A 45,280-nucleotide genomic window follows, 5' to 3' on the forward strand; every position below is an offset into this window, starting at 1 on the left:
ACCTTAGGATTTTATAACCTTTATAATATTTTTGGAAATAATACGAATCAGAAAAACTAATTTTATTTTAATAAAATAATTAAAACACATGTTTCGGAAAGAAAAAAACGGTAAATAACGTTGTATTAACAACGTTTTAAAACCTTGTATATACTATATTATATTTTAGTCGTATTATACAGATAATAATAAGATTTCTTCGAAATGAAGGTAATCGCTTTCATTTTTTTGTTTGATTCATAAATTAAAAATAAAAAGAAAAGCTAACACAAAATGATTAGCTTTTCTTTTTGAAATTATCAAAAATTTTAATTATCTACTTTCTTTTTAATACTTTTTTCAATTATTGGTACACTTGCTTTTTTATTCCAAAAATCAATTAATGGTCCTGTAAAAAATGCGTTGATGACCGTTCCAATCCCGACCGGTCCCCCGAAAATAAATGCTAGTACTACAAAAAAGATATCTTGTATCACTCTTACTACCCGATACTTAGCCTGAGTCCGATCCACTATAATTGGAGCAATTGCATCATAAGGAGCATTACCTAACTTTGCTGACATATAAAACGATGCACCAAATGTAAAGATCAATATGCCAAAAACTAGCAAAATTCCTTGGGTAAAGAGCGTAATTTTAATTGTAAAAAATGTCGCATAGAGCCACGTATAAAAATCAATAAAAAATCCTGTAAGCACCATATTTATTAGTGTTCCAATTCCAATATACTTTTTCCCAAAAATAAAAACTAATACTAAGATAATAATATTGATTATTAGTTGATAGACACCTAATGACAGACCTAAAACCTCTCCAATACCAATATTTGCCGCAGTATAAGGATCTAAGCCAACCTTACCTACTCGTAAAGTAGCTGCTCCAAACGATAAAATAGCAACCCCTAATAATGCATATAAAGAACGTATCAAAATTTCTTTATTTTTTTTATTCTTTTCCACTACATTGCACCCTTTCATTACTTACATACTTAGAATCTCAAAAAAAGGCTAAAAATGCAAAGATCCTACATCAATTTAAGGTAAAAAATAGAATGGAAGAATATTCCATTCTATTTTTTTTATTAATTTTTAGCAATATCCTTTAAAGCTGCTTGTGCTAATAAATTCAAGTAATTCCAAGGACGATCAAAATGTGGCTGGAAGAAGAAATCTGACAAAGCAAGATCTTCGACAGTCATGTTATTTTGAACAGCTAATGATAATGTATTAGCTGATTGAGTAATATCGTATTTAGACATTAGTTGTCCACCTACAATACGGTTTGATCCTTTTTCATAAACCAATTCCATCATTACATTTTCTGTAGTCGGCATAAATTCTGGCCGATAGTTATCCTCGAATTGGGTTGCTTCCACATCTAGGTTGTTCATTTTTGCACTTTCTAAGGTAACACCTGTTGAACCAATTTTCCAGCCAAATAAATATAGACCAGAAGTTCCTTGCGTTCCGCGATAAGCTAGTTTTTCTTCTGCCAAATTATAACCCACCAACATGCCTTGACGAACAGCATTTGTTGCAAGTGGAATGTAATTAGTCGTATTACTTGGATTATAGTGTACAACTGCACTATCACCTGCAGCAAGAATATCTGGATTACTTGATCTCATATACTTATCAACTACAATAGCGCCATTTGGCAGCATATCGACTTTATCTTTAAGTAATGTTGTATTTGGACTAAATCCAACGCACATAATAACCATATCAGCTTCAAATTCTTGACTAGGAGTAATTACTTTATTCACATATCCGCTTGCGTCAGCTCGGAATTCTTGAACATTTTCGCCTAATGCCAATGTCACACCACGGTCTACAAGTTCTTTTTCTAAAACGTCTGTGAATGGTTTGTCTAAATATTTATTTAAAATACGATCTAAACCATCGATCAACGTAACGTCTTTACCAGATTCTACAAACGCTTCTACTAATTCGATTCCGATATATCCGCCGCCTACAACGACAACTTTTTTGGCATCCTTAGCACGTTCAATAATCACATTTGCCTGATTAAAGTTTTTACATAATAAAATATTTTCAGCTTCGATTCCTTTGATTGGTGGAATGATTGGCCATGAACCAGTTGTCATAACTAATTTATCGTATGAAACGGTTTCTTCAATACCTGTTTGTAAATCTTTTGCAGTGACTGTTTTATGATCAACATCGATAGTTTCGACTTCATGTTCCATTTTGACTGTAGCACCTAGAGACGCTAGTTCTTCAGGACTTGAATAGAATAAACTGCCAGCCTCCTTCACTACTCCTCCAACATATAGCGCAATACCGCAAGATAAAAATGATACATTATCATTTCGTTCATAAACGGTTACCTCCGCGTTTGGGTGATTTGTTAAAATACTTTTGACTGCAGCTGTTCCTGCATGCGTACATCCTACGACTACGACTTTCATTTTGTAAATCCCTTCTTTCAAGTTAAATTTTTCACCAAGGGAACTATTATAAATCCATTGGTATACTAGAAATATAACAAAGCGAAAGGCCATATTCGAGTTCTTTGCTTGTGAATCTAAAAGATATTTTTTCACAAACTTCTCTATTTTTAACTATTTTTTCATCTGAAAATTAGTTTAACAAACTGAAAATACTGTTATTGCAACAAAAAAAGTTGAGAAAACTTAGTTTCTCAACTTGTGAAAACAAGGTGCTATTCATTTATTTCAGCTATAATTTCTATTTCAACAAGAACATCTTTAGGTAAGCGGGCTACTTCTACAGCCGAACGAGCTGGCAATTGACTCGTAAACGCTCCTGCATAAACTTCATTAAAAGCTACAAAATCGTTCATATTCTGTAAAAAACACGTTGTTTTTACAATATGATCAAAATCGCTTCCAGCTTCTTCTAAAATTGCTGAAATATTTTTCAAGACTTGCTTTGTTTGTTCTTCTATCGTTGTACCAACAACTTCTCCCGTTTCAGGATTCAAAGGAACTTGACCTGAAGCAAATAATAAACCATTCACAATATTGGCTTGTACATAAGGACCGATTGCTTTAGGTGCTTTATCTGTATGAATTGATTTCATTTTCTCACTCATTTCATTTTTTTTCAGCATTTTGACATTCTGGACATAGCCCATATAATTCTAATCTGTGTTCATTGATTTCAAAACCTGTCAATTTGCTCGCAGCCATTTCCACATCTTCCAAACCTGGATAATGAAAATCAACGATTTTACCACAATTTTGACAAATTGCATGGTAATGTTTTTTTGAACTGAAATCAAAACGACTAGATGCATCGCCGTAATTCATTTCTTGAACAAATCCAATATCAGTAAACAAACGTAAGTTGTTATAAACAGTTGCCACGCTCATATTAGGAAATCGATCTTCCAGCGAACGATATATTTCATCAGCAGTCGGATGGCTATGATTCTCAATTAGATATTCTAAGATCGCATATCTTTGAGGAGTAATACGAATATTGGCTTCTTTTAATTCTTCTAGTGCATTTTTTACCAATATATTGTCCATTTGTTTCCCCTCCCAGTCTCTCTTTCTTAAATGATACTATTTCTAAACTATCTTGACAAGAATAATTGAACAATAATGTACAGTTTATCTTGATTTTTTTTTAGAATAAAGTAGTATTGCATACTTTTTGACTAACTATGTACACCTATTATAAAAAGGAAGTAAAAAAACTTCCTTTTTATTGTGAAAATTTATTCAGGGAAATTGTAAAGTACTGTTGAAAGATATCGTTCCCCATTATCAGGTATAACTGTTAAAACTTTTTTACCTGGACCTAATTCTTTGGCTAATTCAATTGCAGCATTTACGGCAGCTCCTGCAGAAATACCAACTAATAAACCTTCCTTAGCTGCTAGTTGACGAGCAGTTTTCATCGCATCTTCACTAGGTACTGCCATCACTTTTCCATAGATTTCTCCTTTGGAATGAAGCCTGCACCGATCCCTTGGATTTTATGTGGTCCTGGTTGCCCACCTTCTAAAACAGGTGATTCCGTTGGTTCTACTGCAACAATTGAGATTTTTGGGTACACTCTTTTCAATTCCTTACCAACACCAGTGATCGTCCCACCAGTACCTACTCCAGCTACAAATGCGTCCAAACCAGCAGGACCAAAAACATCTTGAATTTCTTTTCCAGTAGTTTTTTCGTGCGCTTCTGGATTGGCAGGATTGTCAAACTGCATCGGCATAAAATAACCATCTTTCTCGGATAGTTCTGATGCTTTGGCAATTGCCCCTTTCATCCCCTCTGATCCAGGTGTCAACAATAGTTCTGCACCATATGCCTGCATCAATTTTCTCCGTTCAACGCTCATTGTATCAGGCATGACAATCACAACTTTGTATCCTTTTGCTGCACCAACCATCGCTAATCCAATACCAGTGTTGCCACTTGTTGGTTCTACAATTGTATCTCCGGCTTTGAGATGTCCAGATTTTTCAGCTTTTTCGATCATACTTAATGCGATTCGATCTTTTACGCTTCCTCCTGGATTAAAAAATTCAAGTTTTACAAAAATATCTGCCGCTCCATCAGGAACTATCTTTCCTAGTTTTACAATAGGTGTCTTTCCTATTAATTCGGTAACTGAATTAAAAATTTGAGTCATGATCCATTCCTCCATTTTTGTATTCAAATATATGAAAACTTTCTTGTGTTTATAATAGCTTATATCAACTTATCTGGCTATCATTTTGCTGTTGACATCAAAAGATGAGCTGAATATAAAAGTTAAATTTCCTCCAGTTTAAACTTTGTCCGCTTCTAATTAGTGCGTCTTTTTTTCTTAACAAACTGAATGCATCTGGTAAATATAAAGAATTCGCAGACTCTTACTTTCTGAAAAAATCCGCCAATCCTCTACTCCGTTTAATTAGTTGTTATGTTATAATTAGTTACTGAAAAGTTCGTGTTATTGAAAAATATTAATAAAAATATACATAACATTTCTACATCATCGTTTAGGAGCCTTAACTTAAAATTAATAAACGTATTGTATAATAGAGAACAAAGAAACATTTAAAAATGATTAAATAGGAGTTAATTCATTTATGAAAATTATAAATATTAGCCCACGCGGCTATTGTTATGGTGTTGTTGATGCAATGGTGATTGCAAGAAATGCATCTCTTGATGAAAATTTACCTCGTCCTATCTATATTTTAGGGATGATCGTTCATAATAAACACGTAACTGATGCGTTTGAAAGTATAGGAATACACACATTAGATGGAGAAAACCGTGAAGAAATTTTAGCTAAAGTTACTCAAGGAACTGTTATTTTTTCAGCACATGGTACTTCACCCAAAGTAAAAGAACTAGCAATAAAAAAAGGCTTAACTGTGATTGATGCAACTTGTCCAGACGTTATGATTACTCACGAGCTGATTGCTGAAAAAGTGACAGAAGGCTATGAAGTGATTTATATCGGTAAGAAAAACCATCCTGAACCAGAAGGAGCACTTGGGGTTTCACCAGAACATGTGCATTTAGTCTCAAATCAAACCGATATCCTTGATTTAGAACTACATACCGATAAAATTTTTGTGACAAATCAAACAACCATGAGCCAATGGGATGTTAGTGATTTGATGGATTCTATTCAGGGAAAATATCCTCTTGTCCATATCCACAAAGATATTTGTAAAGCTACACAAGTGCGCCAAGAGGCAGTCGTACAACAGGCTAAAGGTTGTGATTTAACGATTGTAGTGGGTGATCCAAAAAGCAATAATAGCAATCGGCTAGCTCAAGTGTCTATTGAGCAAGCAGGTGTCCCAGCTCATCGAATCTCAGATGTTTCTCAACTTGATCCTAACTGGTTAACAAATATTAAACAAATTGCTGTAACTGCCGGTGCATCAACTCCTACTCAGATTGTACGAGAAGTCATCGAACACTTAAAACAGTATGACATCAATGATCCTGGAACGTATAAAGGAAAGTCAACTACAACTCCAGAAGCAATTCTGCCTAGACCAAGAATCAAAGATTTAACTAAAAATCGTCAACGACGTTTAGAAGAATTACGATCTGGGAAAAGATAATAAAAAAATCGATCAACAAATTGTCTCTAAATGGACTATTCGTTGATCGATTTTATTTTTTTTATGCGACTTGTAGTACTTGACCTACAGTAATTAGCTCAGCGGATAATCCGTTTGAAGCCATCAATTGGTCAACTGAAATGCCAAATCTTTCAGCTATTCCCCAAAGTGTATCGCCTGATGCAACTGTATAGGATTGAGCAGTTGCTGTTGAAGTTGCAGTACTTTGTCCAACAGTCTCAGTACCACTTGTTACTGTTGGTTCAGCGGTTCCCCAATCATAAGCTGTTAAACCATAAGTTGCAATCAACCAATTCAGTTTGCTAGCATAATTAGGATCTGTAGCATAACGGCCTGCTAAAGCTGCTGTAGCGTCTGTATAATTCGTAGTATTACTCTTCCATACACCAGAGTAATGATAATTCCCATTAGAAGCTAGCGTTGTTTTTAATACATTAGCATGGTCTTGAAATGATTCAGCATACGATGAATAACTTCTAAACGGTTCAGTCATCGTCACCCATTCCCCATTCAAATATTCTGACGTAGGCATGTAAACTGTTTGCCCACCATAGCTACCTTTTACTCCAAATAAATTATAATTTGGTGCAGCAGCTAAGCCAGATGTACCATAACTACTTTCTAATAATGCTTGAGCAATCATCACAGATGCATATAAATCGTTCGCACTAGCTACAGAAGCAGCTGAATATCCAATAGAATCAATAAATGCTTGTTGAGAAACAGCTCCTTGCTGATCAACTTCAGTTGCTTGAACGCCCATCGGCAAAATATTACCAACAACTGGAAGAAATACTAACGAAGTTCCTATTACAGAAGCAATTCGTTTACTATTACTTTTGTGTTCTTTTTGTTGATGCCTGCTGCTTCTTGTTTTATTCTCATTCATTCACTTGTTCCTCCTCAATAGAACATCATAATATCATTCTACTCGGGGATTTTTTTATAAACAATTATTTAGACCTAAAATGTGAAGTTTTAAAGTGGGTGTAATCCATCTGAAATTTTTGTTTTATTAATCACTTCGAATTTGTTTTAATCTTTTTACATAGAGTATGTTATTCGGATATTTATTTTATCTCTAATCCTTTCAGGTCTATATTATTAAAATTAATTTAATGAAAATAATAAATATTTCCATTATTACAAAAATATTACATAAAAAAAATAAAAACAGATGGGAAAACCCCATCTGTTTTTTTGATTTTATAAGTTATTGTATTTTGAAACAACGTTATCAACTGTAAAACCAAATTCTTTCAACACTAAATCGCCAGGAGCTGAAGCACCAAAGTGATTAATCGTTACTGTAGTACCAGCAGTACCTACATAACGTTCCCAACCAAATGGTGAAGCAGCTTCAACAGCCACACGTTTTACTACATCTTTTGGTAAAACTGACTCTTTATATTCTTCTGTTTGCTTTTCAAACAAGTCAAAACTTGGCATTGAAACGACAGAAACGTCTTTTCCTTGTTCAGCCAATGCTTTTTGAGCTTCGATTGCTAAGTTCACTTCAGAACCAGTAGCAATCAGGATTCCTTCAGGTTTAGCACCCTTTTGCGAAGAAATTACATAAGCGCCTTTTTGAACAAATTCACTTGCTTTTTCTTTTGTTCCTTCGATCACTGGTAAGTTTTGACGGCTCAAAACTAAAACAGTCGGTGCATCTTTTGTCGTCATTGCGATTTTCCAAGCTGCCACTGTCTCATTACCATCTGCTGGACGTAAAACCTGCACACCTGGCATGCAGCGAATACTTGCTAGTTGTTCAACTGGTTCATGTGTTGGTCCATCTTCTCCAACAGCAACTGAATCATGTGTCAATACATAAGTTACTGGTGTATTTTGAATTGCAGCTAAACGAACAGCTGGACGTAAATAGTCAGTAAATACAAAGAATGTTCCGCCATACACACGGCTTCCCCCATGTAATTGAATCCCGTTCATTGCAGCGGCCATTGCAAACTCACGAACACCAAACCAAATGTTGCGACCTTCATATTGACCTGGTTCAAAATCTTTTTCAGATGCAACCATTGTATTATTTGAAGCAGACAAGTCAGCAGATCCGCCCCAAAAACTAGGTACAGCTTTTGAAATAGCTTGAATCGTTTCTTTACTAGTTACACGACTAGCTGCACTTGATCCCACTTCATAGGTTGGTAATTCACTATCCCAGTTCTCAGGAAGCTCATCTGAAAATGCTTGTTTAAATTGTTTAGCTAACTCAGGATGTTCTTTTGTATAGTTCTCGAACATGTTGTTCCATTTATTTTCTGCTGCTTCGCCTTCTTCAACCATTGTCTCTTTAAAGCGAGTAGCTACTTCTTCTGGAACCGTGAAATCAGGATATTCCCAGCCATAAACAGCTTTAGCGGCTGTAATTCCTTCTGCTCCGATTGGTGCACCATGCACTGAAGAAGTTCCTTCTTTTGGTGCGCCATAACCAATTACAGTTTTCACTTCAATCAAAGTTGGTTTGTCTGACTCAGCTTTAGCAGCTTCAATAGCTTTCGAAATAGCTTCCAAATCATTGCCATCTTTAACTAAAATATGTTGCCAACCATATGCTTCATAGCGGGCGCCAACATTTTCTGTGAAGGCTTTTGATGTTGGTCCATCTAAAGAGATGTCATTTGAATCGTATAACACGATCAATTTACCTAATTTCATATGTCCAGCCATAGAACTTGCTTCTTGAGAAACACCCTCCATCAAATCACCATCGCCACATAGAGCATACGTATAATGGTCGATCACAGGGAAGCTGTCACGATTATAAGTCGCTGCTGTATGTGCTTCAGCCATAGCCATACCTACAGCCATAGCGATACCTTGACCTAAAGGACCAGTTGTTGCTTCAACACCATCTGTATGATGCACTTCTGGGTGTCCAGGTGTTTTGCTATTCCATTGACGGAAGCTTTTCAAATCATCTATTGTGACATTGTAGCCAGCTAAGTGAAGTAAACTATAAAGCATTGCTGAACCATGACCTGCTGAAAGAATAAAACGATCTCTATCTGCCCAATTTGTTGATGTTTTAGGGTTTACTTTTAAATGTTTTGTCCAAAGTGCATAAGCCATAGGTGCAGCACCCATTGGTAATCCAGGATGTCCTGAGTTTGCTTTTTGTACTGCTTCGATACTCAATGTGCGAATTGTATTAACGCCTAACTGATCCGTGTTGTCGAACAAAAAAATCATCTCCTATTTAGGTTTTTTTTACCTTTATTAACTATATTTTAGCGTATTTCCTTTATGAAAGCAATTACTTTTAGTAAAAAAAACTAAAATTATTTTCTATTGTGTAATCCTTTAGCCTTTTGGATCTCTTTCAATTTTTCAGGCGTTACATCATTTCCTTTAGGATCAACAACTTTCATCCCTTCTATATGATGACGCATACCTCCCCGGAAAGCAGCTAGATATTCTTGACGAAGTACTTTTTGTTCTTCTTTTTCTTTCTCAGACAATCCGCTGTCCTTTGCCTTTTTAGCAAGTTCATTGATTCGTTTCATTTTTTCTGACGATAACATGTTTTTGCCTCCTTAATATAAAAACATAGTGGGCTTGTCCATCGCTGTCATGAAAATAGGGAAATAAGTTTGTGACACGTTTTCTCACAAGTCTATTTTTATCTTTTCTCTGATGAGCTAGCACACTAGCAAGACAAGTTTACTTTCCATGTCTATCTTATAAGATGAGCAGGAAAAATACAACCATATTCACGATAAAAATGAGGAACAACACCTCTTATTTACAGAATGTAACGTTAAACACAGCTATTTTTTCCCGAAAATATGCATGATTTACTTTTTTCAAAAAAACACGAACGCTTGTTTGATTCCTGTATGAAACTATGGTACACTAAAATTATAAATCGAAAGAAGGTGCGGGTTGTGGTGAAACGTACAGACACAAGACAAATCGAAGTATTAAAATATATATATGAACAAGTTGAGCTTAAAGGCTATCCACCAACCGTGAGAGAGATTGGAAAAGCAGTTGATCTTTCTTCAACCTCTACTGTCCATGGACATTTAGCGCGTTTAGAAAAAAAAGGCTTGATTTTACGTGACCCTACAAAGCCAAGAGCAATTGAATTAACTGCTGATGGTTTGGAAACAATTGGTGTCAAGCCATCAGTCATTCCAATGCTTGGTGTTGTTACAGCTGGTGAACCTATTTTAGCTGTAGAAGAAGCTTCTGACTTTTTCCCTGTTCCGCCAGATTTACAGACAGAAGAAAATGCTTTATTCATGCTGACTATTAGAGGAGAAAGTATGATCAATGCAGGGATTTTAGATGGCGATCAAGTCATCGTTCGTAAACAAAGTGCTGCTTCTAATGGTGATATCGTTATTGCTATGACAGATGAAGACGAAGCGACTTGCAAGCGATTCTTTAAAGAGTCAGATCATATTCGTTTACAGCCAGAAAATGATGCATTAGACCCAATTATTTTGAATAATGTAAGCATTTTGGGCAAAGTTGTTGGATTATATCGCAATCATATTTAGGTAATAAGAAAAACCATGCTGGAATAAGTATGGTTTTTTGCTCTATCCATATCTTAAGAGAAACAGAGTAACTTTTATCGAAAATGACACTTCCTACCACCCTTCTCCTTTCCTCTTTAATCTCCAAAAAAACTTATGAAAGAATTCATTCAGGCTAAAATCTGAATAAATTCAATTCATAAGTTCAAGTGTCAGTTATTCAGAGGCTACTTTACGTTGATAGGTTTCAAATTGATACGCGTAATTATTTTCTTCATCCTGGACCCCGTCGCTTAAATTGATCAATGTCCAATCATCCCAAGAAACAGTCGGAAATTTGGTATCTCCAACGAATGTATGATGAATAACCGTACGATATAACACATCACAATATGGCAGGAAATCTTCATATACTGCTGATCCACCAGCAATAAAGGTAATTCCAGAGAATGTCTTCGCATAATCAAGTACGTCCTCTATAGCGTGAAGTACGATGACTCCTTTTGCAGAATACTCTTTGTCTCTAGTTATGACAATTGTTTGTCGATTTGGCAATGGACGGCTCCCCATGCCTTCAAAAGTCTTTCTTCCCATAACGATCGTGTTATCTTCAGTCATTTGTTTAAAAAATTTCAAATCATTCGGCAAATGCCAAGGTAAACGATTTTCTTTACCGATTGTCCCTTGTTCATCTTGTGCCCATATGGCTGCTAGCATGGAGGAACTCCTTTCAAATTAAACGGCGATTGGCGCCTTGATTGCTGGATGTGGATCATATCCTTCAATAACGATATCTTCCATTTCAAAATCGAAAACAGATTGTTTTTCCTGATTCAATTTTAAATTCGGAAATGAACGAATGTCTCTTGTAAGTTGTTCGTTCATTTGGTCGACATGGTTTGTATATAAATGTGCATCCCCGATTGTGTGCACAAAATCTCCCACTTGCAAACCAGTTTCATGTGCAATCAAATGCGTCAATAACGCATAACTAGCAATGTTAAACGGAACTCCTAGAAAAACATCGCCACTTCGTTGATACAACTGGCAACTTAATTTACCATCATTTACATAAAATTGAAACATTGTATGACAAGGTGGTAAAGCCATAGAAGGGACATCTTCTGGATTCCAAGCCGAAACAATCAAGCGACGAGAATCTGGTGTTTTTTTGATCATGTCAATGACATTTTTTAATTGATCAATAAAATGACCTTCTTTTGTTTCCCAATGACGCCATTGCGCTCCATAAATATTACCTAACTCACCATATTTAACAGCAAAAGCCTCATCCGTCAAAATATTTTCGCAAAATTCTTTATGTTCTTTTTCATAGCTCGCTTTAAAAGCTTCATCTGCTAAGACGCGACGGCCAAAATCTGTCATGTCCGGACCATGGTAGTCTTCACTTTTGATATAACGCTCAAACGCCCATTCATCCCATATATGGTTGTTGTGTTGTAATAGGTAACGAATATTAGTATCTCCTTTTAAAAACCATAACAACTCACTTTTAATTAAACCAAATGGTACTCGCTTAGTCGTCAACAAAGGAAATCCTTCTGATAAATCAAAACGCATTTGGTGACCAAAAATACTGCGTGTACCAGTTCCTGTACGGTCTTCTTTCAAGTGACCTTCCTCTAAAATTTTGCGGCCTAATGCTAAATATGCTTCTTCCATAGTTGCTGCCTCCTAATTTTCTGCAAATTCACTCAAATATTCCCAGCGTTCCATTTTTTCTTCTAACTCTTGTTCAACAGCTGATAACTCCGTTTGAAGTTGCTGTAGTTTAGTAAAATCATCACCTTGATGATTCATCTCTTCTGTAAGCTGTGCTGTTCGTTCTTCAAGTTGCCCAATATCTGTTTCGATTGTTGCCCACTCTTTTTGTTCCATGTAAGTTAATTTTGTTTTTTCTTTTTTCTCAGATACCTTTATCGGTTTTGATTCGATTTTCGTTGGTTTTTTCTTCTGTTCTTTATTCTCAGTCAAATAATCACTCATCGATCCAAAATAAGTTGCAATCTGACCTTCTCCTTGAAAAACAAGTAGCTTGTCCATCGTCTTGTCGAGAAAATATCGGTCATGTGAAACGGCGATTACCGCCCCTTTGAATGTTTGAATATAATCTTCCAAAATTGTCAACGTATCAATGTCCAAGTCATTTGTCGGCTCGTCCAATAATAACACATTTGGCTGACTGATCAACAGTTTTAATAGATACAAACGACGTTTCTCTCCACCGGAAAGCTTACCGATGACAGTTCCATGCATAAAACGTGGGAAAAGAAATCGCTCCAATAATTCAGCAACACCTATACTTGTCCCATCATTTCGTTGGACTTGTTCAGCTGCTTCTTGCAGGTAAGAAATCATTCGTTGGTTTGAATCCATCGCTTCATTTTGCTGTGTATAATAAGCCAAGCGTACTGTCTCGCCAATTGAATAAATTCCGCTATCTAAGCTCAGACGACCAGCCAAGATATTCAGCAATGTAGATTTCCCTGCACCATTTTTCCCAGTAATTCCGATTCTGTCTTTTGCTTGAATTAGAAGATCAAATGCATTTAAAATTGTTTTATGTTCGATCTGGTAGTTTCCATCTTTGATTTCTAATACTTTTTTCCCTAGTCTTTGTGTAGCTACATCTATCTCTAATTGACTTTTTTGATTCACTTGATGAAGATTTTCTTTAAGATCATAAAATCTATCTTGACGTGCTTGTTGTTTCGTCCCTCGTGCTTGTACACCTGCACGCATCCACTCAAGTTCTTGTTTATAAAATTGCTTTCTTTTATCTTCTTGCTCAAGTTCAACGCGTTCACGTTCTGCTTTGGCTACGATATATGCTTCATAGTTTCCTTTGTATTCATGCAATTTACCAAAAGATAATTCAAAAATACGATTTGCCACCCGATCTAGAAAATATCGGTCATGTGTAACCATTAAAATTGCACCATGATATCCGTTTAAAAAGCCTTCAAGCCAACTAATGGCTTCATAGTCTAAATGGTTTGTCGGTTCATCTAATAGTAACAAATCAGGTGACTCAATCAATACTTGCGCTAAACTCACTCGCTTCTTTTGTCCACCAGATAATTCGCCGATTTTTTTATGCAATGTTTCAATTCCAAGTTTTTGTAAAATGATTTTTGCATCTGTATCTGCTGTCCAGGCATCTTCTTTATTCATACGTTCTTCCGCTTGAGCGTACTGTTTTTGAGCTGATTCACTACTTCCATCAGCAGCTAAAGCGAGCAATGCCAATTCGTAATTTTTAACTGCTTGAATAATCGGTGTATCTCCTTGGAATACTGCTTCAACAACGGTTAATTCTGAGTCGAATTCTTGGTTTTGAGAAAGGTAGCCTATTTGATAATCATTTGGTTGTTGAACAGCTTCAACATCCCCATCTCCGCTATCTTTGCCAGCAAGGATATTCAATAAACTCGTTTTACCAGTTCCATTTGTACCAATCAATCCAATTCGTTCTTTATCATGGATATGGAAAGAGATATGATCAAACAATGTTTTTTCTCCGTATGTTTTGGTTAATTCATTTACTTTTAATTCTTTCATATGCTCACGCCCTTTTCATCCTGCTTATTGTATCAAAAAAAAGCAAAAAAAAGAAGCTAGTTTTCTCGCTGAGCTTCTTTTTTTAGTTCTCTTGTTAATTTCCGCAACGGAATCGTACTAGAAACATCATTGATCGAATACGATTCTAGTAAGTTGACATTTTTTCGATATTCATTTGCTTCATAGGAAGATATTTTGTCAGCAAGCTCATATTCATCGATTATTCTGCGCTCTTCTTGATAACCAATCAATAGTTCTTTAACATAATTAGACTGAGAACGAACAATAAACGAATCAATAAATGTTCCATCTTCCAATCTGTGAGCAAACTGTAAACGTCCTTCAATAAAGAAACGAATGATCTCGTCGTCATATACCCCTTTTAAGTTATCCAAACTTTTCAAAATAACTTCTGTGTTTTGTAAAAATACTTGTCGAACGTTTTCTAATTCTTCTTTTTGAAATTCTCGTCGATTTTCTTCGTCTTTTCTAGCCCATGATAATTTAGGATGGACAAAAATAGCAATGATTTGGCGGACAAACAATAGCCAAAAGCCGATGATAGAAAGTAATTGTCTCGCAATCGAACGTTCCATTCTAGAAATCAGACGTTCATACAAGCGGTAACCTTCAATACCAATTTCTTTTTGACGAAAACTTTCTTCTAAGCCATCACGCTCAATCGAAACAATCAGCGCTCTTAACTCTTGGACTTCTTGCCGCTGTTCTGAGGGCAATTGCTCTGTGTACAATTCTTTTACACGATCTTGATAATTTTCAATCACTACATTCATTTCTACATGCGGATCTTCTTGATTGATCATTTTAAGACGTTCAATGACATCTTGAAGTAAGGTAATGCCTTGAATGTTCATACTTTCTGCTTCATCAGATTCAGTTAAAAAAGGCAAGACAAGGATACCACCTACTAAAGTAACTAAAATCACACAAGCCGTGATAAACAATAGCAACGATCGCTCAGGAAAATCTTGACCATTTACTGTTAAAGGCAAAATGAAAATTGTGGCTAAACTGACTGTTCCTTTAACTCCACCAAATGTTAAAATCAACATTTCATTCATAGATGACCAAAGATTTTTAATTCCGTTTTTCACACTGTAAATCAAGACAATTGATAAAAAACGCGCTACAAATAATGTCATACTTAAAATCAAAACAACGACCATCAAGAAACTGTTAGAATACGTTTGGCTATTCCAAATTGGTGAAAAAACTTGTGACAATTCAATCCCTAAAAATAGGAATACCAACGCATTCAAGGTAAAAGTAATTGTTCCCCAAGTACTTTCAGAAACACTTGAAAGTTCAGCTTCAAATAAAGAAACTTTTTTAAAACTAGCTGCTTGCATAACACCCGCGACAACTGCCGCTATGATTCCTGAGACGTGGAAAATTTCTGCAACCATGTAGGCCAAAAACGGCAACAACAATTCTAATAATAAATAACCGGTTACATCTCTTGCTGAAGCTTTTTCTAAGATCATTACAATTTGACGTTTGATCATCACTAAAAAAGCACCAACAATGGCTCCGCCAATACTCGAAACGATCAACATGATTCCAGCATCAGTAGCTGAAAAACTACCTGTCAATAAAGCTGCTAAAGCAAATTGAAAAGCAGTAACGCCAGAAGCATCATTGATCAATCCTTCTCCTTCTAAAATATGCATTGCTTTAGGCGGAATCTGAATTTTTCCAGATAAAGAACCGACAGCTACTGCATCTGTCGGTCCAAGCGCTGCCCCTAAGGCAAAACATGCTGCAATCGGAAGTGCAGGAATAACTATATGTAATGCCCAACCAACACTGACAAGTGTAATCAAAACACCGATAAAGGCGAGAAATAAAATTACGCTAAAATTTTTCATAGTAGCAGAAATGTCATTTCGTTCACCTTCACGAAATAACAAAGGTGCAATGATCATGACTAGGAATATTTCGGGTTCAAAAGTAATTTCGCGTCCGACATCAGTCAGCCCGATGATAACACCAACAATAATTTGAACGATTGGTAAAGGTATGATTGGTACTATTTTATTAAATACATTAGAAATAGTTATAGCAAGAATAAATACAATTATTAAATTAACAAACTCCATCTCGTATCCCCCTACTAATTATGGATTGATTTGTTTTCCTAAACATCGTAATAATTTTTCTTTTTTACAGGTTATTTTCTTTTCAATTAGTCCAAGTTCTTTTTGTTTTTCGCAAAGTTCCAATTGCGCACGACGTGCTTCTAAACGAAGTAACTCTGACTTGATTAGTTCGATTTTTTTGTAGTTTAAGAAGTTTCTCTTTTTTATATGGCGTTCCAACTCAGCTTTTTTTTCTGGAGGTAACTCTTTATATTTTTCTCTTAGTTCAGCAATTCGTTGGTCGATTTCTTTATTCACAACAATACTTCCTTTCAGAATTTCTCTGACACATTATAGCAAACTGTTTAAGAAATACCTACTAAAATTGACTATTATTTACAAAATTCTTTTATGAATTTAATTAGAACAATTTAAACCCCAATAAAAAGCGAAAACAAAGTGTTTCATCAGCCTTTGCTCTCGCCTATTTTTTTATTTTTCTTCTTAGAATTCAGCCTGTTTTGGAATTTTCATCATCTACTAAAATACTGATTTCAGCGTCTTCATTCAATCGTTCAGAAAGAAAAGTCAACAAATCTTCTAAAGGTATTGAAAACTTCATCATAGGTCCTCTGCGGTCATTTTTGAAGTAATTTAATCGAATTTCTTTTTTCTTGATTAATAATGCCATTTTCTCTACGTCTTGATACATGACACCATTTTTATCAAAAGGACCCAAAATCAGCCGATCATCTGCTAGACCTTTCGTATCAAGTAAAAAACTCAAAATAAGTAAAACGGAAAGAAGTCCACGAATCCGTTGATCGATCGTTTGTTCAGAAAATAGCGTAGCAGTCAGCAGTATCAAGCTACAGCTAATGACAAAGATATAAAAAAAACTTCTTTTCCTACTTTTAATCAATACACTTTTTCTTACTAAACTCAAGTAAATATACATTATTATCACAAAAACAGCTAGTAGTACCGTAAAAAAATCTATAGCCAAAATGCGCTCCTTTTATCTCTATTCTTTTTTATTTAATTCCGTCAATTGCTGATTAATTTTCTTTATTTTATCCTTACAGGCTAATATATCACGAATCATCTGATCTCTCTTATCACCGAGCGGCAAGCGATTAACAACTTGGTAATATGCTGCGAGTAGTTGAACTTGTTTCATTTTTTCTTTTTGTAAACGTTCTTCAAATAGATTCATCCACTCGCCCTCCTTTTTTCTTTAAGTATACCTTACTTTTAAAGGAAAATGACTATTGAATCGTTATTTTTAATCGATTATCAATAAAAAAAGTATGATTTATTTGTTATTGTAACATACTATTTATCTTTAGTTGAGCTATAAGGATAAAATAAAAGATGAAACAAAACTAAAACAGCTTTGTTTCATCTCCATTTATTCATGCTAAAATTATTGGGCTGAAATACAAATACCGATTGCTTTCTCACCTAAATGAGTGCCAATAACAGGTCCAAAATGACCAATTTCAACAATTGCATCTGGATATTGTTCCATTAGCTTAGCTTTTTCTTCTTCTGCAACAGCTAAGTTATTCGCATGGATCACGTATAATTTGACTGGTCGATCAATTTCTTTATCTCGTTTACCGATTATTTCTTCTGCACGAGCAAATGCTTTTTTAGTCGAACGAATTTTTTCAAATAAAACAATTTTTCCATCTTCAAAAGTCAAGATAGGTTTGATTTTCAGCAAGCCAGCAATTAATGCTGCGCCATTCGTCAATCGTCCTCCACGTACTAAATTATTTAAATCATCAACGATTAAATAAGCATAAGTGTTATCTCTGATAATATCTAATTTAGTAAAAATCTCTTCTAAACTAGCATTTTCTTTAACTAAGTCTAATGCTGCTTCTACCATATGTCCCATTGGTACGCTAGTTATTTTCGAGTCGTATGGGTAAAGCGTCACACCTTTTATCGAATCTGTTAAAGAAAATAAGGTATTAACAAATCCCGAAATACCAGATGATAGGTGAATACTGATAATCGTATCATATCCTTTATCTCCGATTTCTTTATACAGCTCGATAACCTCACCTAATGCAGGTTGAGAAGTCGTCGGAAACTCGTTACTATTATTCAACAAGCTGTAATATTCATCAGCTTCGATATCGATTCCTTCATTATATATCTTACCATCTAAAATAACAGGGATGGGGATAACAAATAGATTGGGCGAATTTTTGATTCGCTCAGGTAAATAAGCTGTACTATCTGTCACAATAGCAATTTTCATTTTGTAACCTCGTTTCACTAATTTTACACGGCATAATAAATATAGCATAAATCAATGCATATTTAAATAAAATACTTACTGTCCAAGGAAATTTTGAACCGCTGTTTGGTTCGTTCCTAAATCAATTTCCAGTACACTGCCAGCATAATCATAGTCTGCATTGCTCCAAGATCCTTCAACAGGAACTGTTAATCGTTCGATTCCGCCCCCGCCTTTTAGCATCGATGGGCCGTTTTTCAACATAAAGCTTGTAGGTACATCCGTGGACATATAACCAACTAAACGTCCTAAAGACTCCGGCGTGCGAATCAAAGCTAGAGGATTTTTCAATTGTCCCATAACTGCGGTCATGACTTGCTGCTGACGTCGAACACGTCCGAAATCGCCTTCTTCATCTTTTCTAAAGCGTGCATATTGTAACAATGTGTGTCCGTCCATTTTTTGCTTACCTTTAGCGATATCCACACCATCTAAATTCAAATCTTTTTCAGCATCGATTTCGACACCACTTGGAAACATCGAGTCAATAATTTTTTCGAATGATTGAAAATCAACTTTAGCATAATATCTACATTGAATATCAAAGTTTTCAGCTAGAGTTTGGCGGACTAAATCCGCTCCGCCTAAAGCATAAGATGCATTGATCTTATTTGCATCATATCCAGGGATATCAACAAAAGTATCTCGCATAAATGAAATCAGTTTAGGCTTTTTAGATGGACCATCTAGTTGCAACACCATTATAGTATCGGCACGACCAGAATCTTCTCCTCGTGTATCACTACCTAAAATCAAAATATTATTAGCGCCATTCGCACTCTTTACTCCGTGGAATGTTTCAATCGCTTCTTTAGGTAAAGAGTTGTCATTCTCAGCATAAGATTTCCCTTTGAAAAAGAAACCTACCGCTAATACAATCAGTAATATCAAAAATAAGAAAATTCTCTTAGGCCAACTGAATCGTCTCTTTTTTCTTGGTTTTTTTGGTTTCTTTTCTTTTTTGGAGAATTGTTTGTTTTTTCCTTGTGTATCAGCTTGTTCATATCTTTGTCTGGGATCACCAGCCATTGGTTCTTGATAAGGGCTTGATTCTTGTTCTTGATAATAGCTATTTCTAGGTTCTTCAGAATAATTTTTTTCTTTTCTAGGATTAAATCCATTTCTTTCTTCTACTGGTTTTGCTTTATCATGTATATGTTTATAACGATCCACCCGGCTCATTACGTCCACCTCACTTAAATTAACAACAAATATAAGCATACCTTATTTTGCTGAAAATTCCTATTAGATAGTTGAAATTTAACAAAAAATAAAAAGACCTTTTCAGATCTTTATACTCCGTTGATTGGATGAATCGCATAATTTCCGAATATTTTCACTGTTCCACCCATTAAACGTATTTCTTTTATCGCATTATCTAGTAATTGTTGTGGTTTTTGAACATTTATATCGATTAAAAAGAAATATTCACCCAATGTGGTTTTTAGTGGTCTAGATTCAATTTTGCTTAAATCTATTTCTCGCCAACTGAATGCGGACAAAGCTTTGTGCAAAGCGCCTGGCATATTATCTGGCATAGTTAGTGCGATCGTCAACTTCTGCTCTTTTGATTGGATAGGTAATTCGACTTTTTCAGCACCTAAAACCCAAAAACGAGTTTGATTGATCGCTACATCTTGAATATTTTTACCGACAATTTCCAAATCATATGCCTGAGCAGAAAGTTTCGGTGCAATTGCGGCAATTTTTTGCTCTGGATGACTAGAAACAAAATTTGCAGCATACGCAGTCGATGGTGTTGCTTCTAAATCAGCCATAGGAAAATGGGTACGAATAAATTCTTGTGACTGTGCTAATGCTTGAGGATGAGATAAAATTTTTGTTGTTTCCAGCCACGATTCCTTGTTATTTTTTGTCACCATTAATTGTTGATAGATTGGCAATACAATTTCTGCTCCCACAGGAATCGTTGTTTGGTGAAAAAGATAGTCGACCGTCGTATTAACCGATCCTTCGATTGTATTTTCAATGGGAACTACACCTAAATCTACTTCACCAAATTCAACACCCTTTATACAAGCTGGGATCGAATGATAAGAAACTAACTCTTCATTTGGGAAAGCAGTTTTTGTTGCAGTGTGAGTAAAAGATGCTTCTGGACCTAAAAAACCGACTTTCATTCCTTCACCTACTTATATATTTTCTAAAATTACAGATACGATTTCTTCTGGTGTTCGATTGTCTGTATCTACTACTAAACTGGCACTTTCTTCATAAAAAGGAATTCGTGGTTCAAAGACTTTTCTGATTTCATCTGGAGATTTTGAAACAACTAACGGTCTAACGGTTGTATGGTCATGCTTCAATCTAGGAATAAATATTTCTGGTTTTGTTTGGAGATAAACAACTGGTGCCATTTGTTTTAACAGTTCCCGATTTTCCGCTCGCATAACGATTCCTCCACCAGTCGACACTACTTGATTGTGGTCTAGATAACGTTTTAAAACATTCGTTTCTCTTTCTCTAAAGGCTTCTTCCCCATGCAAATCAAAAAACTCTTGGATCGTCATACCAATTTCTTCAACTATTTTATCATCAAAATCAATGTGTTCCATTCCTGTTTTTTCTGAAAGCAGCTTTCCTACGGTTGTTTTTCCCGCTCCCATAAAACCAATTAAAATAATCCCCTTCATGTACGTTCCTCCGTTTATTGATATAGTTTGTTTAGATCATCAAAGAATGCTGGATAAGAAACTGAAATCGCCTCAGCTTTGTCTAATCTAACGGTTCCATCGTTAACTAAAAGAGCAGCAATTTGGAGCATCATTCCTATGCGGTGATCTCCATAACTGGTAACATCAGCGCTATGCAGCGGTGTTTTCCCGTGAATGATCAGCCCGTCATCTGTCGGTTCGATATCTGCCCCCATTTTATTTAGCTCATTGGCCACAGCATCGATTCGATTAGTCTCTTTTACTTTCAATTCTTCCGCATCACGAATAATTGTCGTTCCTTGTGCCTGAGTTGCTAACAAAGCGATGATCGGCAATTCATCAATCAAACGTGGAATAATCTCGCCACTGATTTCAATTCCTTTTAATTCACTGGTTTCAACCGTTAAGGTTCCAGCTCTATTTTCTTCACTACCCGTTTCTTCAATGCTTAGTTTTCCACCCATTTGTTGAATAACATCAATAATACCGGTGCGAGTTGGGTTTAAGCCAACATTCGTTAATACAATACGACTATCTGCAATAACTGATCCAGCGACCAAGAAAAACGCGGCTGAAGAGATATCACCTGGTACATTGACTTCTTGCCCAACTAATTGTTGTGGACCACTGATATGAATTTCTTTACCTGACACAGTAATTTCTCCACCAAACTGACGAATCATATCTTCTGTGTGATCACGTGTTTTTTCTTTTTCTATAATAACTGATTCTCCTTGAGCTTGTAATGCTGCAAAAAGAATTGCTGATTTGACTTGTGCGCTGGCAACAGGCATTTGATAATTAATCGGTTGTAAACTGTCTGTTCCTTTTACCGTAAGTGGCGGAAACTCCGTTCCATCATGACCGGAACAACTAGCTCCCATCTGATTGATAGGTAACATCACTCGATTCATTGGACGTTTGGCAATTGAATGATCGCCAAATAATTCTGTAGAAAAAGGGGTGCCCGCTAATATTCCCATGATCAAACGAATCGTAGTACCTGAATTACCAACATCGATTGCTTGTTTGGCTGGTTTCAATCCTGAAATTCCAGTGCCGTGGACGGTGATAATTTCCCCATCATCTTCTATTTTCACACCTAAATCTTGAAAAGCTTTTAATGTGCTTAAACAGTCGTCACCTCGTAGAAAGTTTTTAATTGTTGTTTTCCCTTGTGCAATTGCGCCAAACATAATACTCCTATGGGAAATCGATTTATCACTGGGAATAGCGATTGTTCCATTTAAACCAACTTTATTGATTACTAATTCCAAAATATCCCTCCTAATTTTCACGACCTAACGTGCTTGTTCAGTTTCGTCTGAACAATAGGAAAATTCACCTCATTTAAAACTTATCTTTTTCCTGAAAAACTAGTCAGAAAAGCAGATAAAATCTAAATGAGCTTATCCCCTTTTACTTTTCATAACACAAATAATTTGTTTCTCTTTCAATATATTCCTTCGCCTTTTTTAAATCTTCTTCGCGTTTAAAGGTTAATTGTAAAATACCGTAAATATCTTCACGGGTTTCAAGGATTTTTAAATTGATTAATGACAATTTTGCTTTTCCAAGTAATCCTGTAATTTCAGCAATGACACCAGGAACGTCCGGTACATCCACAAATAAGTCGTGAAAGGCCGGGATAGCCCCTTCTTTATGAACAGGCATTTGATTTCTGGTTTCTTTTGCTTCATAGAAAAATTGATAAATCGCTTCTGTATTTTCAGTTTTAAGCCATGATACTACTTGCTCCATTTCAGTTTGCCAGATGGTCATTAAATCTAATAATGCCGCTTTATTGCTTAGTAAAATATCTGTCCACATCTGTGGATCTGAAGAAGCAATTCGTGTAATATCACGAAACCCGCCAGCAGCTAATTGTCTAGAACGAGGATGTTCTTCATTAAAGACTTTACTCTGGTTCACTAAACCAGCCGCGATAATATGTGGTAAATGACTGAGCATTCCTGTAATTTGATCATGTTCTTCTGGAGTTAGAACCACAAATTTTGCTCTTGTTCCCTTTAATAATCGTTGCAATTCATCAACTTGAGATTGCGCTTTTAACTTAGGTTCAGTTAAAATATAGTAAGCATTTTCGAATAGATTTTCATCTGCAGCAGTAACGCCAGATTTATGTGAGCCTGCCATGGGATGACCACCGATAAAAGTTTTTAACCCAGCTTGTTCGGCAGTCTCTATAATTTCAAGTTTAGTACTGCCGACATCAGAAATAATTACCCCTTCTTTTAATGACAATTGCCCGAGAGTTTTTAATTGTTTCAGCATGCTTTTAACTGGCGTACACAAGAAAATTACATCTGCTTGTTCAGCAGCAAGTTCAAACGATTCCCCTCTTTGATTGATGATTTGTCGTTTTAAGGCAAACATTTCAGATTTTTCTAAGCTGTCGATACCAATGATCGTTACTAATGGATGTTCTTTTTTTATACATAATGCTAACGAACTGCCGATCAATCCTAAACCGACAATCAAGACCTTTTTGTTCATTCCGCTTCACTCTCCATTTATAATTTGATTAAAACGATTGAGTATAACGGCGATATTGTTTTACTTCTTCTTTCATTTGGTCAAAAGCATCGCTGCCAAATTTTTCTAGCATAGCTTGAGCTACTTCAGTTGCTACAACAGCTTCACAAACGACACTTGCAGCCGGAACAGCTGTACTATCAGAACGTTCTACACTTGCTTTATATGGTTCTTTTGTATCGATATTTACGCTTTGTAGTGGTTTGTATAATGTAGGGATAGGTTTCATGACCCCTCTAACAATGATCGGCATTCCGTTTGTCATACCACCTTCAAAACCACCTAGATTGTTCGATGTTCTTGTATAACCAGTTTTTTCATTCCAAATGATTTCATCCATTACTTGACTACCAGGCTTAAAGCCCATTTCAAAACCAATACCGAATTCAACACCTTTAAATGCATTGATGCTGGTTACGGCTTGTGCTATTTTTGCATCTAGCTTGCGGTCCCATTGCACATAACTACCTAAACCAATCGGCACTCCGCCAACAACGACTTCAACGACACCGCCAATCGTATCTCCATTTTTCTTTGTTTGATCGATCAAATCACGAATCGCTTGTTCTACTGATGGATCAAGAACACGAACATCTGATTTTTCCGAACGTTCTTGAATCTCTTCAACTGTTAAATTATCTGGAATTTCTGCTTTGATGCCACCTAATATTGCAACATGACCAGCTACTTCAACATCCAGTTCTTTTAGTAATTTCTTAGCTACTGCACCAATTGCCACTCGCATCGTTGTTTCGCGTGCAGATGAACGTTCTAGGACGTTTCTTAAGTCATCATGCTTATACTTGATACCGCCAACTAAATCCGCATGTCCTGGACGTGGCTTGTTTACTCGGCGAATTTTTTTCTCTTTTTCTGTAACTTCTTCAATAGACATCACAGAAGTCCAATTCTTCCAATCTTTATTTTCAACCACCAGCGTTACTGGTGAGCCTAATGTTTTCCCATGACGAATGCCGGAAGTAATTCTTACTTGGTCTTTTTCAATCAACATTCTGCCGCCACGACCATATCCGCCTTGTCTTCTAGCTAATTCTAAATTAATGTCTTCAGGTGATAAAGGCATTCCTGCTGGTAAGCCTTCAATAATTGCTGTTAATTCTGGTCCATGTGATTCTCCCGCAGTAATAAAACGCATATATTTTCCCCCTAGTCTAAATAACTCTTCATTTCTTCTATTGGAATACGAACGATTTTCGCTTTGCCGATCGATTCAAGTAAAATAATATTGATTTGACCGCCACGTGTTTTTTTATCATGAGTCAATGCAGTATATAATTCCTCTTTGTTCCAGTGCTCAGATGTAATTGGTAAATGGAATTTTTGGATCATATCGTTTAGTTGCTCAGTTGTTCCAGCTGGTGTCAGTGTTTTTTCTTCTGCAATACGAGTGATTTGACTCATTCCGATTGCAACCCCTTCACCGTGAGTTAAAATGCCATAACCTGCTGTATTTTCCAATGCATGACCAATCGTATGACCAAAATTAAGTAGCAAACGGACACCATTATCCAATTCGTCAGCTTCAACCACAGTTCTTTTTATCTTGCAACAAGCAGCGATGATCTCAGTGGCATGCGTTAATAAATCATGTTCATCTTTTAACGCATCCAATTGTTGCCATAACGTTTCATCTGCAATTGCGGCAGATTTGATAATTTCTGCGATTCCTTCACGAACTCGTCTTACTTCTAATGTAGTTAGGGTGTCCGGATCAATCAAAACGCCATCCGGCTGTGCAAATGTTCCCACTAAATTTTTTGCTTTCGTTGTATTAACAGCCGTTTTACCGCCAATACTGCTATCGACTTGGGCCAACAACGTTGTTGGGACTTGTAAAAAATGCAGACCTCGCATATAGGTTGAAGCAACAAAACCAGCTAAGTCGCCAACAACGCCGCCGCCAAGTGCTATGATCCCATCACTTCTAGTGAGCCCTTCATCTGCAAGAAAATCATAAATTTCAGCAGCTACGGACAAGCGTTTGCTTTGTTCTCCTGCATCAATTACAAAGGTAGAAGGATCAAAACCAGCTTCTTTTAAACTTTCTTTAACTTGATCACCATATAACGGCTGAACATTTGTATCCGTTATAATCACAATTTTTTGCGGCAACCAGAGTTCTTTTGCCCATTGCCCAATATTTGCCAACAATCCTTTTTCAATAGTCAAATCATAAGAATGATTTGGTAAAGTTACTGTAAGTTTCATCTGATCCAACTCCTATTTTTTAGTGCAGTCTTGTACTATTTTTACCCTAAGGCATTAATTTCCTTCATTGCTTTTTCGATGATGTGAACTTCTTCCATCATGCGCATGTATGTTTTTTCGTTTAATGATTGTGGACCGTCAGACCAAGCGTTGATAGGATCTGGATGAATCTCAACAATCAATCCATCTGCTCCTGCTGCGACTCCTGCACGTGCCATTGAAGGAACAAGATCCCAAATTCCTACACCGTGACTTGGGTCAACAATAATCGGAAAATGACTTAATTTTTTAATTAACGGAACAGCACTTAAATCAAGTGTGTTACGCGTTGCAGTTTCGTAAGTGCGAATACCACGTTCGATAAAAATTACATTGAAATTTCCTTGAGCAGCGATGTATTCTGCTGCATTTAACCACTCATCAATTGTACCAGAGATTCCTCGTTTTAAGCCAATTGGTTTACCTGTTTTACCAACAGCTTGTAATAATTTAAAGTTTTGCATGTTTCTAGCACCGATTTGTAAAATATCACTGTATTGAGCAATCATATCAATATGTGCTTCATCCATAACTTCTGTAATGACTTTCATATCAAATTCATCTGCAGCTTGGCGGATGTATTTCAATCCTTCTTCTTCTAAACCTTGGAAAGCATATGGCGATGTTCTAGGTTTAAAAGCACCACCTCGTAAGATTGTTGCACCGCCTGCTTTAGCGATTCTGGCACATTCGCGGATTTGATCCAAACTTTCGATTGAACATGGACCTGCCATCATCGTCATGCTTCCGTCACCTATTTTAACGCCATCAACGTCAACGATCGTATTTTCTGGATGAAACTCTCGACTAGTTAGTTTGTATGTCAAAGATATTCTAACTGCATTTTCAACACCATCGTAACTATTGAATGCCACATCCTGCATTTTTGTTGTGTCACCAACCAAGCCAATGATTGTTTGTTCTTTACCTTCACTTAAATGAACCTCTAAACCTTCTTTTTTTACTCGTTCGATCACCGATTTAATTTGTGCTTTGGTTGCTTCTGATTTCATAATTACGATCATTTGTTTTCTCTCCTTCAGTGTATGATTAGTTATTTTCAATAATTGGTTTAACGATATCTATTGGCATTTCTTGTCCTGTCCACTTTTCAAATGCGGCAGCTCCTTGGTACAATAACATGCCTAAACCATTGTTCGTTTTTGCGCCACGCAAACGCGCTTGTTTTAAAAATTCTGTTTCTCTTGGTGTATAGATAACATCGCAAACAGCTAAGTCTGGACGTATGATTGAAAAATCTTGAATCGGTGTTTGGTTTTCTAATGGTTTCATGCCAACACCAGTTGCATTCAATAACAATGCGCTTTCCGCCACATCTTTTGCTAGGGAATCTTGTTCAGCTAAATCTTTTAGGGTAATGATACATTCCGTGTTATCTGAAATGTATGCTAACTTCGTCTTGATATTATCGTAAAAATCATCTTTTCGATTGTACACAGTGATTTCTTTTACACCATCCAAAGCGGCTTGTACGATGATTGCTGTAGCTGCTCCGCCAGCACCAATGATCGTCATCTTTTTTCCGATAATATCTACATCGATGTCTTGTATGCTTCTCATAAAACCAGTACCATCAGTGTTATGACCTGTCAATTTTCCATTATCGTTGGTGATCGTATTAACTGCACCTATCAAGCGTGCAGCTTCGCTTAATTCATCCATATAATCAACCGCTGCTATTTTATTAGGCATGGATAAATTTGCACCTATCATGTCTAAATTTCTGATTGAATCAATCGCTTGCTCTAGCCCATCTGTTCCCACTTCAAAAGCTAGATATACAGCATCAATATCTAAAGCTTGAAATGCTGTATTGTGAATCATTGGTGAAACACTGTGACGGATCGGCGTAGCAAATAGTGCAGCCAATCTCGTATGTCCTGTGACTTTATTGTCCATCTTAATTCCTCCTCAAACGTATTTTATTCAAACAAAAAAGGTATTCACGTAAATTTTTAGAAAAATCTACAGTGAACACCTCACAAAAAATAGGTAATATAAAAGCCACTATAGATTTTCTCATCTACGCGGCTGAAAGTCATCTCAAAATCCCCTAGCCATCATAGATACAAACTTGCTAGTCTGCATCCATAATGTTATGAATACAAACTCATCTAAAATAGCTAAAGTAATAATTATTCAGTTGTAATTGGTTATGCTTCATGGTTGTCATATGAATCACTCCGTAACTGATTTATTTAAGAATTGTTCTCAGTATATACCTACCTCACCTAAGTGTCAACATATTTTTCTTATTAATAAAAAAATCCTCTTGCTGATTGAATTGAAAAGGTTTAAAACCAACTGATTATCAGCATTTTATCTTTATATGGCTGAGTTTGAATTACTCGTTGATTTTCAATATGATTTTTCCTTTATTTTTATTTTCCAGCATATATTGATGGGCCGCTTCTACATTTTCAAGCAAGAATACAGAATCGACTATAGGCTTCAATTGACCTGATTCAAATAGTTTAGTGGTTTTTCTTAAAAATTCTTTCGTTAATTCAGCTTTGTACGCATCACTACGTGGAGTCAGCATGGTTCCTTTAACAGTTATTCTTTTTTCCAGTAAAGTCATCAAGTTAACTTCTTTCACAAGCGAACCTCCGAGAATTCCAATCAGAATCAAGCGTCCGTCATATGCAATACTAGCTAAATTAGACTCCCAATAGGAAGCACCTACAAAATCTAAAATAAGATCGACGCCCTTGCCTTCTGTCTCTTTTTGTACGATTTGAGGAAAGGCTTCTTCTTTATAATTAATAAGAATATCTGCGCCTAACGAGCGGCAAAATTCAAGTTTTTCAGGAGTTCCTGCTGTTACAAAAATTTTAGCTGAGGTTAATTGTTTAACTAACTGTATGGCAGCCGTGCCTACACCGCTCGCCCCTGCATGAATTAATACAGACTCCGTAGACTTCAATTCTCCTAACAAAAAAAGTGTTTGATATGCTGTAAGAAACACCTCCGGAATTGCCGCACCTTCTTCAAAAGTCAACTGTTCTGATAAAGGCATTGCATTACCGATGTTCATCACAGCATATTCTGCATAACCGCCACCATTGACTAGCCCCATGACACGGCTTCCTTGAGGAAAAAGCTCCGAATCACTTTCAATGACGATCCCTGAAACTTCTACTCCTAAAATAGAACTGCCTTTAGGCAACTTTCCAGTTTCTTTTGCCATTAAATCTGTTCTATTAATTGCGGCTGCTTCGACTTTGATCAGTAATTGATTTTCTGTTCTTTTAGGTAAGTCGACCTCATGATTCAGTTCTAACTTCGCTTGTTTTTCTGTAAAAGATAATTCAATTGCTTTCAATTTTTACACCCCATCATAAAAGTTAAAAAAACCGCAGAATCTTTTAAAAAGAAATCTACGGTCATCAGTTATTTTTTAAAGTTCTTCACCATACACATCATCAACAGTTTGTTTCGGATCGATCACGATGTATAAGCTTTTTGTTTTTTCGCTGACTTTAGTAGATTGATAAACATTGTCTAAACCTTCGTCAGTTTTATCTTTGTATGGGAAATAAACTAAATCTGGTGTACCAGTTTTGTATAAAATTTCCATACGCTCGATATCTTCATATTTTAAAGCGCGGGCGAACATACCTAATTCTAGCCCACCAAGGTTGATATCATGTGTTTGAACATGGTCTCCTTCTTGGAAGATCTCGATTTTAAAGCCTTCACATGGATGGATTTCCATAAATTCGCTTCCGTGGATACGACCAAAGCTAGTTGTGATTTGTTTGATCCATAGATCTCCGATAAAACGGCGACCGATCGTCCAAGTTTCACCATTTCTAAAATAAAACTTCAATCCTGTCATTTCTCTACTCATAACATAAGTCTCCTTACTAAAATAATTTCTACAAAGTTAAGTTTAGCATAACTTTCATGCTAGGTCACACTATTCGCATCTTTACTTAGCAAGTGCTAGTTTATTCAAAAAAACATCTGTTAAGATAACAGCTCTTTGATGAATGCCTGATGCTACGATTTGTTCACCATCAAACACAGTAAAAGAAAAGTTTATCTTCGATGTTTCTTGAGACTCAACTTTTACTTTAACAATGATTTCAGCCCCAACTTTAGAAGGACGCAAATGTTTTGCATCGATCAATGTACCGACACTGGTCTCTTCCGGAGCCAGTTCTTTATGCAAATATTCTTTTGACGTATTTTCAACCATTGCGATCATAGCCGGTGTTGCCAATACTTCTAAATCACCTGATCCGATTTCTTTTGCAGTATCTTTTGCGCCAACAACGAACTTTTTAGAAAACTCTTCCATGATTATTCACTCCTTATCGATCATTTCATTTGCGAAGCTAAGTAACTTTTCTTTGTTATTTAGTATTTGCTCATTCACCACAGCTGATTCAATCGTTTCTATCATATCACCTAACCATTTACCTGGTTTTTTATTAAAGTAAGCCAGTAAATCATTTCCAGTTACAGCTAGTTGTTTTCTGTCGTGAATAGGCAAACGTGAATAACGTTCTTTTACTTCTTCAAGTTTACTATTTTGTCCATAATAAAACAATAGTTTTTCTACAGATAAAGCTGACTTCAAGCCTAAATTAAATAGATCCAATGGCTGCCAATCTGCTAAAAGTCGTTTATCCAATCCATAAATAAGTTGCTGTACATCATGGATTGTTTGGTTAGACTGTTTCCATGCTTTCATGAAATTTCGGATTTGATTATCTTTTAACTGCATTGTTTTAAGTAACAAAGCCCATGCTTGACTTTCTGTTTCAATTTGCTGATTCGGCAATTCTGAAAAATTGAGCAATGCCTCACCAAATGTTCTTAGCTCTGGACAATATTGATAACATTCAGTCTCAATAAACGGTACCAAGGCTGCTTTTCTATTTTTGCCCAATAATAATTTGATAAACTCAACTGCAATCCGTTCTACAGAAATTTTAGCAAGCAAAGCATGGAATTCTTGAATAGCGGCCAATGTATCTGCTTCAATTGTAAAATCTAATTGACTAGCAAAACGCAATCCTCGCATCATTCGCAATGCATCTTCATGGAATCGCTCTTTAGGATTTCCGACTGCTCGGATAATTTTCTGATTCAAATCAGACATTCCATCAAATAAATCTATGATCTCCCCATTAACATCCATCGCCAAAGCATTAATTGTAAAATCGCGTCGCTTTAGGTCTTCTTTTAATGAGCGAACAAACGTCACTGTATCTGGACGTCTAAAATCCTGATAAGTAGATTCTGTTCTAAAAGTAGTAATTTCATACTGTTCCTCACCGACCAAGGCAAGGACGGTTCCATGATCGATTCCAACGTCGATCGTTCGAGGAAAAATTTGTTTGATTTCTTCTGGGTAAGCACTTGTGGCAATATCAACGTCATGAATCGACTGATTCAACAACGCATCGCGAACACTTCCACCAACAAAATAAGCTTCAAAACCATGCGCTTGGATTTCTTTCAGCACACCCGCTGCTTGAATAAATTCATCAGGTATAATTGCTAATTTCATAATAAATTTTCCAATCCGTAGACTAATTTATCTAAGTGAACGACTTTTTCACAACCTAAAGCAACTCCAGTCATAAATGAACTGCGATCATAAGAATCGTGTCTAATCGTCAAGCCTTCTCCAACACCACCAAATTGTACCTGTTGATGTGCAATCATGCCTGGCAAGCGAACACTATGGATTTTCATGCCTTCAAAATCTGCGCCGCGTGCACCTTCGATCAGCTCTTTTTCTTCAGGATGTCCTTGTATTTTTTTTGAACGAACCTCACTCATCATTTCAGCTGTTTTGATGGCTGTTCCACTTGGTGCATCTAATTTATTGTCATGATGAAGCTCAATAATTTCCACATCTGGAAAATATTCCGCTGCTTTTTGAGCAAATTGCATCATTAAAACTGCTCCAACCGCAAAATTGGGTGCAATCAAACCGCCTACTTTCAATGTTTCTGAAAGCTCCGTCAACTCTGCTAACTGCTCTTCTGTTAAACCTGTTGTTCCTACAACGGGTGAAATTTTGTGTTCTATAGCAAAATGCGTATTTTCATATGCTACGGCTGGAATTGTAAAATCGATCCAAACATCAGGCTGAACGGTAAGAACCTCTTCTTTTGTCTTAAAGATTGGTACATCGATCATTTGGTACTCAGCTAGTTCTTTAAGACTTGTTTTTTCTTCAAATGGATCCAGTACACCCACTAATTCAAATCCCTCATGATTTAAAACCATCTTTGTGGCAGTTGCTCCCATTTTCCCTTTAAAACCTGCAACTAAAATTTTAATCATTTGTTTGCCCGTCCTTTCGTTCAAAACGATATTTATCCCGTTTGTTGAATTTATCCATATTTCGTTGAAATGCCTCGGTTAAATCTATATCCAATGAATTTGCCATGATCATCGTAACAAATAATACATCCCCTAATTCTTCAGAAACTGTTTTTGGTTTTTCTTCAGCTTTCTTGGGTTTTTCACCATAATAGTGATTGATTTCTCTAGCTAATTCCCCGACTTCTTCTGTTAATCGTGCCATTTGGCTTAATGGAGAAAAATAGCCTGTTTTAAATTGCTGGATATACACATCCACTTCTTCTTGCATAGAATGAAGCGATTGATTTTCATCTTTCATTTTACCCCAACCTTTCTTACTAATCATCTTATCAAAAACTACGCAATCTGGAAAGGTTCTACTTGTTGTTTTATAATGAGAATGATAAAGTGAGTACTGGATAAGGAGGTAAAAAATGGAAGAAAAAAAATTTTATATAAAAGATGTTCTTTTGATTTTAGCGGGAACATGCCTTTATGCATTCGGGTTAGTGACATTTAATATTGCCAATGATTTAGCTGAAGGCGGAGTTACAGGGATTACTTTGATTTTACGTGCACTTTTTTATATTGATCCAGCTTATTCTACTTTGATCATTAATATTCCGCTTATTTTGATTGGGGGAAAAATTTTAGGCAAACATTCTTTTTACTATACGATTTTAGGAACCGTTTCTTTATCAGTCTTTTTATGGTTGTGGCAACGTTGGCCAATCGAAGTCAATTTGGATCACGATCTACTGATTGCCTCATTACTTGCCGGATTAGCAGCTGGGATTGGCAGTGGTTTAGTCTATCGAGTTGGCGGAACAACTGGCGGAACTGATGTAGTTGCTAGAATTTTAGAAAAGAATTACGGCATCAGCATGGGCCGCTCATTGCTAATCTTCGATATCTTAGTTTTGATTCTTTCTTTAAGTTATATCGATGTCAAACGAATGATGTATACACTGATTGTTTCCTTTGTTTTCAGTCGAGTTGTCGATTCTGTTTTAGATGGCGCGTATGCAGCTAAAGGAATGCTGATCATCTCTGATCACACAGAAGATATTGGCGAAGTGATCATGGCAATGTTAGAACGCGGTGTAACGTATTTAAATGGCCAAGGCGGGTATTCTCAAGTTGATAAAAAAGTTCTATACGTTGTTGTCAGCCCAAGTGAAATCATGGAAATTAAACGAATTGTTCATGAGCTAGATGCAAAGGCATTTATCTCAGTAATCAACGTTCATGAAGCCATTGGAGAAGGATTTACGTATTCTAGACCAACCAAAACATTATTTAAGCGTAAAAAGCAATTTAATTAATAGAAGAAAGCTATTGAGTAATACAACAAGGTTGAAACAGACAGTTGGTCCACTGTTTTGTTTCAACCTTGTTTTTTTGTGTTTACTAAACGCTCTTTAAATGATTCAGTTCATCCGTCAACTCTAAAAAAGCATCATAGTTATTGTCTTCTAATGCTAAATCAATCTGACTATACAGCAAATCGATTTTTGCTTGTTTTTCTTCATGCGCAAAGAAATTGTTGATACTTTCAACTACTTCTTCACTCACTTGTTCATTCCAACGAGCGTATGGATTGTCTTCTAAAATCGATAAGTATTGGCTGTTTTGCCAAGATCCGTCAAAAACGCATTCGATATATAACGCTTCTTTCCAGTTCATACGAATTTCATGAAAAATCTGATCTGTATCCGTAAATACTTTTCCTGATAGGAACAATCGGATAGGTTCTTCTTCCATTTCTCTTGATGTAACTTTTAATCCACGAGCTGCTTTATCGGCTTGCTCTATAAAATGTACATTATTTAAGATAGCTTCATGATTGATCAAATAGTTTAAAATCCATAAAACTTCTCTTTGACTAAAAGAAATATTGTTGACTAACCAAACCAAAAATTCTTTCTTATCCGAGACATTGACAAACATCGTATCACCTATCTTTCTTCAATATCTTCTAGCAATGATTCTGCTTCATTATCACCAGGCTCATGCTGTAGATAGTGTTGTAATAGTTCCTTCGCTTTCGCTAATTGACCTTCTTCTCTGAGGAAAACAGCATATTCTTTTAAAAACTCCGGCTCATGAGACAATTCTTGGTAAGCTTGTTCATAATGGACTTTTGCTAAATCAAACTCTTCTAACTCATTATAGGCATGAGCTAGATTCCACTCGCCATACGGATGTCCTTGTTCATCCATTTGTTTTACAACATCGATCACTTCATCAAATCGTTTCTCGTTTAAATACAAATTACTTAACGTCAATCTTGTTTCATCTGTTTTCTCGCCAAGTTCTAACGCTTGTTTTAATAGCGCTTCTGCTTGTTCTGTATCGTGAAGTCGGTAAGCATTCTCAGAGGCCAACTGATACAAATCTACTTGGAAAGGATTTTCTTTGATTCCTTCAGCTAAAACGGTACGAGCTTCTTCTAATTGTTCTTCTTCCTGTAAAGCTTCGCCTAATGATAAATACAGCGATTGATAATGTGGGTTCAATACTCTTAATTGCTGCAATAAAGCAATTGCTTTTTGATTTTCATGAAGCTGTAAATAAGTAAAAGCTAATTGGAATAACCGATCATCAGTCTGTCCTTCTTCTAATGCTTTTTCCAAAAATGGAATCGCTTCTTCGAAGTTTCCAGACATACTATAGCTACTTCCAACACGCTCGTTGATCGATACATTAGAAATTTCTGTCACTTGAGCTTCAAGTAATTCTCCATAACTTTCACAAGCTTCTCGGAACTGTCCGTTCACAAAGTACAATTCACCTAAGGCAAATAAAATCAGTGGCTCATCTGGCAACAGTCGTTGCGCTTCTTTTAATTTTGCTTCACTTACTTCTGGAATGCCAATCACTTGATAGAGATCTGCTGTAACAAGCAAGCTTTGAACATAGCTATCACTATCTTTAGCTACTTTCTCTAAATAAACAAACGCATCATCGATCTGATTGTTCTCAATCGCAATCTCAGCTAAAGGAATATTCAATCCATCCGCGTCTGGAAAAATTGTCAATAAATGCTCAAAAACTAATTTCGCTTCTTCTAAAAAACCAAGTGACAATAACTCTTCCCCTAAATCAGCAAGTGTATCATCGTCATCTTTTCTAATTGCTTCTGCAAGCATCAATTGAGCTTGAGCTAACTCTTCTTCATGTATAGCCTGTAACATTTTTTCACTGTATGTCATCATAAATTACCCTCTGATTTCTTTTAAAATAGTTTTGTATTTTTCTACTGTTACCAATAAGTCTTCTGCATTAGGTTTTTGCGCTTGATCGATTACACCAACTTCTTTCAAAAGAACGGCAGTTTCACCACGATCAACACACTGTAAAATCCCCTCCACATAATCACTGACTAATATTTGTTCTGGAAAATCGATCGGATAGCCTAAATGGATTAACCATATCATAAAATTTTTGTAATGAAACGAAAACTGATTGCTTTCTTGAGACCATAACAGCTGCAATAAACAACCTAAAAACCGTTTCATGTGACCAGATAGTAAATGGCCATTGGTTGTTTCAAAAAAGCCTTGTTCAAACAAATGACCAAATTGGTCGATCGTTTGACCATTTATTTCATAATAATGTATCATTTCATCCAGCATGCCAGTAAATGACTGCTGATTCAATCGTGTTGCATCACTATAATTTTTGAAAAGCATTCGTAAAAAATCATGGCTACAAACTAAGCCGCAACGAATAAAAACAAGGAAATCAACTACTTTTCCAGCTCCATGATCACTTGTTAATGTCCGATCATAGATTATTTTTTCTGCTAGTACACTACTTTTCAAAACGGGATGATTCAGTAATTCTATTTGAACTTCTGGAATCAAACTTTTGCTTAATGACTGCACTGAAAGTGGCAATAACCAACATTCAGAAGTCAAAACAGATGTTTTATGTAGAAAATTAGTCAGCTGAACAACCCCTTCATTCCCTACACCCAAGAAAACAAATTCTTGCTGTTGATCAAAATCTGATAAAAATAATAATAGACTTTCTAATTCGTTCATATTATTACAATGGACATCATTCTTACAAATATACCAATCTATTTCTTGTTTGTCATCAAAAAGCTGAATCAATTTATCCGAAAATAAATCATAATAACGTTGGTTGGTGATCATGAAAATATGCTTCAATCCAACTGAAGCCGATTTAAGTTGCGAAGCAAACGTTTCACCGTAAATGATTGTTGCTTGCAGGTGATTTTTATTATAAACCAATTCCATGGAGAACACCCCTCTTCCCTATTTTAACATTAGTTGTCACAAAACAAAAAGGGGGATGATTTTTATTTTTGGAAATACAATAAACTTTGCTCAAAGATAATCCTTCTTTTAATTTTCTTAAAGAACAGGCATTATAGATTCATTATTTTGTTATAGATGTTCTAATTTATCTATGTAAAAAATTCTTAATTATTATTTATACTTAACTTGCTTCAAAAAAGCTGGTTTTGAGAACAATAGCGCACTTCTTAAAAACTAGCAATTTTGAAGTAACATAGTGATTCAGTCTGATTTGAATAATTAGCACTTTGCAATGTTTATAGTTAAACAATTAGCATTAGACATAGTTGATTATTCTTTATCGAGGATGGGACAGAAGTGTTTAATCCCGAGAAAATAAGAAGGGATTCACGAAAATTACTCTTCAAATTTTTGTAAATTCCAGCTTATTTCTGAAAGGATTACTTCTGCTCCCACCGTTTATCCAACTCACTTTTAACTTCTTTATAGAACAGAGTGAAAGGACCCCCGACTTCTCAGGGGTCCTTTTACTCTGGTGTTCCTATCAAAGCTATATAGCTATCTATGTTAACGATGCGCATATGTTTTACATCAAATTGCCCTCTACTATTATAGTCTCCTTTTATCTCAATTTCATATTGGTGCATCGGTAGCGATAGTACGTACCTGGCAAACGGTCTGTTTTTAATGACACAATTAATGCAGACATCATTTTCCCAAATTAACATCCCTGTTATAGCATAAGGCTTTTCTTTGAACACCTTGATATGGGTTAATAATCCTGTGTGAGTTTCCATAACTTTATCATACACGAAATAATTGCTATGTCCACTCTCTTGTTTCTACTAATTTATGACTAAACAAAAAATCGAAAAATTTTTTTCATAATGCTTATATGTCTGAAACCACGTAAAAATCTATGTAAAAGAAAGAACCCTTGACTAATCAAGAGTTCTAAGAACTGTCTTATTTAACAGCATCTTTCTATAGTATTTCCTTCTAAGTCCCAAAATTGACACTTCTTTACAAACCCTTGCTCTCGTGACTGTTCGATATGTGTAGTAAAAAAATCAAAAGCTTCTTGCCCCTCTTATTCATTTTCAAATTGAATCAGCTAAGATAGCTCTATCCCCACCAATTTTTTCCAAATTTAACTTATGTGCAATTATTTTAGAAATACTAACCGTCATATTAACCCCTCCAATTATTCATTACCATATGCTATCTACATTAAACCAGAATAAAGCTAACAAAAAAATATCTTCATTATATTTCATAACATATATACTGAACTTTAGGTTATATCAAAAAAAGAAAGAGAACGCTAGTTCTCTTTTGTTAAAAATCTATGTCAAAAAAATTGTAAAGTTCTCAGCAGAAACACTATGTACAGGCTCTCCCCATCAAAGAAGACCTTTATCTACACTCTCTAACTCAGTAATTCTTCACTATTGACAACAACATAATGTTACCATATAGTTATATTTATAAGACTAATGATCTTGTATAATTATATCGAGGAGTGATTTAATGTTAAGAAAAAAATGGTTGGTTATTGTTATATGTATTTTGGGTCTATTCTCTAGTAAAGAAATTGCTTTTGCGACTGAAAATAAACTCAGTGTTTCGACCCCTCCAATAAGCGAAGAAATTAAAGTTTATGCTAAAGAAAATGTATCATTTTATTTAGCTGGATTTCTATCACTTGAAAACAAAACTATCAATACAAAAGATTATGATTTATTAGAACCCTTTCAAATGGTTAGCGAGAATAACGAACAAAAAACAAATATATTTCCGATAACAGAAGATGGAGTTGTTACGTATGTGCTTTATCTAAATGAATCTGTCGAAGGTTCTTATGATATTAAAATTTCTAAATTCTTAGCTGAAAAATTAGAATCTTTACGAGCTGAGAAAAGAAATGAAGATAGTGTTTCATTCATTGAAAAAAACGGTGATATATACATTAAACATGGTTCTCAGATAGAAAAAATATACGTTTCACCACTTAGGCCAGAGACAGAAGATCAAGTAACTTCAGATTCTTTAAATACAGAATTTGAAACAGCTGACACTGAAACTTTACCACTTGAGACACTATCTGATGTCAAACCTACACCTAACATTGGGCAAAGATCAATAACAAGCGATAGATATGGCACTAAAATTAATTGGCTAGTTCATGAAACTCAGGGTCAAAACTCTTGGTGCTCTGCCTATGCTGCAGCAATGATTCTTAATAATAAAAACGATGCTAGACCAACAAAGGTAAGCGATATGGTTAAATGGGGAAAAAAAGGGAAAAATGACGCATTTAGTTATACAGATGTTATTAAGTACGCCAATACAAGAGGAGTATATCCTTATTATGTAGGTCGTCCAATGAATTGGAATGAAGTTGAAACACAGATTAAAAAAAGTAATGCCATTTGGGGAGCATGGGAAGGAATTTCTGGGAAAGACTATAAAGGATTATGGCATGCTATAGATATCGTTGGTACTTATCAAACACCAATATGGGGTCTAGTCGGAGTCACTCAGGTAGCCTATGTTGTTTGGAATCCTTGGTATGGCGGTCTTGAACTTTGTAATGCAGATAACAACACTTACAGCGTAATCGGTGGTACTTTTGCTTGGCGATATTCCGTTACAAACTGGTAATTAAAAAAAGACTATTCAAAAAATGAATAGTCTTTTTTTAATATTATTGGAGCTGATATGCTTGGCTCTCCATTTCTATTCGCTGCAGCCGAACTAAATGATAACGATAATTCATTTTTCTTTACAAATCGGAAAGTGTATATTGTATCATCGTTTGATCCCACAACTCTCAAAAAACCATCTTCACTCATACTCATATCTAACTCATCACCACTTGATAAATTTTTATCAGAAAGAAATAAATTGATTTCATTTCTCTCTCTAGCTTTTGTAATACTCACTTTCAAAGTCCCATCAACACTAATCCATGATCCTGTGAAATCTTCTAGTTTATAACTTTTCTCTATCAGTTGGCATCCAGATACAACGGTCATCAAACTCAATATAATATATATATACTTCTTCATAAGCACCTCTTTACTTAAAGTTCTATTTAAATAACTATACACTTATAATAAAGTAGTTCAAATTCGATTTCAATCTTATTTTAATTTCATGTCGTTAAATTATCAATTAAAGAATCTTTTCCCCCATATTGTATCGACCTGTCCATCATCTGGACCAACAGCAACATAGCGACGTTTACCGCTGCTTTCAACATAACTGATCCACGCAAACCCATTGGCCATAATATAGCTATCATACGGAATTACCATACCTGCACTATAATAATCTAACGCTGGACTTGCTTCATTATCTGTGTTAGTGTCGGCGCTCGCTACTAACTATTGGTCTGGATAAAAAATACCGCTCATGGGATTTAATCCTGAGGGATTTTACGCTTGTGGTTTAGATGTGCTTTGTTTTGGCTTTAGCGGCTGTCCATTAAACTCCCAGATATAATCATGGTTGTTTACCGTGATACCATTAAAACCATAATTACAATGGATTATATTGTCATTGTCATCGATAAAGATACCTGTATGACCTGCAGCGCCACCTGAATTACCACGATCGCCCCAGATAAAGACAGCCCATAAGCATGGAATGAAACTACTCGGATATTAAAAAAATTACTGATAAAATTAATGAAGTTAACAGAACTGATTTATCTTTAAGTGAATTAATTGATAACTGTACAAAGAACACCGGAAAACATTACGCCCTACTTCTCAAGTTGTGTATGCCTCAGTCATTAAGCGATTTAAGCAGTTCGTTCCTGAGGATTTGATGATTCCCATGTAGACTCTAAACTCTTCCAGAAAGTTTTAAATGAGATGTATTTCGCAAACGAAACCATGAGCCGGATGAGATCAATCATGAACATGGTAATGGATTATGCCGTCAGAATGGAATATATTACTACGAGCCCATTGGTAAATGTTAAAACACCGAAAAAAGCAAAAACGTTGGACGATTTACAAAAGCCGGCATTTACACAAATATATAAAGAAAGAACCCTTGACTAATCAAGGGTTCTAAGAACTGTCTTATTTAACAGCATCTTTCAACGCTTTACCTGGTTTGAACGCAGGTACTTTACTTGCAGCGATTTGAATTTCTTTACCAGTTTGTGGGTTACGTCCTTTACGAGCCGCACGTTCGCGTACTTCAAAGTTACCAAAACCGATTAATTGAACTTTTTCACCTTTAGCAAGAGATTCTTGGATTGTTGAAAATACAGCATCCACTGCTGCAGTTGCGTCTTTTTTAGTTAAACCAGTTGAAGATGCAACGTTTTCGATTAATTCTGCTTTATTTGCCATGGATTATTTCACCTCCTCCACAAGGGATAGGATATCTAAAAGATATCTAATTTACGTTTATTTTTGAGTGGTCCAAAAATGACGTACAAATATTGAATTGGATCAATATTCTGTTATCACGATATCATAGGAAGCTTGTAATAGCAAGGTTTTTGATGCGTTTTAACCAGTTTTTTCTAAAAATATCATTTTTTTTTATAACTCAATGAATTTATTTGTACATTTGAAAAAAGTGTGGTAAAATGCGCTATTTCCGTCTTCTTGGGATGATTTTGATTGGTGTTCCTTCAAACGTAAATGCTTTACGAATTTGGTTTTCTAAGAAGCGTGCATATGAAAAATGCATCAATTCTTCTTCATTTACAAAAATAACAAAAGTCGGCGGTTTAATAGCCACTTGGGTCGCATAAAAGACTTTCAATCGTTTCCCCTTATCAGTTGGAGTTGGATTGATTGCGATGGCATCCATCACAACATCGTTCAATAAGGCAGAAGGAATCCGCATATTTTGATTCACACTAACTAATTCAATCAGTTCTGGTAATTTATTTAAACGTTGTTTTGTTAATGCTGAAACAAAAATGATTGGCGCATAATCTAGATATTGAAATTCATCACGAATCTCTTCTTCAAAATCACGCATCGTATTTGTTTCTTTTTCAACGGTATCCCACTTATTCACAACAATAATAATTCCACGACCTGCCTCATGAGCATAGCCAGCAACTTTCTTATCTTGTTCACGGATACCTTCTTCTGCATTTAAAACCATTAAAACAATATCTGAGCGTTCTATCGCACGCATGGCACGCATCACACTATACTTTTCAGTACTTTCATAGACTTTACCGCGTTTGCGCATACCTGCTGTGTCAATCATTAAGAATTTTTGACCTTCTTCAGATTCAAAATGCGTATCGATCGCATCACGAGTCGTTCCTTCAATCTCTGAAACGATCACCCGATCTTCACCTAGAATTGCATTGATCAATGAAGATTTACCAACATTAGGACGTCCAATCAAACTAAATTTGATCGTATCTTCATCTTCTTCTTCGATTTCAGTTGAAAAATGTTTGACTGCTTCATCAAGAACATCTCCAATTCCTAAACCGTGGCTTCCAGAAATAGGGAATGGGTCGCCCAATCCTAAAGAATAAAACTCATAAATTTCATTTCTCATCTCAGGATTATCAACTTTATTTACAGCTAAAATCACTGGTTTGTTGCTTCTGTATAAAATTTTTGCAACTAATTCATCAGCATCCGTAACACCTTCTCTGCCGCTTGCTACAAAAATGATCACGTCCGCTTCTTCAATAGCGATTTCAGCTTGATGTTTGATCTGATCCATAAATGGTTCATCGCTCAAATCGATACCGCCTGTATCTATGATGCTAAACTCGCGTCCCAACCACTCTCCTGTGGCATAAATACGGTCTCTTGTTACACCTGGTGTATCTTCTACTATAGAAATTCTCTCACCAGCTATACGGTTAAAAATCGTCGATTTCCCAACGTTCGGGCGCCCGACAATTGCAATTGTTGGATTTGCCATTCAAATTACCTCCTTGACAAGTTTTCAATCCTTACTAGTTTACCTAAAGCTTGTCTAAGATGCAAGAAAAACTAGTGAAATATGTCAATTAACTCACCGAAAAACAGCTATTTTATAAAATACAAAGAATATCCTGTAATTGCCTAACTTCCAAAGTTACAATTACAAGATATTCTATTTAAACTATTCTTGCTGATTTATGACGATCTATTCAACACCATAAGCAATACGTTTTACGTTCATCAAATGATGAGCTGTTACATTATCCGTTGTACTGCTTCCACCCATTGCCCCGCAACCTAATGTCATTGAAGGCGCTAATTTAGTTGTTGCACCAATTGCACCTAATGCACCTAATGTGTTTACTAAAATACGTGAAGCTCTCATTTCTAAACCAAATAGTTCTGCATTAGTATCCGTTGTTGTGTGAATCACTGCCGTATGACCTGTTCCCTCATTTGCTAATAAAGCTTTACACGTTTTCACACCAGTTTCGAAAGAATCAACTGTAAATAGACCTAAAATTGGTGTTAATTTCTCTCTTGAATAAGGATTGTGGTGACCGATTTCTGTTTGTTCTGAAATCAAAATAGATGTTTCTTCCGGTACAGAAATACCCACTAATTTTGCCACATCTGATGCACTTTTCCCAACAATATCAGGATTCAGTGTGCCTGTATCTCTCAAAATAAATTGACTGACTTTTGCAGATTCTTCTTCGTTCATAAAATAAGCATTTTTAGCTTTTAATTCTTCAATAACCGCCTCTTTTACCGTTTCATCTACGACAAGTGCTTGTTCTGATGCACAGATTATTCCATTATCAAATGTTTTACTACTGATGACACAATCAATCGCATGAGCAATATCTGCCGTAGCATCGATCAAGACAGGAACATTACCAGGTCCAACACCAATCGCAGGATTTCCTGAACTATATGCTGCTTGAACCATTGCTTTTCCACCTGTAGCAAGAATCAGTGATACATCGGTATGCTTCATCAAAGCGCTAGTCGCATCTAATGTCGGTTCTTGAATCACTTGAACCAACCCTGCAGGAGCTCCTGCTTCAACTGCCGCTGCCTCAATAATTTCCACAGCCATTAAAATAGATTTTAGTGCTTTTGGATGTGGTGAGAAGACAATTGCGTTTCTTGTTTTTAAGGCAATCAAAGATTTAAAAATAACTGTTGCAGTTGGATTTGTTGACGGAATCAAGCCTGCTACAACCCCTAAAGGAATTCCAATCTCAATGATCTTTTCTTCCTTACGACGATTAATTACACCTACAGTAGGTAAGTCTTTGATGCTCTCATAAACTTGCTCACTCGCAAAGGTATTTTTGATTATTTTGTCAGAAACTTTTCCGAATCCTGTTTCTTTATTTGCTGAAATTGCCAATTTTTCTGCATTATCTAACGTTTTTTGATATACATTTTTTACAACGGCATCCACTTGCTCCTGTGTAAAAGTTTCATATTCTATTTGTGCTTTCTTTGCCGTTTCAACTAGTGTTTCGATTTCTTTTACCTTGATTATTTCAGTCATGTTAAACACTCCTTCATCTTTTGTGGTTCATTCTTCACCATCTATAAATCTCTTTTGATTTGTTAAACGCTTACAAGTTCATTTTAATCTATTCTATCCAATTTGTTAGGGAATATTTTAAGAAGATTATGGACAAAATTTACCTTTTACTGTATTTATTTCACAAACATTTACACTTGAAAGGTTAATTTATTCAAGGTATTATAGAGTAGTAGAGGAAATTTCACAAACAAAAAAGTGCAATTATTCCGTCAAAGAAAGAGGGGTTACATATGTGCCGATTATTGATTGTTAGTAATGATACCAATGAACAAAAAAAGCTACAACAATCTATCAATGACTCATTCATGAATATAAAAATTCTACCTCCAGCTAGAACTGAACAAGAGGCTCTAAGTATTGCTGAAAAACTTCTTCCAGAAATTCTCTTGATAGCAATTGATCATCTAGATATCGATGGTTTTATTGTTAAACGAAAAATAGTACAGGAACTTCCAAATATTAAAGTAATTATTTTAACTAAACGAGATGATTTTCAGAGTATTCATCAAGCATTGAGATGTGGCGTAGTTGATTATTTACTATCACCTGTTGATCTAACTGAATTAAAGTTTGCGATTGATCGAAGTGTAAAATCTTTGAATCAGGTTTCTTTAATGGATGTCTTGAATAATAAACCTACAGTATTAGCCAAAGAACAAATCAATACTATTCTTGACTACATTCATGATCATTATGATGAAGAAATAAATTTATCGACTTTAGCAGATATCATGCATTTAAATCGGCATTATGTTAGTCGCTTTTTTAAAGAAGCCGTGGGCATGAATTTTATTGATTACTTAACTGCTTATCGAATAGAAAAATCCAAACAATTATTGATGAAAACAGAAGAATCGATTACTGAAATTTCTGGAACAGTCGGCTACATCGATTCTACTTATTTTAGTAAATTATTTAAGAAAAAAGTTGGTCAATCTCCTCACCAATTCCGTAAGCAATATCGTGGAGAACATACACCAGCAGATTTACGAGTCATTTATAATTAGCACCTCAAAAAAGCGACTGAGCGATAACT

Annotated in this window: 43 protein-coding genes and 3 pseudogenes; 6 read left to right on the forward strand and 40 right to left on the reverse strand. The window is 35.7% G+C overall.

The annotated features are described in order from the left end of the window. Positions 1–308 precede the first annotated feature (308 nt). The 5 genes and pseudogenes from JZO69_RS11225 to cysK form a co-directional block, all read right to left on the reverse strand. The gene (locus JZO69_RS11225) at positions 309–959 is read right to left on the reverse strand and encodes a YczE/YyaS/YitT family protein (protein WP_347401589.1); all 651 of its coding nucleotides are present in this window, start codon (positions 957–959) and stop codon (positions 309–311) included. A 122-nt stretch (positions 960–1,081) separates the two neighbouring features. Beyond that, complete coding sequence (locus JZO69_RS11230; RefSeq protein WP_207112966.1) at positions 1,082–2,431, reverse strand: NADH oxidase; 1,350 nt, start codon at positions 2,429–2,431, stop codon at positions 1,082–1,084. A gap of 254 nt (positions 2,432–2,685) precedes the next feature. Next, the gene (locus JZO69_RS11235; protein WP_207112967.1) at positions 2,686–3,066 is read right to left on the reverse strand and encodes a RidA family protein; all 381 of its coding nucleotides are present in this window, start codon (positions 3,064–3,066) and stop codon (positions 2,686–2,688) included. Between the two features lie 13 nt (positions 3,067–3,079). Further along, on the reverse strand, positions 3,080–3,517 hold the full coding sequence (gene perR / locus JZO69_RS11240) for a Fur family transcriptional regulator (protein WP_207112968.1): 438 nt from the start codon (positions 3,515–3,517) through the stop codon (positions 3,080–3,082). Between the two features lie 191 nt (positions 3,518–3,708). Next, positions 3,709–4,628 (reverse strand): annotated as a pseudogene (gene cysK / locus JZO69_RS11245) (cysteine synthase A). Between the two features lie 442 nt (positions 4,629–5,070). Here cysK and JZO69_RS11250 point away from each other — a divergent pair. Then, positions 5,071–6,066 (forward strand): 4-hydroxy-3-methylbut-2-enyl diphosphate reductase, encoded by a 996-nt coding sequence (locus tag JZO69_RS11250; protein ID WP_207112969.1) that lies wholly within the window; start codon positions 5,071–5,073, stop codon positions 6,064–6,066. Between the two features lie 61 nt (positions 6,067–6,127). Here JZO69_RS11250 and JZO69_RS11255 read toward each other — a convergent pair whose 3' ends face one another. From JZO69_RS11255 to JZO69_RS11265, 3 genes are all read right to left on the reverse strand, one after another. Beyond that, positions 6,128–6,976, reverse strand: coding sequence for a glucosaminidase domain-containing protein (locus JZO69_RS11255; protein ID WP_207112970.1), 849 nt, complete (start codon positions 6,974–6,976; stop codon positions 6,128–6,130). Positions 6,977–7,293: 317 nt separating this feature from the next. Further along, positions 7,294–9,288, reverse strand: coding sequence for a transketolase (gene tkt / locus JZO69_RS11260; RefSeq protein WP_207112971.1), 1,995 nt, complete (start codon positions 9,286–9,288; stop codon positions 7,294–7,296). 98 nt (positions 9,289–9,386) lie between these two features. Next, entirely contained in the window at positions 9,387–9,629 is a 243-nt protein-coding gene (locus JZO69_RS11265) for a DUF896 family protein (RefSeq protein ID WP_207112972.1), read from the reverse strand. 315 nt (positions 9,630–9,944) lie between these two features. On the opposite strand from JZO69_RS11265, the gene lexA reads away from it, so the two are divergent. Then, on the forward strand, positions 9,945–10,613 hold the full coding sequence (lexA, locus tag JZO69_RS11270; RefSeq protein ID WP_242586745.1) for a transcriptional repressor LexA: 669 nt from the start codon (positions 9,945–9,947) through the stop codon (positions 10,611–10,613). A 195-nt stretch (positions 10,614–10,808) separates the two neighbouring features. On the opposite strand, the gene JZO69_RS11275 is transcribed toward lexA, so the two are convergent. The 23 genes from JZO69_RS11275 to JZO69_RS11385 all read right to left on the reverse strand — a co-directional run bounded on the left by JZO69_RS11275 (position 10,809) and on the right by JZO69_RS11385 (position 32,756). After that, the gene (locus JZO69_RS11275; RefSeq protein WP_207112974.1) at positions 10,809–11,309 is read right to left on the reverse strand and encodes a dihydrofolate reductase; all 501 of its coding nucleotides are present in this window, start codon (positions 11,307–11,309) and stop codon (positions 10,809–10,811) included. 18 nt (positions 11,310–11,327) lie between these two features. Beyond that, on the reverse strand, positions 11,328–12,275 hold the full coding sequence (locus tag JZO69_RS11280; RefSeq protein ID WP_207112975.1) for a thymidylate synthase: 948 nt from the start codon (positions 12,273–12,275) through the stop codon (positions 11,328–11,330). Positions 12,276–12,287: 12 nt separating this feature from the next. Then, positions 12,288–14,174, reverse strand: a complete 1,887-nt coding sequence (locus JZO69_RS11285; protein WP_207112976.1) for an ABC-F family ATP-binding cassette domain-containing protein — start codon at positions 14,172–14,174, stop codon at positions 12,288–12,290. A 56-nt stretch (positions 14,175–14,230) separates the two neighbouring features. Continuing rightward, positions 14,231–16,294 carry a cation:proton antiporter gene (locus JZO69_RS11290; protein ID WP_207112977.1) on the reverse strand — a complete coding sequence of 688 codons (2,064 nt, stop codon included), beginning with the start codon at positions 16,292–16,294 and terminating at the stop codon, positions 14,231–14,233. An 18-nt stretch (positions 16,295–16,312) separates the two neighbouring features. Then, positions 16,313–16,591: a hypothetical protein gene (locus JZO69_RS11295; RefSeq protein WP_347401590.1), complete on the reverse strand. Its 279-nt coding sequence runs from the start codon at positions 16,589–16,591 to the stop codon at positions 16,313–16,315. 193 nt (positions 16,592–16,784) lie between these two features. Beyond that, complete coding sequence (locus JZO69_RS11300; protein WP_207112978.1) at positions 16,785–17,279, reverse strand: hypothetical protein; 495 nt, start codon at positions 17,277–17,279, stop codon at positions 16,785–16,787. Positions 17,280–17,297: 18 nt separating this feature from the next. Continuing rightward, the gene (locus tag JZO69_RS11305) at positions 17,298–17,489 is read right to left on the reverse strand and encodes a hypothetical protein (protein WP_207112979.1); all 192 of its coding nucleotides are present in this window, start codon (positions 17,487–17,489) and stop codon (positions 17,298–17,300) included. A 210-nt stretch (positions 17,490–17,699) separates the two neighbouring features. After that, a complete protein-coding gene (locus tag JZO69_RS11310; protein ID WP_207112980.1) occupies positions 17,700–18,548 on the reverse strand; it encodes a DegV family protein in 849 nt (282 codons plus the stop codon). A gap of 75 nt (positions 18,549–18,623) precedes the next feature. After that, positions 18,624–19,769 (reverse strand): LCP family protein, encoded by a 1,146-nt coding sequence (locus JZO69_RS11315; protein ID WP_207112981.1) that lies wholly within the window; start codon positions 19,767–19,769, stop codon positions 18,624–18,626. 110 nt (positions 19,770–19,879) lie between these two features. Then, positions 19,880–20,728, reverse strand: a complete 849-nt coding sequence (pheA, locus tag JZO69_RS11320; RefSeq protein WP_207112982.1) for a prephenate dehydratase — start codon at positions 20,726–20,728, stop codon at positions 19,880–19,882. A 12-nt stretch (positions 20,729–20,740) separates the two neighbouring features. Continuing rightward, positions 20,741–21,241, reverse strand: coding sequence for a shikimate kinase (locus tag JZO69_RS11325; protein WP_207112983.1), 501 nt, complete (start codon positions 21,239–21,241; stop codon positions 20,741–20,743). 14 nt (positions 21,242–21,255) lie between these two features. Next, a complete protein-coding gene (aroA, locus tag JZO69_RS11330) occupies positions 21,256–22,539 on the reverse strand; it encodes a 3-phosphoshikimate 1-carboxyvinyltransferase (RefSeq protein ID WP_207112984.1) in 1,284 nt (427 codons plus the stop codon). 142 nt (positions 22,540–22,681) lie between these two features. Beyond that, positions 22,682–23,779, reverse strand: a complete 1,098-nt coding sequence (locus JZO69_RS11335; protein WP_207112985.1) for a prephenate dehydrogenase — start codon at positions 23,777–23,779, stop codon at positions 22,682–22,684. Between the two features lie 28 nt (positions 23,780–23,807). Continuing rightward, positions 23,808–24,974, reverse strand: a complete 1,167-nt coding sequence (gene aroC, locus JZO69_RS11340; RefSeq protein WP_207112986.1) for a chorismate synthase — start codon at positions 24,972–24,974, stop codon at positions 23,808–23,810. Between the two features lie 11 nt (positions 24,975–24,985). Next, entirely contained in the window at positions 24,986–26,047 is a 1,062-nt protein-coding gene (aroB, locus tag JZO69_RS11345; RefSeq protein WP_207112987.1) for a 3-dehydroquinate synthase, read from the reverse strand. A gap of 41 nt (positions 26,048–26,088) precedes the next feature. Continuing rightward, positions 26,089–27,111, reverse strand: coding sequence for a 3-deoxy-7-phosphoheptulonate synthase (gene aroF / locus JZO69_RS11350; RefSeq protein ID WP_207112988.1), 1,023 nt, complete (start codon positions 27,109–27,111; stop codon positions 26,089–26,091). 25 nt (positions 27,112–27,136) lie between these two features. Beyond that, entirely contained in the window at positions 27,137–28,006 is an 870-nt protein-coding gene (aroE, locus tag JZO69_RS11355; protein WP_207112989.1) for a shikimate dehydrogenase, read from the reverse strand. A 445-nt stretch (positions 28,007–28,451) separates the two neighbouring features. Then, a complete protein-coding gene (locus tag JZO69_RS11360) occupies positions 28,452–29,432 on the reverse strand; it encodes an NAD(P)H-quinone oxidoreductase (RefSeq protein ID WP_207112990.1) in 981 nt (326 codons plus the stop codon). A gap of 75 nt (positions 29,433–29,507) precedes the next feature. Continuing rightward, the gene (locus tag JZO69_RS11365) at positions 29,508–29,960 is read right to left on the reverse strand and encodes a hypothetical protein (RefSeq protein ID WP_010764973.1); all 453 of its coding nucleotides are present in this window, start codon (positions 29,958–29,960) and stop codon (positions 29,508–29,510) included. Between the two features lie 81 nt (positions 29,961–30,041). Continuing rightward, complete coding sequence (locus JZO69_RS11370) at positions 30,042–30,413, reverse strand: thioesterase family protein (protein WP_207112991.1); 372 nt, start codon at positions 30,411–30,413, stop codon at positions 30,042–30,044. A 6-nt stretch (positions 30,414–30,419) separates the two neighbouring features. Then, a complete protein-coding gene (locus JZO69_RS11375) occupies positions 30,420–31,631 on the reverse strand; it encodes a CCA tRNA nucleotidyltransferase (protein ID WP_207112992.1) in 1,212 nt (403 codons plus the stop codon). Continuing rightward, a complete protein-coding gene (gene dapB / locus JZO69_RS11380) occupies positions 31,628–32,416 on the reverse strand; it encodes a 4-hydroxy-tetrahydrodipicolinate reductase (protein ID WP_207112993.1) in 789 nt (262 codons plus the stop codon). The genes JZO69_RS11375 and dapB overlap by 4 nt, the downstream gene beginning before the upstream one ends. Then, entirely contained in the window at positions 32,409–32,756 is a 348-nt protein-coding gene (locus JZO69_RS11385) for a nucleotide pyrophosphohydrolase (RefSeq protein WP_207112994.1), read from the reverse strand. The genes dapB and JZO69_RS11385 overlap by 8 nt, the downstream gene beginning before the upstream one ends. Positions 32,757–32,871: 115 nt before the next feature. Between JZO69_RS11385 and JZO69_RS11390 the strand changes: the two genes are divergently transcribed. After that, a complete protein-coding gene (locus JZO69_RS11390) occupies positions 32,872–33,762 on the forward strand; it encodes a YitT family protein (RefSeq protein ID WP_207112995.1) in 891 nt (296 codons plus the stop codon). Between the two features lie 85 nt (positions 33,763–33,847). On the opposite strand, the gene JZO69_RS11395 is transcribed toward JZO69_RS11390, so the two are convergent. Genes JZO69_RS11395 through JZO69_RS11405 form a run of 3 tightly spaced genes read right to left on the reverse strand, consistent with a single transcriptional unit; the run spans position 33,848 to position 36,705 of the window. Further along, positions 33,848–34,387, reverse strand: a complete 540-nt coding sequence (locus JZO69_RS11395) for a ReoY family proteolytic degradation factor (RefSeq protein WP_207112996.1) — start codon at positions 34,385–34,387, stop codon at positions 33,848–33,850. An 8-nt stretch (positions 34,388–34,395) separates the two neighbouring features. Then, the gene (locus JZO69_RS11400) at positions 34,396–35,655 is read right to left on the reverse strand and encodes a tetratricopeptide repeat protein (protein ID WP_207112997.1); all 1,260 of its coding nucleotides are present in this window, start codon (positions 35,653–35,655) and stop codon (positions 34,396–34,398) included. Between the two features lie 3 nt (positions 35,656–35,658). Continuing rightward, positions 35,659–36,705 (reverse strand): hypothetical protein, encoded by a 1,047-nt coding sequence (locus JZO69_RS11405; RefSeq protein ID WP_207112998.1) that lies wholly within the window; start codon positions 36,703–36,705, stop codon positions 35,659–35,661. A gap of 1,551 nt (positions 36,706–38,256) precedes the next feature. Between JZO69_RS11405 and JZO69_RS11410 the strand changes: the two genes are divergently transcribed. Then, positions 38,257–39,390 (forward strand): C47 family peptidase, encoded by a 1,134-nt coding sequence (locus JZO69_RS11410; protein WP_207112999.1) that lies wholly within the window; start codon positions 38,257–38,259, stop codon positions 39,388–39,390. 11 nt (positions 39,391–39,401) lie between these two features. On the opposite strand, the gene JZO69_RS11415 is transcribed toward JZO69_RS11410, so the two are convergent. The 3 genes and pseudogenes from JZO69_RS11415 to JZO69_RS16880 form a co-directional block, all read right to left on the reverse strand. Next, positions 39,402–39,797 carry a hypothetical protein gene (locus JZO69_RS11415; RefSeq protein WP_207113000.1) on the reverse strand — a complete coding sequence of 132 codons (396 nt, stop codon included), beginning with the start codon at positions 39,795–39,797 and terminating at the stop codon, positions 39,402–39,404. A 102-nt stretch (positions 39,798–39,899) separates the two neighbouring features. Next, positions 39,900–40,067, reverse strand: a pseudogene (locus tag JZO69_RS16875) (SH3 domain-containing protein); the annotation flags it as partial. 138 nt (positions 40,068–40,205) lie between these two features. Then, positions 40,206–40,361 (reverse strand): annotated as a pseudogene (locus JZO69_RS16880) (peptidoglycan amidohydrolase family protein); the annotation flags it as partial. 288 nt (positions 40,362–40,649) lie between these two features. Here JZO69_RS16880 and JZO69_RS11430 point away from each other — a divergent pair. Further along, positions 40,650–40,799, forward strand: coding sequence for a hypothetical protein (locus tag JZO69_RS11430; RefSeq protein WP_207113002.1), 150 nt, complete (start codon positions 40,650–40,652; stop codon positions 40,797–40,799). Between the two features lie 21 nt (positions 40,800–40,820). Here the strand turns inward: JZO69_RS11430 and JZO69_RS11435 are convergent, their stop codons facing one another. The 3 genes from JZO69_RS11435 to JZO69_RS11445 form a co-directional block, all read right to left on the reverse strand. Then, on the reverse strand, positions 40,821–41,096 hold the full coding sequence (locus JZO69_RS11435) for an HU family DNA-binding protein (RefSeq protein WP_010761417.1): 276 nt from the start codon (positions 41,094–41,096) through the stop codon (positions 40,821–40,823). A 247-nt stretch (positions 41,097–41,343) separates the two neighbouring features. After that, entirely contained in the window at positions 41,344–42,654 is a 1,311-nt protein-coding gene (der, locus tag JZO69_RS11440; RefSeq protein WP_207113003.1) for a ribosome biogenesis GTPase Der, read from the reverse strand. Between the two features lie 207 nt (positions 42,655–42,861). After that, positions 42,862–44,202 (reverse strand): aldehyde dehydrogenase family protein, encoded by a 1,341-nt coding sequence (locus JZO69_RS11445; protein WP_207113004.1) that lies wholly within the window; start codon positions 44,200–44,202, stop codon positions 42,862–42,864. A 272-nt stretch (positions 44,203–44,474) separates the two neighbouring features. Between JZO69_RS11445 and JZO69_RS11450 the strand changes: the two genes are divergently transcribed. Next, on the forward strand, positions 44,475–45,251 hold the full coding sequence (locus JZO69_RS11450) for a response regulator transcription factor (RefSeq protein WP_207113005.1): 777 nt from the start codon (positions 44,475–44,477) through the stop codon (positions 45,249–45,251). Positions 45,252–45,280: the final 29 nt, after the last annotated feature.

Origin of the sequence: Candidatus Enterococcus ikei (assembly GCF_017316105.1) — a bacterium.
GTDB classification, from domain to species: domain Bacteria; phylum Bacillota; class Bacilli; order Lactobacillales; family Enterococcaceae; genus Enterococcus_L; species Enterococcus_L ikei.

Coding starts and splice junctions, on each gene's coding strand:
- JZO69_RS11230 (WP_207112966.1), bottom strand. CDS start 2,431: ATGAAAGTCGTAGTCGTAGGATGTACGCATGCAGGAACAGCTGCAGTC.
- JZO69_RS11235 (WP_207112967.1), bottom strand. CDS start 3,066: ATGAAATCAATTCATACAGATAAAGCACCTAAAGCAATCGGTCCTTAT.
- perR (WP_207112968.1), bottom strand. CDS start 3,517: ATGGACAATATATTGGTAAAAAATGCACTAGAAGAATTAAAAGAAGCC.
- JZO69_RS11250 (WP_207112969.1), top strand. CDS start 5,071: ATGAAAATTATAAATATTAGCCCACGCGGCTATTGTTATGGTGTTGTT.
- JZO69_RS11255 (WP_207112970.1), bottom strand. CDS start 6,976: ATGAATGAGAATAAAACAAGAAGCAGCAGGCATCAACAAAAAGAACAC.
- JZO69_RS11265 (WP_207112972.1), bottom strand. CDS start 9,629: ATGTTATCGTCAGAAAAAATGAAACGAATCAATGAACTTGCTAAAAAG.
- lexA (WP_242586745.1), top strand. CDS start 9,945: ATGAAACTATGGTACACTAAAATTATAAATCGAAAGAAGGTGCGGGTT.
- JZO69_RS11275 (WP_207112974.1), bottom strand. CDS start 11,309: ATGCTAGCAGCCATATGGGCACAAGATGAACAAGGGACAATCGGTAAA.
- JZO69_RS11280 (WP_207112975.1), bottom strand. CDS start 12,275: ATGGAAGAAGCATATTTAGCATTAGGCCGCAAAATTTTAGAGGAAGGT.
- JZO69_RS11285 (WP_207112976.1), bottom strand. CDS start 14,174: ATGAAAGAATTAAAAGTAAATGAATTAACCAAAACATACGGAGAAAAA.
- JZO69_RS11290 (WP_207112977.1), bottom strand. CDS start 16,294: ATGGAGTTTGTTAATTTAATAATTGTATTTATTCTTGCTATAACTATT.
- JZO69_RS11305 (WP_207112979.1), bottom strand. CDS start 17,489: ATGAATCTATTTGAAGAACGTTTACAAAAAGAAAAAATGAAACAAGTT.
- JZO69_RS11310 (WP_207112980.1), bottom strand. CDS start 18,548: ATGAAAATTGCTATTGTGACAGATAGTACAGCTTATTTACCTGAGCGA.
- JZO69_RS11315 (WP_207112981.1), bottom strand. CDS start 19,769: ATGAGCCGGGTGGATCGTTATAAACATATACATGATAAAGCAAAACCA.
- pheA (WP_207112982.1), bottom strand. CDS start 20,728: ATGAAAGTCGGTTTTTTAGGTCCAGAAGCATCTTTTACTCACACTGCA.
- JZO69_RS11325 (WP_207112983.1), bottom strand. CDS start 21,241: ATGAAGGGGATTATTTTAATTGGTTTTATGGGAGCGGGAAAAACAACC.
- JZO69_RS11335 (WP_207112985.1), bottom strand. CDS start 23,779: ATGAACAAAAAGGTCTTGATTGTCGGTTTAGGATTGATCGGCAGTTCG.
- aroC (WP_207112986.1), bottom strand. CDS start 24,974: ATGCGTTTTATTACTGCGGGAGAATCACATGGACCAGAATTAACAGCA.
- aroB (WP_207112987.1), bottom strand. CDS start 26,047: ATGAAACTTACAGTAACTTTACCAAATCATTCTTATGATTTGACTATT.
- aroF (WP_207112988.1), bottom strand. CDS start 27,111: ATGATCGTAATTATGAAATCAGAAGCAACCAAAGCACAAATTAAATCG.
- aroE (WP_207112989.1), bottom strand. CDS start 28,006: ATGGACAATAAAGTCACAGGACATACGAGATTGGCTGCACTATTTGCT.
- JZO69_RS11365 (WP_010764973.1), bottom strand. CDS start 29,960: ATGAGTAGAGAAATGACAGGATTGAAGTTTTATTTTAGAAATGGTGAA.
- JZO69_RS11370 (WP_207112991.1), bottom strand. CDS start 30,413: ATGGAAGAGTTTTCTAAAAAGTTCGTTGTTGGCGCAAAAGATACTGCA.
- JZO69_RS11375 (WP_207112992.1), bottom strand. CDS start 31,631: ATGAAATTAGCAATTATACCTGATGAATTTATTCAAGCAGCGGGTGTG.
- dapB (WP_207112993.1), bottom strand. CDS start 32,416: ATGATTAAAATTTTAGTTGCAGGTTTTAAAGGGAAAATGGGAGCAACT.
- JZO69_RS11385 (WP_207112994.1), bottom strand. CDS start 32,756: ATGAAAGATGAAAATCAATCGCTTCATTCTATGCAAGAAGAAGTGGAT.
- JZO69_RS11390 (WP_207112995.1), top strand. CDS start 32,872: ATGGAAGAAAAAAAATTTTATATAAAAGATGTTCTTTTGATTTTAGCG.
- JZO69_RS11395 (WP_207112996.1), bottom strand. CDS start 34,387: ATGTTTGTCAATGTCTCGGATAAGAAAGAATTTTTGGTTTGGTTAGTC.
- JZO69_RS11400 (WP_207112997.1), bottom strand. CDS start 35,655: ATGATGACATACAGTGAAAAAATGTTACAGGCTATACATGAAGAAGAG.
- JZO69_RS11405 (WP_207112998.1), bottom strand. CDS start 36,705: ATGGAATTGGTTTATAATAAAAATCACCTGCAAGCAACAATCATTTAC.
- JZO69_RS11410 (WP_207112999.1), top strand. CDS start 38,257: ATGTTAAGAAAAAAATGGTTGGTTATTGTTATATGTATTTTGGGTCTA.
- JZO69_RS11415 (WP_207113000.1), bottom strand. CDS start 39,797: ATGAAGAAGTATATATATATTATATTGAGTTTGATGACCGTTGTATCT.
- JZO69_RS11430 (WP_207113002.1), top strand. CDS start 40,650: ATGAACATGGTAATGGATTATGCCGTCAGAATGGAATATATTACTACG.
- JZO69_RS11435 (WP_010761417.1), bottom strand. CDS start 41,096: ATGGCAAATAAAGCAGAATTAATCGAAAACGTTGCATCTTCAACTGGT.
- der (WP_207113003.1), bottom strand. CDS start 42,654: ATGGCAAATCCAACAATTGCAATTGTCGGGCGCCCGAACGTTGGGAAA.
- JZO69_RS11445 (WP_207113004.1), bottom strand. CDS start 44,202: ATGACTGAAATAATCAAGGTAAAAGAAATCGAAACACTAGTTGAAACG.
- JZO69_RS11450 (WP_207113005.1), top strand. CDS start 44,475: ATGTGCCGATTATTGATTGTTAGTAATGATACCAATGAACAAAAAAAG.